Genomic DNA, 57,671 nt, shown 5'->3' with positions numbered 1-57,671 from the left:
GTGGAGCCGCTCGGGGCCGGCCAGCGTCGCGAGCACGCCGTGCAGCCACTTGAGGTAGCCCTCGGCCTCTTCGAGTGAGCCCAGGTGCGCGAGCTCCCGCACGGTCATCGCGGCGTCGCGGATCCAGCAGTAGCGGTAGTCCCAGTTGCGGACGCCGCCGATCTCCTCCGGCAGCGACGACGTCGCCGCGGCGAGCACGCCGCCGGTGTCGGTGTTGACCAGGCCGCGCAGGGTCAGCGCCGAGCGCAGCACGAGGTCGGTCTGCACCTTCGGCAGCTGCAGCTTCGACGTCCACTCGCTCCAGTAGCGGCCCGCGCGGTCGCGGCGTTCCACTTCGGACAGTTCGTGGTCGCCGAGGTCGGTGGTGCCGCAGCGCAGCTCCAGCACGACCGGCTGGGTCGGCGTCGGCTGGACCAGCGCCGTCGCGGTGTCGTGGAGGCCGTCGGAGGTGAGGGTCCACTCGACGCCCGGCGAGTAGAGCACGAACGGCTCCGACGTGCCGAGCACCCGCAGGCCGCCCTCGACGATCTCCAGCTTCACCGGCACGCCGCCGAATTCGGGACGCGGCGCGAACTTGACGCTCGCCGCCGCCTCGCCCGAGATCACGCGGACGAGGTCCGTCCGGTGCTGCGGGCTCTCCGGCTCGAGGTAGTCGGTGACGAGCAGGCGCGACCAGCGCGTCTCGACCGTCATCGTGTTCGGCAGGTAGCGCTGGCCGAGCGGGAGGCCGTTGCGGTGGGGCTTGATGGAGAAGTGGCCGGCCCCCTCGCCGCCGAGCAGGTCGGCGAACACCGCGGGCGCGTCCGGCCCGGGGTGGCAGAGCCAGGTCAGCTTGGCGTCCGGCGTCAGCAGCGCGACCGACCGCTCGTTGGCCAGCATCGACAGCCGCTCGATCGGCGGGGCCGACTCGCCGTAGAGCCAGTTGCGCCGCTCCTCCAGCAGGAAGCCGAGGACCAGCGCGACGTCGACGGTGTCGGGCACGCGGAAGCCGGCGAGCGTCTCGCCGTCACCGACCTTGATGCCCAGGTCGGGGCCGGAAAGGCGGGCGAAGGCCTTCTCGTCGGTGACGTCGTCGCCGAGGAAGATCGCCGCGGTGGCGCCGACCTGGTGGCGCAGGATGTCGAGCGCGCGGCCCTTGTCCGTCTGGACGACCGCGAGCTCGACCACCTCCTTGCCGTCGGTGGTCGACACGCCCTCCCAAGTGGACGGTCCGGAGTGGACGGCCGCGAGCACGCGGCGCCCGGCCTCGTGCTCGGCCCGGCGCACGTGCACCGCGATGCTCGCCGGCTTGACCTCCAGGGACACGCCCGGGACGTCCAGCACGAGTTGTTCGAGCTCGGCCTCCAGCCGCCGGTGCAGCTCCCGCGCCTTCTCGTCGAGGGCGTGGATGAAGCCGATGTCGAACTCCGAGCCGTGGCTGCCCACGAGGTTCACCTCGGAGGGCAGCCGCGAGAGCGTCGCGAGGTCACGCAGGGCGCGGCCGGAGATGACCGCGGTGGTGGTCTCGTGCAGACCGGCGAGCGATCTGAGGGCCCCGACGGACTCCGGCAGCGGGCGTGCCTCGTCCGGGTTGAGCGTGATGGGTGCCAGCGTGCCGTCGTAATCGCAGGCAACCAGCAGACGCGGAGTACGGGCGATCTGGACGATCGCGCGCCGTAGCTCGGCGGGCAGGGCCTCGGCAGTCAACACTCCTCCTCAGGAGCTCGTGCATGGTCGGGACTATGTCAGTCGACCGCTTCGGCACCCAAGGCTTGGAGGAACGAGCGCGCCCATCGATCGACGTCATGAGTGAGGACCTGGCGACGCATGGCGCGCATCCGGCGACGGCCCTCAGCCGGGTCGAGCGTAATGGCAGCTACCAAAGCGTCCTTCACCCCGTCCAGGTCGTGAGGGTTCACGAGGAATGCGCTAGAGAGCTCGGCGGCGGCACCGGCGAACTCCGACAGCACCAACGCGCCCCCGAGGTCGTGCCGGGCGGCGACGTACTCCTTGCAGACGAGGTTCATTCCGTCACGCAGGGGCGTCACGACCATGACGTCCGCGGCGGAGAAGAAGCCGGCCAGCTCGGTGCGATCGACCGATTGGTGCAGGTAGTGGACGACCGGGTGGCCGACGCGGGAGAACTCGCCGTTGATCCGCCCGACCATCTGCTCGATCTCGCCGCGCATCCGCTGGTAGTGCTCGACGCGCTCGCGGCTGGGGGTGGCGAGCTGGACGAACGTGACGTCGTCCGGCTGCAGCCTGCCCTCGTGCAGGAGCTCGTGCAGCGCCTGCAGGCGCAGGTCGATGCCCTTGGTGTAGTCGAGGCGGTCGACGCCGAGCAGGACCGTCTTGGGGTTGCCGAGGTCGCGCCGCAGCTGCGCGGCCCGCTCCTGGACGCCCTTCGTGCGGGCGAGGGTGTCGAGCCCGGCGGCGTCGATGGAGATGGGGAAGGCGCCGACCCGGACGGTCCGGTCACCGACCTGCATGGTGCCCGGCCGCGACCGGACGCCGACCGCGCCGCGCGTCGACTCGAGGCCGATCAGCTGGCGGCACAGCCAGAGGAAGTTCTGCGCCCCGCCGGGGCGGTGGAAGCCGACGAGGTCGGCGCCGGTGAGGCCGCGGATGATCGCGGCGCGCCACGGCATCTGCATGAACAGCTCGACCGGCGGGAAGGGGATGTGCAGGAAGAAGCCGATGCGCAGGTCGGGTCTGAGCTCGCGCAGCATCGCCGGCACCAGCTGCAGCTGGTAGTCCTGGATCCAGACGGTCGCGCCCGGGGCGGCGACCTCGGCGCTGGCCTGCGCGAAGCGGCGGTTCACCTTGACGTAGCTGTTCCACCACACGCGGTCGAACACCGGGCGCTCGACGACGTCGTGGTAGAGCGGCCAGAGCGTCGCGTTGGAGAAGCCCTCGTAGTAGTCGCGGACCTCGTCGGCGCTCAGGGAGACGGGGTGCAGCACGAGGCCGTCGTCGTCGAACTCGTCCACGTCGACGTCGGGGATGCCCGGCCAGCCGACCCAGGCGCCCTTCCGCGAGCGCAGGAACGGCTCCAGCGCGGAGACGAGCCCGCCCGGGCTGGCCGTCCAGCGGCGTTCGCCGTCGTTGCTGCGTTCGAGGTCGACCGGTAGCCGGTTCGCCACCACGACGAAGTCGGCCTGGTTCCCGTTCTCCTTCTTGTCACTCACGTCTGCTGCTCCTCGCGTCCTGGGTCGCGGCCCCAGAGTGAAACCCTATCGCGTGAGCGATGAACAGCCGGTGACCGTCGGGTTACTCCAAGCTTCGCTCGGTCGGTTCGAGCGGACCAGCCATGCGTGGTCCGGCGAACCGCCGCTCGAGCCTGCCCAGACCGGTCCGTACCGGCTGGGCGAGCCATTCGCCGAGTACCACGCCCGCTGCCAGCGCAAGCCCGATCGCGACGGCCGTCATGAGCGTCGAGATGTCGCCACTGGGCTCGACCCCGATCTGATACAGACCACGGTAGGTCGAAAGGCCCGGAAGCAGCGGAGTGATCCCGGACACGGCGACCACCAGTGGAGTAACGCCGAGTCGCCGCGCGAGCACGCCGCCGCAGAAACCGACGAGCGTCGCGGCGACCGCGGACGAGCTGACGCCGTCGAGCTGGGCCAGCATCAGGCTGCCGTAGACGGCGGCGCCGATGGCCCCGGCGGCCGCGGCGACCAGCATGGCCCGCATCTTGGAGTAGCTGGCGAGCGCGAAGCAGGCGGAGGCGCCGGCGCCGCCGAGCACGACGAGCGGCAGCTGCTGCGGCGTCGACCCGCTGACCTCGGGCAACGGCGTCCGCGGCAGGCCGAGCATGACGGCGATCCGCAGGGCCAGCACGACCCCGGCGATCAGGCCGGCCGACATCAGCGCGGTTTCCATGGTGCGGCCGGCGGCGGTGACGTTGTAGCCGGTGATCGCGTCCTGCACAGCGGAGACGGTGGAGAGCCCGGACAGCAGCACGGTGACCGCGGCGGCGACCACGAGCGTCGGTTTGTCGGTGGTCAGGAGGTTGCTGCTCACGATGGCCATCGCCGACAGCGTCGCGACGAGCCCGCCGATGACCTGCTGGAAGAAGAAGGGCAGGCCGTACCGGTTGACGAGCCGCCCGATCCGGTCGATGACGCCGCTGATGACGAACGCGACGAGCGCGATGTCGAAGCCGCCCCCGAGCAGGATGGTGATGAAGGCGGCAACCCCGCCCCAGGACAGCGTCGCGACCCAGCGCGGGTAGGGGTGCGGCGCCTGCGTGATCCGTTCGAGCTCGGTCTGCGCCTGCTCGGCCCCCATGTGGCCGCGGACGATCTTCCGGATGAGCTTCTCGGTCTCGGTCAGCCGGGTGTAGTCGAGGCTCCGGCTCCGCACGACGCGCAGCGCGGTGACGGGCGAGAGGTCACTGCCCCGGTGACAGGTGACGGTGATCGAGGTGAAGATGACGTCGACCTCGCAGTGCGGCAGCCCGAGCGCCCCGGCGATGGCGATGATGGTGGCGGTGACGTCGGAGGCGCCGGCCCCGCTCGACATCTGGACCTCACCGATCCGCAGCGAGAGGTCGAGCACGAAGTTGACGGTGGCCTCGTCGGGCAGCTGAGGCCCCATGGCCTCATCGGCGTCGACGGCGGGGAACTCACCGGTGGGAGCCTCGAGCACCTGCCACGGGCGGCGCTTGAGGAGGTTCGGGCGGTGGACCCGCGGTTTCTGCTGAGGAGGTTCGAGCAGGGGCCATCTGGTCGTGGTGCCCCCGTTGGTGCGCTCGTTGATCTTCAAGATCCACCTCCTCGCTCTTCTCTCTCCTCACGGCACATCGACCGGGGTGTGTCCACCGTTGCAGTGGCGTGCACCACGTCGCTCCATAGTGGCCTGGAGCTGGGGATCGTGCCTATCGAGAGGATCTTGGCGAGGGCCCGATACACTGGGGGCGGCGCCTCGGGCGCCAGGCCGCTATAGCTCAGCTGGTAGAGCATCTGTCTTGTAAACAGAAGGTCAGGGGTTCGAGCCCCCTTGGCGGCTCAAGTGAAGGGCACCGCGGAGTGCGGGGCGGGCAGCTCGTGGCCGCCCGCCCCGGCGGGATGGATCTTGCTGCGTGGTCAGTTGCCCTGGCTGGTGCCGTCGTCGGTGATCGCGCTCGCGGCGCAGTTGTACGGGCTCTCGCCGCTGGCTTCGTGCTCGCCCGGCGACAGGATCGGCACGCCGATGCCGTTGAGCGCGTCGCGGACCGGGACCTGGACGCCGAGGACGTTGACGTCGTTGCCGCAGATGCCCGGCGCCACGTCGACGTTGTGCAGGACGTCGGTGTTGTTCAGGTTGACCAGGCCGACCTGGCCGGAGTCGTCGACCGGGGTGTCGGCGGAGGCGATCCCGCCGGTGAGGAACGCGCCGGCGGCGAGGGCGGCGGTGATCAGGCCGATCTTCTTGATCATGGGGATCTCCTCGAGTGAAAGCGAAACGGGATCGACGACGTCGGATGACCGTGGGAAAGCGTCGTCGGTGGGGAGGGTGCACGCCGCGGCCGCGATTCACGCACGGATCCCCCGATCGTGTTGCGGGAAATCTCCGAAATCTTATCGCGGTGTAGCTATATCGGGTGAATCCACGGCGTCGCGCTCGTTCTGTTCCCATTTGTCCACGCGGACGAGTTTCCGCTGGTCGGCGGTATGGGCATGAGGCTCGAATGGGCTCCTTCCGGCTCTCGGAGTGGGGTAAAGCGGAAGCGGTGAATGGCGGGTGGTTATGGTGGAACGGCCGAATCGGCGTGATTGATCGCCGAGGGCAGAAGAGCCGGTGAACGGACGGGATCGAGATCGTGACGAGTGCGGCGAAGCGGGGAGGCGACCGGGTGAATGCCCGTCGGATCCTCGCGCGTGCGCTGGTCGTGATCGGCGGCGCTGCCGCGGTCTCGGCGATCGCCTGGCTGAGCGCCACGGCGTCGGCCAGCACCGTCACCCAGGACGCGGACGGGCCGATCGGTTCCGTCGTGACCACCGTCGGCGATCCGCGGCCGCCCGTGCTTTCGCAGGTGGCCGTTCCCTTGTCGCGGCACGCTGACGGCGCGGCGACGTCCGCTCTCGCCCAGGTGCGCGACTTGTCCGAAGCGGCCGCGCAGACCGAGGCGCTCGGCGCCGGCGCGTCCCACGCGGTGGCTTCGGTTCCCGCTGCCGTCCTCGCGGTCGGACGCGTCGCCGTGGCGGCGACCGACCTGACCGATTTCGTGGCGCAGGCCGACAAGCCGAGCGACCACAACGAAAACTCGCCCGCCGGTTCGGCCTCCGCAGGACCGGGCGACAGCACGCCCGCGCCGACGGACAGTGGCCCGCGGGAACGATCGGCCGGTTTCTCCCCGGCGGCGATCCCGGTTCACGCGGCCACCGCGCGGATCGCCGATCGGCCGCACGCCGGCTCCCGGTCCGAGCACGGCGCGGGCGGGCTCCCCGGACGATCGTGGCTGCCGTCCTGCGTGGTCCCGGCCAATGCCGGTTTCACCGCCGGCCACGACCACGGTTGCGGTGACGCGGTGCAGGCCCCGGCCGCGGACCACCCGCAGCCGGCGAAGTCCCGGAACGGCGTGCTGCGCCGAGCTGTGACGTCGACGGAAATCCAGCCCGGTACCACGCCGGACTGACGCGCCTTCGGGCCTGTAAACCCGCGCCGGCGGTTCGCCGGCTCGCATCGGGCGTCCGTCCCGACGTCATTTCCTGTGCATTCCCTCCGGGGAATCCTCAATTACCGGCGCTTCTTTGATTGCGCCTGGTCAACCATTTGTCACTTTCCCTTGTATCGATCGAAGGAGTATTTGTCATGCGCATCCAGACGAAGCGGACCCTGCAGGTGGCGTTGGCCAGTGGCGGCCTGCTGATGGTGGGCGGCGGCAGCGCCTTCGCGGCGGAGACCGTCGCCCCCGAATCGTCCGTCTCGCCGCTGGACCAGGTCGTCACCAACCCCGGGCTCCACGACGCCGTCGACACGGTGAACGGGTCCACCGACGGCCTTCAGCCGCTGCAGGAGGTGACCGGCGTGGACCCGCGGCACCCGGTCCAGGCCCTCAAGGCGGTGCTGCCGGCCACCCCGCAGGCCAACCCCGCGGCGGTGCTGCACGCGGTGCCGGTGCACCTGCTCCAGCGCGACCCGGCGCCGAGCGCCGAGGTCAGCGGCGAGCAGCCGGAACAGGACCTCAACGCACCGCTGGGCAGTGAGCTGGCGGCCACCGACCTGCCGATGCTGCCGGTCGCCGTGCCGCTGACGGTGGCGTCGGACCTGACCACGCTCACTCCGGTCGACGGCCGGCTGCCGGTGCGGGGAACGGTCACGACCCAGCCCCTCGACCCCGAGGCGGGCACCCGGGTCACCGGCCTGCACGCCGCGGCCCCGACCGAGACGGTCCAGCCGGTCGACGAGCAGCGTGCGGACACGCCCGCGGTGGGGCTTCCGCTGGTGGGCGGGCTGCTGTCGAGCGCCAACCTCCCGGCGCTGAACGGGGTCCCCGACGTGACCCGGCTGACCTCGCTCTCCGGCCTGACCCAGCTGGCCGGGAGCACGCCGCTGACCCGCGGCGGGCGCTACAACACCGCCGCGGTCACCGCACCGGTGACCCAGCACGGTCCGGCGACCCTCGAGTCGGTGACCGGGCTCTTGGGTAAGTAGTCACGCTGATTCACCTTCAGGGCCGGACGCACTTGGGCGTCCGGCCCTGAGTCGTTTCCAGGCTGGTGACGACCGATCACCGCGCCAGGCGGCCAAAGCGTCGTCGGGCTGGTCGGGGATGAACAACCCCGTACGGGTCCGCGGCCGGCGTCGCGTGACCACCGCCTTGCGGGCCCGCGGCGGAAGAGGCGAACCGCGGACTCAGGACGCCTTTTCGGTCAGCCGCCCGGCCCTTCCTCCCCGTTCACCGGCCGCAGCCGTTGCCAGCCACCGCCCGAGTCCGGCCACGGCTCGTCCGCCGTGTCGAGCGGTGCCCAGCCCGGTGGCCAGTGCGAGCGGCTCGCCGGGCGGACCCACGCGCGTCTGAACATCTTGAGACGTCTTCCGGCCGTCTCGGCGAACGTCGCGTCGTGGAAGCGCGCGTTGCCCGTGAACACGGCGCCGTCGAAGCGGACGTCCTGCTCGAACTGCGTCTGGGTGAACCAGACGTCGCCGCGGAAGGCGGCCTCGCCGAACCAGGCGGTGCCGAGGAACCGGGTTCCGGTGAAGCGGGCGTCCCCGCGGAAGGTCGTGCCCCGGAACCGGACTTCGCTCTGGAACTGCACGGCGCGGAACCGGGCGCCCTTGACGAAGGACGCGTCGCTGAACCTCGCGCTGCCGGTGAACGTCGTGCCGTCGAAGTCGGCGCGCTCGAGGAACGCCGTGCCGCCCAGGTTGGCGTCGCCCTTGAACTTCGCGTCGGTGAACAACGCCGACCGGACCCGGCAACGTACGAACTCGAACTCGAAGAGAGTCGCGCCGCGCAGGTCCAGTTCGGTGTCCGGCCAGAACGCGTCGGCGTCGGACCGCGAATCCGTGCCCGGGCGCAGGTGCCGGGCGAGGATGCGCTGTGCGGCGATGCGCACGTGCTTTTCCTGCGCCTCGCCGGGTTCGACGTCCGCTCCGAACGGCATCCGCAAGTAGGCGCACAGCACGTTGACCACGGTGTGCCGCTGCGACAGCGTGTTCTGCGCGAGCCGTTCGAGGGCGTACAGGCCGCCCAGCCGGACCGGTGCCTTGTCCGAACCGAGCTGCTCGACCGCTTTCGCGTACAGCTCGGTGATCCGCCGCTCCGCGGCGTCGGCCTCGGTCACGGCGGAAATGCGCTGCTGGTGAGCGAGGGTGTCGGCGGCGACGGCCTCCGTGTGACGCTGGACGTGCTCCTTGTGCGCGAGATCGCGCCGTTTCTCGACCAGGTCCTGCTCGGCGGTCTGCTGCCGGCGCGCGGCGAGCAGCAGGCCGACCGCGCCACCCGCGCCGAGCACGATCGTGCCGACGGTCCGGATCGCCTCGAGGCCGAGGCCGTAAACCGCGAGCAGCGGCCACCCGATCCCGGCGGCGACCACCACCAGACCGGCCGCGCACCAGGCGATCACGCGGTTGGACAGCACCTTGCCCGGCTTCACCTCGGGTCGATCGTCGCCCATGCCCCCATCTTCGCCGAGTTCCGATCCCGCTGTCCCCCTCGCGAGCTACACCCGACTGTCCACTCCACGGTGACGTTTCCGGCGCGCCGAATTCCTAACGTTCTCCATGACCGCAGCACCCCCGCCGCGGGTTCTCACCAAGGAGTCGTCGTGCGACTGTTCTTGCAGCTCGTGACCGTGGCCGCCGTGGCCGTGGCGGGCAGCCTGGCCGCCAGTGCCGTGCAGTGGAACACCCCGCTCACCTTGATCATCGGGCTCGCCACGGCGGTTCTCGCCGTGGTCGCGTACCGGTGGATCGTGCGCAAGACCGAGCACCGCGTGCCCGAGGAGATCGTCAAGAACAACGCGGCTCTCGGCCGGGGGCTGCTCCTCGGCGGCGGGTTGTTCGTCTTGGTCATCGCGAACATCGCCTTGGTCGGCGGCTACGAGGTGCTCGGCTGGGGCTCCCTCGCCGGCGCCATCGCGCTCTTCGGGTTCAGCGCGGCCGCCGCCGTCACCGAAGAACTCGTCTTCCGCGGCATTCTCTTCCGGATCATCGAAGGCCGCATCGGTACCTGGGCGGCGCTGACGCTGACCGGACTGGTCTTCGGCATCTCGCACCTCTTCAACGCCCACGCCACCGTCTGGGGCGCCTTCGCCATCGCCGTCGAAGCCGGAGGCATGCTCGCCGCCGCCTACGCCGCCACCCGGAACCTCTGGGTGCCGATCGGGCTGCACTTCGCGTGGAACTTCGCCGAGGGCGGGCTCTTCGGCACCCAGGTCTCCGGCACCGACGCGCCCCAGGGACTGCTGCACGGCGTCATGTCCGGCCCGGCCGCGATCAGCGGTGGTGAGTTCGGGCCCGAGGCGAGCCTCTACTCGCTGCTGGCCGGCGTCATCGTGACGGTCGTGTTCATGCGGCTGGCCCGCCGCCGCGGCCACATCGTGCCTCGCCGGGGACGCGCCGCCGCGGCCGTTACTGTCCTCCCGTGATCGACCTCTGGCGGCGGCTCGACGTCACGGTCCGCGACCTCGCGTTCGGGCTGCTGCTCGCCGGCCTGGCGCTGACCCCGGCGCTGGGCGGCTACGGAACCCAGGTCGGCGGCCTGCCGTCGCGGCCGATGGACGCCTGGGCGCTCCTGGTGGTCGCCGTCGAGTGCCTGCCGCTGGCCCTGCGGCGACGGTGGCCGGCGGGGTGCCTCGCGCTCGTGTCGCTCGGCTTCGCCGTCGACCAGCTCGAGGGCTACCACACGGTGGCCGCCTGCGCGCTGCCGATCGCGCTGCTGAGCGCGGCCGCCCACCTCGAACGCTTCCGGTGGACGACCGTGGCCGTGGCGTCCGCGGCGTACGTCTCGCTGGCGATCGCGCTCGCCCGGCAGGGGGCGCCCGAGGGCGTGACCGGCTTCGTCACGTTCTACCTGGCGCTGGCTCTCGCCTGGGGCATCGGCGCCTGGCTGCGGCAGTCCCGCGCCGCGGAGGCGAAGCACCGCCAGTTCGTCGCCGAAACCACCCGCACCACCGAACGGACGCGCATCGCGCGCGAACTCCACGACGTCGTCACCCACCACGTGACGGCGATGGTCGTGCAGACCGAGGCGGCGCGTTACCTGACCGCCGCGCCGGAGCGGCTCGACCGGACGCTGACGGCGATCACCGACACCGGCCGGCTGGCCATCGCGGACCTGCGGCAGCTGCTGGACCTGCTCAACCCCGACCACGGTGCCTCGCTGCGGACGCCGTCCACCGGTTCGCTGCGGGACCTGGTGGAGCAGACGCGGCGGGCCGGCCAGCCGGTCGAGTTCACCGAGGACGGCGAGCCGGCGGGGGCCGGTGGTGCCGAGGCCGCTGTCTACCGCGTCGTGCAGGAAGCGCTGACGAACGCGCTCAAGTACGCGCACGGCCACCACACCGAGGTCCGGATGCGGCGCGGAGATGGGGACATCTTCGTGGAGGTGACCACCGACGGCCCGAAACTGTCGGTGCCCTCGGGTAGCGTGGAAAACGGGGGCGCCCCCGCGAGCGCGTCCGTCGGGGGAAGCGGGCGAGGGCTGGCCGGGCTCCGCGCCCGGGTCGACGCGCTCGGCGGCGAATTCACCTCGGGTGGTCGTGCGGGCGGCGGTTTCGTCGTCCGGGCCCGGATTCCTTCGGAAAGGTCGTCGTGATCAAGGTTCTCGTCTGCGACGATCAAGCGCTGATCCGCACCGGATTCGCGACGATCATCGACGCCCAGCCCGACCTCGAGGTGGTCGCCGAGTGCGCCGACGGGCGCGCCGCCGTCGACCTCGCCGGGGAGCTGCGGCCCGACGTCGTCGTGATGGACGTCCGGATGCCGGTGCTGGACGGTATCGAGGCGACGCGCCTGCTCGCCGGCGCGGGGGTCGAGCGGCCGGCCAAGGTGCTCGTGGTGACGACGTTCAACCTCGACGAGTACGTGTACGAGGCGCTGCGCGCGGGGGCCAGCGGGTTCCTGCTCAAGGACGCGCCGCCGGCGCAGCTGCTGCACGGGATCCGGACCGTCGCGACCGGCGCCGCGCTGCTGGACCCGGAGGTGACGCGCCGGCTGGTCGGCAAGTACGCGGCGCGGATCCGCCCGGCCGCGGCCGGCGAAGTCGCTTTGGCACCAAGGGAACTCGAGGTGCTGCGGCTGATCGCGGACGGATTGTCCAACAGCGAGATCGCCGCGGCGCTGGTGATCAGCCAGGAGACGGTGAAGACGTACGTGTCGCGCATCCTGACGAAGCTGGATCTGCGCGACCGCGTGCAGGCGGTGGTCTACGCGTATCGCACGGGGCTCGTGCGTTAATGCGTTGACGCTCCCGGCGGGGTGGGCGATCATGTTTTCCATGCGAGAAAACAATCTTCGAAGGCTCCTCGTCATGGCGTAGCACATCGTCGTGTCACGGAGCCGCCCGTCGAGGAATCGATCCGGGCGGCTTTTTTTGTGGGTGCTTTCTTCCTGCGCTCGTCTTCGCCGTACCGATGCGGTGGACGCGAGTGCGCTTTGCGGCCGTGGTGAACTCGGCGGACACGCCGGTCTTCCAAACCGGAGCAGTGGGTTCGATGCCCACCGGCCGCTCTCGCAGCGATTCACTCTTTCCCCTGAAGCGCAACAGGCTGCGCGCCCGACTGTTGATCGGGAGGTACCAGGTTCGAGTCCTGGCGGGGGAGCGATGTCCGCCACCCCACGCGCGCGGTTCGGCAACCAGCGGGGTCTCATACGCCCCGCCCACGTGGATCGACACCACGGCGCGCGACCACCTGCTCCACTGTGGAGACCGCCGAAATTGTCGGTACCCCGGTCTACGCTTCCCCCGAGTCCCGAACCGGGGGAGGAACCCATGACCACCACCCACGTACTGGAAACACCCGAAGCCGACGTCGTCTACGACGTGCACGGGCCCGCGCCCGCCGACAGTCCGCGGCCGCCGCTGCTCATGGTCGGGCAGCCCATGGAGGCCGGCGGGTTCAGCACCCTCGCCTCGTACTTCCCCGAGCGGACCGTCGTCACCTACGACCCGCGCGGGCTCGGGCGCAGCGTCCGCAAAGACGGCCGGGAAGACCACGTGCCCGCCATCCAAGCCGGGGACCTCCACGGCGTCATCCAGGCCCTCGGCGCCGGCCCGGTCGAGGTGTTCGGGAGCAGCGGGGGCGCCGTCGCCGCGCTCGCGCTCGTCACCGCCCATCCCGAGGACGTCAGCACCCTCGTCGCCCACGAACCGCCGCTCGTCGGCGTGCTGCCCGATGCCGCCGCGGCCGAGCGAGCCGGGAAGGCCTTCCGGGACGTCTACCAGGCCCGGGGCTTCGGCGCCGGCATGGCGGCCTTCATCGCGATGACCTCGTGGAAGGGTGAATTCACCGACGACTACTTCGCGCAGCCCGCGCCGGACCCGGCCCAGTTCGGCATGCCGGCCGAGGACGACGGCCGCCGCGACGACCCGCTCATGAGCGACCGCTCCTCGGCCGTCACGGCGTACCGGCTGGACGTCGAGGCGCTGAAGGCGGCGCCGACGCGGATCGTGATCGCGGTGGGCGAAGAGTCCGTCGACGTCATGACCGGACGCGCCGCGCTCGCCACCGCCGAGCTTCTCGGCCAGGAGGCGACGGTGTTCCCCAGCCACCACGGCGGCTTCCTCGGCGGCGAGTTCGGCTACGCCGGTCAGCCCGAAGCCTTCGCGCGCAAGCTCCGGGAGGTCCTCGAAGCCTGAACTTTCACCTCACTGACTAACCCAATCAAACAACTAGTTGACAGAGTACGTCGACTGGCTGATGATTGCTGCGCCGGAGTCGCCGGCGGAGCAAGGGGGACGTCGTGGAGAAGCACGCACTCAGGTGGTGGGCGCTGGCGGTCGTGGTGCTGGCCGTCCTGGTGGACATGATCGACAACCAGATCGTGGCGGTCGCGCTGCCGACCATCCGGCGCGAACTCGGCACCGGAGACGCCGCGCTGCAGTGGATTTCGGCCGGGTACGCGCTGGGGTTCGCGCTGACGCTGATCACCGGCGGCCGCCTGGGCGACCGGCACGGCACGAAGAAGCTCTTCGTGGCCGGAATGCTCGTGTTCACCGCCGCGTCGCTCGTCGCGGGCCTCGCCGGGCACGTCGGCGTGCTGATCGCCGCGCGCGGCGTGCAGGGCGTCGGCTCCGGGCTGATGGTGCCGCAGGTGCTTTCGTTCATCCACGCGGAGTTCGACGAGCGGGAGCGGCCGAAGGCGATGGCCTGGTACGCGGGCGCGTTCCCGGTCGGCGGGCTCGCCGGCCCGCTGCTCGGCGGCGCGCTGACCCAGGCCGACCTGTTCGGCACCGGCTGGCGCGCGATCTTCCTGGTGAACGTGCCGCTCGGCCTGCTCGCGCTGGCCGGGGCGGCGGTCACCATGCCGGGCCGGCCCGGATTCCTCCGGCACCGCCTGGACCTCGGCGGCCTCGCGCTGCTGACCGCCGCGCTGTTCGCGGTGTTCTACCCGCTGGTGCAGGGGCGCGAGCTGGGCTGGCCGGCGTGGTCGGTCGCGTTGCTGGTGGCCGCCGTCCCGCTGCTCGGCGCCTTCGCGCTGCACCAGCGGATCCAGGCCCGCCGCGGCGGCGAACCGCTGGTCCCGCCGGACCTGGTGAAGCGCCTCGCCGGGAGCCAAGCGGTGCTGTTCTGCGTCAACACCGGAATGGGCGTCTTCTTCGTCCTGACCCTGCACCTGCAGCTGGGCCTGGGGTTCTCGCCGTGGGAGGCGGCGGTGACGTTCGCGCCGTCGACGCTCGGCATCGTCGGGGGCAACGTCGTGGCGATGCGGCTCGCCCCGGCGCTCGGGCGGGCGTTCGCCGCGGGGGCCGTCGCGGTGCTGCTGGCGAGCCTGGCCGCCGTCGCGATCCTGGTGGTGCAGCAGGGCGCGGCGTTGAGCGGATGGGCGTTGCTCGGGCCGGTGATCGGCGTCGGGCTCGGCATGGGTGCCGTGCTGAACGCGCTGTTCGGCACGGCGATGGCGGAGATCCGGCCGGAGCAGGCCGGCGCGGCGTCCGGCGTCGTGAACACCACCGTCCAGCTGGGTACGGCGACCGGGATCGCGCTGTTCGGCACGGTGTTCTTCACCCGGCTCGACGGCGGGTACGAGTCCGCGACGGCCGGCGCGCTCGCGGTCAGCGCGGGGGTGCTGGTGCTCGCGCTCGTGCTGACGGCGGCGCTGCCCGCTCGTCACCCTTCCGTTCCGCAGAGTCAAGCGGTTGGTTGACGTATAGTCGCGGGCGTGACCGCCTCGAAGCCTCGCCGTTCGCCGAAACCCCAAGAGCGGCAACGGGATCCGGAGCGCACCCGCCGGCTGATCCTGGAGGCGGCGGGCGCGGAGTTCGCGGCGAAGGGCTACGCGGGCGCGCGGATCGCGTCGATCGCGGGCCGCGCGGGCGTGAACCAGCAGCTGATTTCCTACTACTTCGACGGCAAAGAGGGCCTGTACCGGGCGTTGTCGGAGCAGTGGACCGAGCGGCAGCGCGAGCTCGTCGCACCGGACACGCCCCTGTCGGAGCAGGTGCGGCAGCACGCGCTGGAGGGCGTGACGGGCCGCGACGGGATGCGGCTGGTGGCGTGGTCGGGCCTCGAGTACGAGAGCGCGGAGACGGATCCCGACAACGAGGCGAGGACCCGGCGCCTGGCCGGGACGGTGGAGCAGATCGAGGCCATGAAGGCCGGCGGCCGCCTGCCCGAGTGGGTCGACCCGGCCTGCCTGACGATCCTGCTGATGGCGGCGGCGATGGCACCGGTGACCCTCCCGCACATCACCGAGGGGCTGACGCGGTCCGCCCCGGATTCCCCGGACTTCGTGCGGCGGTACGCGGACCAGCTGGCCAGGCTGGTCGAGCACCTGGGAGCGGAACGGCCGGCCTGAGCCCTCTCTGCGGAAATCGGGACAACCGGCGGACAAAAAGCGGACAGTGCACCGCGGTGGCCTTCTCGGCTCACGGCCTGAGGTTCAATCGGCTGGACCACCCGTGGCCCGAGGGAAACGTCATGACGATGGAGCAGCAGGAAAGAACCACGCCGGACGCGGGAACGCCGCCCCGGGTTTTCATCACCTATTCCCACGACGACAAACGGCACTTCGATCTCGTCCGTGAATTCGCGACGTTCCTGCGAACCGGTGTGGGAATCGACGTCCGGCTCGACCAATGGGCTGACGATGGCCGCCGGGATTGGTCGTTGTGGGCGATCGAGCAGCTCGCCGAAGCGGACTTCGTGCTGGTGATCGCGTCACCCGACTACAAGCGGCGCGCGGAAGGCACCGAGGTGCCGCACCTGGGACGTGGCGCGCAGTTCGAGGCCGCGATGATCCGCGACAACCTCACCCAGGACCTGCCCCGGGCGACCCGGCGGATCCTGCCCGTCGTGTTGCCGGGGCGACGCGTCGAGGAGATTCCGTCGTTCCTCAACGCGCATTCCACGACCCGGTACGAGATCAAGGAGTTCACCCCGGCCGGCGTCGCGGAACTGCTCGTCGCGTTCACCGGAGTGGCTCGCTTCATGCTGCCCGAGATCGGCACCTTCGTGGGCGCGCCGCCCGAAAGCCGTACGGCGAAGCCGATTCTGCTGACCTCCGTCCTGAGCCCGGCCAGCCGCAGTTCGGATATCCGCATGACCGGCGCGGAGATCGACGGGATGCACCGGGGCGACAGCATCGTGTACCGGCCTTCCCTGTTCGCGAACGAACCGCGCGCGGTCGTCGAGTACAACCTCGGCCGCCGCTACACGGGTTTCGAGGCCGTCGCCGGCGTGCTCGACGACGCGGCCGACGCCGACCAGGTCGGCTACTTCCAGGTCTTCCTCGACGGTGTTCCCCAGGACCAGGTCGAGGTCCGGCTGGGCCGGCCGGCCTGGCTGCGGTACGACGTCGTCAACGTGCTGCGCCTCAGGCTCGTCGCGTACCGGCCGGGTACCACCGCGAGCCCGCTGCTGGCGGGGGTGCTGGCCGCCGGCGGCCAGTCGAACAAGCTCCCCGCGCTGGCGTGGGGGAACCCGGTGCTCTTCGAGTAGCGGGTGCCACGACCGGGGTCAGTGTTCGACGGGCTCGCTGGTGGTGGGAGCGGCCGCCGGGCCCTGGCCGGGGGTGCTCGTCGGCGCGGTGGGGCCGGCCAGGACCACACCGGCCACCAGGGCCAGCGTGACGAGGAACAGCGCGGTGCGGACCAGGGCGGAAAAAGAACAGACGACCATCATGGCAGGCTCCTCGTGATTTCCCGGATCGCCGGGGGATTTCCGTGGAATTCGGACTGCGTCAATGGTGCGCGCCGGGAGGGGGTTGCCACCAGGCGTTTCCGTTGCCTGAAGAGGGGTGTGTCCGGGAAACGGATCCGGCGGTGACAATCCCACCGACCGGGGGGCCGGTGCCTGCCGGACGCGTCAGAATCCCGACAATGCGCGGTTCACCGCAACGCGTTTCGCCGGCGCGGCGACTGGTGGGCAGGAATGCCGAAACCATCGTGCGGAGGAGAAGACCATGAGTTCGGAAACGCAGCCGACCGCGGGCCCGGCGGCCCGAGTCCACCCCTACAGCGAGGGCCGCCGAGCCGGCTACGGTCTCTTGTGGACGGCCTGGACCATCGTCCTGACGATCGCCGGGTTCGCCCTGCTCGGGCACGGCTCGGTCGTCAGCGGGCTCCTCGGCCTGGCCCTGGCCGCCCTCGCTCTCCGTTACGCGTGGCGGATCTGGACCTGGCAGGCGAAACGGCTCATCGTCTTCTAAGCCTTGGTCAGTCCGCGCTCGCGAGGCGGTTCCGGTACGCGGCCTCGCCGAGCACGGTCGGATCGAGCGTGACCCGGTACGCGGCGGCCTCGGCCCACCAGCGGGCCGCCGCCTGACGGTCGCCGCGGGCGGCCGCCGTGTTGCCCAGGCCGGTCAACGCCCGGGCGCGTTCGTACTCGTTCCCCGCGTCGTCCGCCAGTTCGGCTGCGCCGCGATAACCGCGCTCCGCGTCGTCCCACTGGCCGGCGCGGAACCGCACCCACGCCTCGCCGTTGGCCGACATCGCCCGGTCGACCGGCAGCTGGGCGAGCTCGAGCGCCTCACGCGCGCTGGCGAGCGCTTCCGGAAACCGTTCCAGCGCCGCCGAAGCGAGCGCGATACCGCGCAGGGCGATGACCACGTTCCGGGTCCGGCCGGTCCGGCGGTAGACGTCCAGCACCGTCCTCAGGTCGGTCAACGTCGCTTCGGCTTCGCCGCGGTACAGGCGCGCCCACGCCAGGCTGGACAGCGCGTCGATCGCGCCGCGGTCGTCGCGGGCCTGCGCGAAGCACTCCTGCGCCTGTTGGTGGAACCGGATGGCCTCGTCGACGCGACCCGACTCGATGTGGGCCATGCCCAGGTTGTTGAGGATCATCCCGGTCGCGCTCGGGTCGCCGATCGCCCGCGCCGCCTCGAGCGCGCGCTCGTGCGTCCGGATCCACGGCTCGAACAGCTTCTCCCGGAAGAAGAACGCGCGGAGCACGAAAGCCAGCTGCCAGCAGCGGTCGTGGAACCCGTGCCGGAACGCCGAATCGACGATCTCGACCAGCATCGGCCACTGCGCGGTCAGCCAGGCGAGCGCGCCGACCGCGTCCGCGAACGGAACCGTGGACGACGTGGCGAGCCCCGTGTCCGGGCGGAACCGGTACGGCTCCGAGAGTTCGTCGGCCGCGAGCGTCGTCATCAGCGCGTGGTCGACCAGCCGGCTCACGGCGACTTCGCGGTCGTCCGGCTCGACGTCGGGCAGCGCGTGCGTCGAGGCGAACATCCGCATCAGGTCGTGGAGGTCGACGTAACCCCGTTCGTCGCGGACGACCAGGTGGGCGTCGTGCAGCCGGTCCACCAGCCGATCCGCCTCGCCGGGGCCGAGGCCCGCGAGCGCTTCGACGGCGGCCGCCTCGGCGGCGGTCGCGGGGTGCAGGGCGAGCAGGCCGAGCAGCCGCCGCTGGTCGCCGGGCAGGGAGTCGTAGGAGACGGTGAACGCGGTGGCGACACTGCGCTCGCCGTCGTCGAGGGTGCCGAGGCGGGTCCTCTCGTCGGCCAGCCGGTCGCGCAGCCTCGTCGCCGTCCAGCCGCCGGCGACGAGCCGGGCGGCCACGATGCGGATCGCGAGCGGAAGCCGGCCGCAGTGCCGGACGAGCTCGGTCGCCACGCCGTCGTCGCCCGGTCCGTGCTCGCCCGCGACGGACCGCAGGAGCCGCACGGCGTCCTCGAGCGGGAGCACGTCGACCGGGAAGTGCCAGGCGTCGTCGAGCGCGGGGAGCCGGCCCCGGCTGGTCACCAGGATCCGGGACGAGGTCTCACCCGGGACGATCGCCCGGATCTGTTCGGCGGACCGCACGTTGTCGAGCACGAGGATCATCCGCCGGCCGCGCAGCTGGTCGCGGACCAGGTTGGCCCGGCCGTCCTCGTCGGCGGGCAGCTGGTCGGCAGAGACGTCGAGCAGCCGCAGCAGTCGGCCGAGGGCCTCACCGGGCGAAAGCTCGGCCGCGCCCGGCGTGTGCCCGCGGAGGTCGAAGAAGAGGCTGCCGTCCGGGAAGGCGCGCTCGACGCGGCGGGCCGCGGCGACGGCCAGTGCCGTCTTGCCGGCCCCCGCCATCCCGTGCACCACGCCGACCCGGCTGTCGTCCGGGTCCAGCAGCAACGCGGAAAGCGCGTCGAGCTCGGTTTCCCGCCCGACGAAGTACCGGCCGCCGTCCGGCAGGCCGACGATGCCGCCGGCGTTGCGGCGCGCGGGCATTCCCGGTTCCGCGGCGAGGGCGAGCAGTTCTCCCTTGGCGTCGAGTGCCCGGTCGCAGGCCTTGGCCAGGTCCCGGTTCACGCGGGCCTTGCCGTTCTCCACCTTGCTGAGATAGCCCTTGGTGAAATGCACGGCGGCCGCGAGTCCGGTCAGTGACATACCGACCGACGTCCGTCGACGTTTCAATTCCGCTCCAAAGTCCTGCATCGGTCAATCATCCTGTATTCGGCGATGGGAGGGAAGGACGGCCGGCGGCCCGGGCCCGCCGGCCTGTTCCTGGTCAGCCCAGCAGGGAGACCAGCTGGCCCAGCACGATGATGAGGTGCGTGTGCATCGCTTTCACCTTTCCGGATCGAATTCCTGGTTTCACCGATTGATTTCGGTGATCCCAGCTTCGCCCGGTGAATTCGCCCGGAACAGGCGTTTCGCGTTGCCACTCGAGAGGAAACGGTGCTGACCAGTTCTACCTGCGCTGTTTCCCGCTTCCGGAAACAGGCCGGAAACGGGTGACGGCTCCGCGGCGCGCGGAGGACCATGAGTACACTTCCCCGCAGCGACCAACACGGAGGTGGCGGCTTGGCTCAGGAGGCGGCCGACGCGAAGATCAACGCTCTCTCAACGGAGCTGAAACTGCTTCGCAAAGGCCTGGGCGTCCAAGCGAAGAACCTGCCCGGTGTCGTCGGCGAAGAACTGCGCGCGGTGTGCGGGATCCACGAGGACGACAACCCGGGGACGGTCCGCGCGAGAGTGGTCGCCACGCTTCTGTCCTTGATCGAAAAGCTGCCCGAGCCGCAGCGGGAAACGGCACGGATCGTGCTGGGTTTCGGCACCGGCGCGAACGAGCGGTACACCGCGCGCCTCGAACTGCTGGGCAGCGGCGCCGACCGCAACATCCGCACGATGCAACGCCGCGCCGACGACGTCGTCTACCTCATCGCCGAGGCGGCCTACGGGGCGCCGGCGGCCTACGGGAGCTCGTCGGCGATCAGCAAGGGGCCGTGGCACACGTCCGCGCTGGCGGTCCGGCTGACCCTGACCGGTACCGCCGCCGAAGTCTTCGAAACCCGGCGGATCGTCAGCCACGTCGCCGGGCTCGAGGAAATCGAGCACGGCGTCTCCCTTGCGCGCCCGGCGAGCCCGGCCGGCGAGCCCGAACTCTCCGGCCTCGGCATCGACGTCCTCTCGGGCGGCGAGGTGCATTCCGTGCGCATGGTCTCTTCCACGCGGGTGGCGTTCCGCCTGCGGCCGCCGCGGGTTCTGGACGCCGGTGACCAGCACGAATTCTTCTTCCGCGTGCGGCTGGAAGAGATGCCGGCGCCGTTCTACTGCTGCACGCCGGAATTCCCGTGCGAGAGTTTCGACCTCAATGTCCGGTTCGATCGGCGTGAGCCGCCACACCGGATCTGGCGCATCGACGGCGACCTCTCCAAGGACGCGGGAGACCCGGTGCCGGCGCGCAAGCCGCTTTTCCTCGACAACGCGGGTGAGGTGCACACCCGTTTCCAGGACCTCCAGCCCGCGAGGTCCTACGGAGTGGGCTGGCAGCCGGCCGCCCCCTGACCGGCCGTGCCCGGTGCGCGTCATGCTCCTCCTCGGCGTGAGCGTCTTCTTCCAGAATGCCCTATCCGGCGGGGTAAAGCCGCGTCGTAAACACGACAGAAGCGCGACACTTCCCCCGTGGCTGCCCCGGCGCCGGGGCAAGCGCTGATTCGGAATCGGTGACGATCCGGTCAAGCACTCCGCTCCCGGTAACGTGCCGAGCGGATCCGGCGACTGGTCGTGGTATCCACTGTCGATCGGTGGCACCCGGAAAAGCGAAAACGCCTTCCGGGGTGTAACGGAAACCATTCTTTTGCCGACCCCCGGCGGACACCGCGAATTTCCGCGGTGCCGCGGGTGAATTCTCGGCGACCGAGGAGGAAAAATGGGCGTGAGCCTGAGCAAGGGTGGCAACGTTTCGCTGACGAAGGAGGCGCCCGGCCTGAGCGCGGTCACCGTCGGCCTCGGCTGGGACGAGCGGACCACCAGCGGTGAGGAGTTCGACCTCGACGCGAGTGCGATCGCGCTCGGGGCGGACGGGAACGCCTTGTCCGACAAGCACTTCGTCTTCTTCAACAACTTGGCCACGCCGGACGGCGCGGTGCGGCACACGGGCGACAACCTCACCGGCGGCGGGGACGGCGACGACGAGCAGATCACCGTCGACCTCGCGAACCTGCCGGCCGAGATCGACAAGATCGTGTTCCCCGTTTCCATCTACGAAGCCGAAGCCCGCGGCCAGGCCTTCGGCCAGGTGCGCAACGCGTTCATCCGCGTCGTGAACCAGGCGGACGGCGCCGAGCTGACCCGGTACGACCTTTCCGAAGACGCGTCCACGGAGACCGCGATGGTCTTCGGCGAGCTCTACCGCAACGGCGGCGACTGGAAGTTCCGGGCCGTCGGCCAGGGCTACACCGCGGGCCTGGCCGGAATCGCCAAGGACTACGGGATCAACGCCGCCTGACCGGCCGCGGCCGGTGAGCACGGACAGAGGAGGGAAATGGTGCTGAAGACATTCGGCGGATCGTTCGCGATCACGGTGGCCGGCCTGCTGCTGGCGTTCTGGTACGGCGGCACACTCGGCCTCGCCGTCGTCGGCGTGCTCGCGGTGCTGGAGATCTCCCTGTCCTTCGACAACGCCGTCGTGAACGCCGGGGTGCTCGCGCGGATGAACCGGAAGTGGCAGCGGCTGTTCCTGACGGCCGGCATCCTGGTGGCGGTCGTCGGGATGCGGCTGCTGTTCCCGGTCGTGGTGGTCTGCCTGACCGCGAAGCTGTCGCCGGCCGAGGCCTACCACCTCGCGATGGCGGGCGGCGACCTCCACACCCCGGGCACGTACGGCTTCGTCCTGCACGAAGCGCACCCGGCCATCGCGGCCTTCGGCGGCGTGTTCCTGCTGATGCTCTTCCTCAACTACATCTTCGAGGAACGCGAGCTCACCTGGCTGTCGTGGCTGGAGCGCCCGCTCGCCCGGATCGGCCGCCTGAAGCAGATCTCGGTGATCGTCGCGGCCGGCGCGCTCCTGCTGACCGCGGACTTCCTGGCCCCGGCGGGAAAACCGGTGAGCGTCCTCGTCTCCGGCGCGCTCGGCCTCATCACCTACCTGCTCGTGAGCGGGCTGAGCGACCTGTTCGAGCCGGCCGAGCCCGACGGGCACAGCGGACGTCCGATGGCCGTCGCCGGCAAAGCGGCCTTCGTCCTGTTCCTCTACCTCGAGGTGATGGACGCGAGCTTCAGCTTCGACGGCGTCGTCGGGGCGTTCGCCATCACGTCCGACCCGGTCCTCATCGCGATCGGGCTGGGCATCGGCGCCGCCTACATCCGCTCCCTGACGGTGTTCCTCGTCCGCAACGGGACGCTCAACGAATACGCCTACCTCGAACACGGCGCGCAGTGGGCGATCGGCGCGCTCGCCGTGCTCCTGCTCTGCACCATCCGCTACGAGGTGCCCGAGATCGTCACCGGGCTGATCGGCGTCGGGTTCATCGGCATGGCGCTGCTGTCGTCGGTGGTCCGCAACCGGCGGCTGGCCCTCACCCCCTGAAAGGACACGGAAATGACTGTGACACTGAGCAAGGGCGAGCGCGTCTCGCTGACCAAGGCCGACGGCCACACGCTCACGCGGGTCCGGATGGGCCTCGGCTGGGACGCGATGCCCAAGCGCGGCCTGTTCGGCAGCCGGGCGCAGACCATCGACCTCGACGCGTCCGCGCTGCTCTTCGACGCCGGCGACCGGCTCGTCGACCAGGTCTGGTTCAAGCAGCTGGCCAGCATCGAAGGCTCGGTGCGGCACACCGGCGACAACCTCACCGGCGAAGGCGAGGGCGACGACGAGTCGATCCGCGTCGACCTCGGCCGGGTCCCCGTCCAGATCACCACGATCGTCTTCACCGTCAACTCCTTCACCGGCCAGGACTTCTCGCAGATCGAGAACGCGTACTGCCGGCTCGTCGACGAGACGAACGAGAGCGAGACCGCCCGCTACGACCTCTCGGGATCCGGCCGGCACACCGCCCAGATCATGGCGAAGCTGACCCGCGAACCCGGCGGCTGGGCGATGACCGCGATCGGCGCGGCCGCCACCGGCCGGACGTTCCGCGACCTGCTGCCCGCCGTGTCGCGGCACCTCTGACCGCGACCGGCGACCCAGACCCCAGACCAGGAGGTGTTCCGATGTCGGATCTCGAGCTCGGCGGGCCACCGTCGGCCGCGGCGCAGTCCGGGAGCGGGCTGTTCCTCGCGCCGCCGGCCCCGGTCCGGGTCGTCGAACAGCAGGAGGCGGCCGGCGCCGTGCCGATGGACCCCGCGAAACGCGCGGAGCTGCAGCGAAAGGCCCGCGCGTTCGTCGAGGAGCTGGCCGGACTGGACTTCCATTCGCCGGTCTACGCCCAGAAGATCCAGGGCATCACGGCGATGGGCGACCGGGAGATGCGGGCGGCGGCGGGGATGTCGAACCGGATGCTCGACCGGCCCGCCGCCAAGCTGCCCGGCCGGGGCGCGCCCCGCGACGACGCGCAGACCCGCGTGTCCGCGACGCTGATCGACCTGCGCTCGACGATCACCGAGCTCGACCCCAACCGGGCCGATCTCAAGGGCGTGCGCAGGCTGCTGAAGTTCCTGCCCGGCGGCGACCGCGTCGACCGGTACTTCGCCAAGTACCAGACCGCGCAGTCGCACATCGACGCGATCATCCGGTCGCTCGACTCCGGGCAGGACGAGCTCCGCAAGGACAACGCGAGCATCGACACGGAGAAGGCGAACCTCTGGGCCACGATGGGCAAGCTCACCGAGTACAACGAGCTCGCCGGCGCGCTCGACGCCGAGATCGAGCGGAAGGTCGCGGACCTCCAGGCCCTCGGCCGGACCGAGGAGGCGGACACGCTCAAGTCCGACGCGCTGTTCGGCGTCCGGCAGCGACGGCAGGACATCCTGACCCAGATGGCGGTCGCCGTGCAGGGGTACCTGGCCCTCGACCTGGTGCGGCGCAACAACATCGAGCTCATCAAGGGCGTCGACCGGGCGCAGACGACCACCATCTCGGCGCTGCGCACCGCGGTCATCGTCTCCCAGGCGCTGGCCCGCCAGAAGCTCGTCCTGCAGCAGGTCACGGCGTTGAACGCGACGACGTCGGACCTGATCGAGGCGACGTCCCGCCAGCTCCAGCAGCAGGGCGCCGAGATCAACCAGCAGGCGGCGTCGTCGACGATCGAGATCGGGAAGCTGCAGGCCGCGTTCGACAACGTCTTCGCGACCATGGACGCGCTGGACACGTTCCGCGCCCAGGCGACGGACTCGATGGCGGACACGGTGGCGGCGTTGCAGGGCCAGCTCGACCGCGCCCAGCCCTACCTCGAGCGCACCCGGCGCCACGATGGCACGAGGTGAGCCGATGGCCTGGCTGCGCAGGGAAACCGGGCTCGTCCCGGTGCCCGCCGAGGCGCCTCCGGACGACACGCCGGAGGCGCTGCGGGCCGGGCTCGCGTCGCTGATCCGCTCCGTCAACGCGCGTTCGGGCCGGCTGCCGCCCGCCGCCGTGGTCACCGCACGGGAGATCACCGACGTGCTGGCCGAGCTGGTCGGCGAAAGCGCGACGCCGGACATCCACACGCGGGTGACGGTGGCCGGGATCGTGACCGACCACCTGCCGACGACCCTGGAGGCGTTCCTCCGGGCCGGCGGTGCCGCGAGCGGATCCCTGCTCGAATCGCTGCTGGACGAGGTGATCTCGCTCCAGGACGCCGAGCGCGGCCGGGCCGCGGACGCCCTGCGCACCCAGGAAGCGTTCCTCCGCACGAAGTTCTCGAACTCCGACCTGGACCTGTGATGGCTGCTCTCAGACGCGGCTCGAACGTCGAGCTGACCCGCGAAATCCCGGACCTGCCCGGCGTCGTCCTCGGCGTCCGGTGGGAAGCGGGCCCGGAACCGGCGCTGGCCGACAGCCTGGTCCTGGCCGCGATCCTCTGCGACGGCGCCCGCCGGGCCCGCTCGGCGGAGCACTTCGTCTTCTTCAACCAGCTGACCGAGCCGAGCCGGTCGGTGGCACTGACCGGGGACGACGTCGAGCAGGTCGAAGTCGTGTTCGGCGCGGTGCCCGACGAGGTTTCGCGGATCGTCGCGGTGCTGTACGTCAACGAAGGCAACGGACTGCGCCGGGGCCTCGGGCGGCTCCGGACGCTGACCGTGCGCGGGCTCGACCCGCGGGACGACCGCGAGCTGGTCCGGTCGGAGAACCTCGCGCCCGCCCTCGACGGCGAAACGGCGTTGGCGCTGGGCGAGGTCTACCGGCACAACGGCGGCTGGAAGTTCAAGGTGCTCGGCGAGGGCTACCGGGCGGGGATCGCGGCGCTGGCCGAGGACTACGGGGTGCTGCGATGACCCTCGACTTCACCACCCCCGGCCACGCGGGACCCCGAGCCGACCTGCCCTTCCTCCGCCGCCGAAGGCCAGCAGGCAGCGCCTCGCTGGATCTCGCAGGCGGCGAACCGCCCGCACTTTCACGTGAAAGTGCGGGGCTTGGTGGCGCGTCGCTGGACCTTGGTGGTGGGGTGCCGGAGCGCGTTTCGGTTGCCGCGCGAGCGGTGTTGGCGGATACCTGGCCCGCGTTGCCGGTTCGGCGGGCCGGGCGGCCCGGGCGGCCGGTGGTGCGGCTCGGGGCCGGGCGCCGGCTTCAGCTCGGGCCGAAGACCCCGGCCGTCACCCTGGACCGCCTGCAGAGCGCCATCGGCCTGCTGACCGTCGAGGCCGCGAGCGGGGCACCCGAACTCGGCTGCGCCTACGACCTGGCCGACGGCCGGTCCGCCTACCTCGGCTCCGGGACGACCGCGTCCCGCACGCCGTTCCTGGCGGTGCGCCGGCGTGCGGTGTCGGCCGATCTGCGGCAGGTCCGGCAGCTCGCGCGGCTGGTCGTGCTCGCGGTGTTCCCGCCGGCCCGGACGCCACCCGGGCTGCTCGTCGTGTCCACCTGGGACGGCGGCCGGCTCGAACTCCCGCTCGGCAAGCCCGCCGGTGGCCGGGTGACCGTGCCGCTCTCGATCCACAACGTCGGCGGAGAGCTGGTTCTCCGCGCGGAATCGCCGGAAGCGTTTTCGTCGCCGCACGCCGCCGTCGACGCGTTCGGCTTCCACCGGATCAGCTGGCTGGACGACTTCACGTGCGCGGGAGGTGTGGCGTGACCGGGCCCTACGACATCTTCCTCAGCTTCACCTGGGCGGACAGCGTCGAGGTGAACGCGCTCCAGGACGCCCTCGAAAACGCCGGGCTGCGGGTCTTCCGGGACAAGGAGATCCGGCGGTTCGAGGGCATCACGGAACGGCTCGACGACGCGCTCGCCGACTCGAAAGTGCTGCTCGCCTACTACTCGCGCCGGTTCCCGACGCGGTACGCCTGCCAATGGGAGCTGACGTCCGCCTTCCTCGCGGCACAGCGTCTCGGGGATCCCCGGCGGCGGGTGCTCGTCGTCAATCCCGAGTCCGACGGCAACCACATCGCCCCGATCGAACTGGAAGACGCCGCTTACGCCGGCCGGCCGAAGGACGACCGGGAACGCGCGGCCACCGTCCAGCGGATCGCCGAAATGGTGCGCGCCGCGGACACCCCGCTGGGCTCGGTGCGCAGCACGGCCCCGGTGCTGCCCCGGCTGCTGCGGCCCCGGCGGTTCGTCGGGCGGTACCGCCAGCTCTGGGCGATCCACAGCGCCCTGCACGCCCGCGAGCTGCCGGCCACCACACCGCGGACGTCGGCGGCGCTCGCCGTCGTCCGGGGATTCGCCGGGCTCGGGAAGACGAGCCTGGCCGAGCAGTACGCGTTCCTCTTCCGGGACGCCTTCTCCGGCGGGGTGCGGTGGCTGGGCCTGTTCGGCCAGGACGATCCCGTCGGCGCGCTCGCCCGGTTCAACGAACACGTCCGCGCGATCGCGGCCGACCTGGGCGCCGACGTCGGCGACCTGCCGCCGGACCAGGTCCGGGCCGTCGTCGCCCGGCGCATCGAGGCCGCGCGGCAACCGCAGCTGTGGATCATCGACGACGTCCCGTCGGAGCTGCCGGCCGAGGTGCTCGACCAGCTCGTCATGCCGACGTCGTACGTCCGGACGGTCCTCACCACACGGTCCGGCAACCCGGACTGGCCCGCGCCCGTCGTCGACCTGACCGGCTTCTCCGAAGACGAAGGTTCCGCGCTGTACACGGAAATCGTCGGCTCCGACGATCCCGGGGAGCTCGCGGCCGTGCGGCGGCTCGTCGAACGGTGCGGCGGCCACCCGATCGTCCTGACGAGCGCGGTGACGGCGTTGCGTGACCGCCGGGGCGCGATCGACGCGGCCGGGTTCGCGGAGGTCCTGGACGAGGTGAAGGGCACCGGCGTGCTGGCGGACGCGGTGGCGTCCTGCCGGCCGACCGCGCAACGGATCCTGCGCATCGCCGGGGCGATCTCCCGGGCACCCGTGCCGGCCGAGCTGGTGCGGCGCGTGCTGCCGGGCGAACCGGTCGAGAAGGCGGTGGCCGAGCTGGCCCGGCGCGCGCTGCTGATCCACCTCGGGACCGAGTGGGACATCCACGCCCTGGTCCGCGACGCCGCCGGGCTCGACGACGACCTCACGCGCAGAACCGCCTCGGCCGTGCTCGAGCCGGACGGGGACGCCGGGCGCCTGCACCGGCACGCCGCGGCGCTCGCCGAGCACGACTGCGTGCCCGCCGAACAGCGGGCCCGGCTGCTGCGGATCGGGCTGGACTGGTTCCGCGGCCAGGGTGACGTCGTGGCCGCGCGGGAAGCGGCGAAGCGGATCCTGGCCGCGGACGCCGGCCCGGCCGACCGCGTCGCCGCGGCCGAGGCGCTGCTCGACGCCGGCGACTTCGCCGACGCGGTCGACGTCTGCCGCCCGCTCGTGGACGACGCGTTCCGCGCCCGGCTCACCTGCGCCCGCGCGCTCGACCAGCTGGGCCGGTACGCGGAAGCGGATCCGATCTGGCCGGAGTCGGTGCCGGACGGCGAGGAGCCCGAGGCGCGGGTGTTCCTGGCGGTCGCGAAGCGGATGCGCGGCCGGTTCCGGGAAGCGCTCGCGTTCCTCGACATCGACGACCCGGACCCCCGGGCGCGGCTCGAACTGGCCCGGCTGCGGATCATCTTCGGCGAGCTCAAGCTGGCGCGCAAGACCGCCGAAGCGATCATCCGCGAGCACGACGCGGCGGACCACGAGCGGCACCCGCTGCGGCTGGAGGCGATCGGCGTCCACGCCGAAGCCGAGATGTCCCTGGAACTCACCGAACTCAAGGTGCGCGACGAGAACTGGGACGCGCTGGAAGCACACCTGCGCTCCGCCCGCGACGAGCTGACCGGGCTCCTGGGGCGCGAAAGCCCGCTGGCCCTGGCCGCCGGGGTCCGGTGCGCGCGCACGTCCGTCACGCGCGGCCGCCCGAAACGAGCGTTGCGGGAGTTCGCGGAGCTGGAACCGAGCGTGGGCAAGGTCTTCGGCACGCACCATCCGCTGCACCACTGGCTCAGCTACTCCACCGCGCAGGCGCACGCCCAGCTCAAGCAGTACGACCAGGTCGCCGGGATTCTGCGGCCGTTGCTCGACCGGCAGCGGAACTCGATCGGGCCGCACCACCCGGACACCATGCGGACCCAGCTCGACCTCGGCATCGCGCTCATGCTCACCGGCGACAAGGCCGCCGCCGTCCCGCTCGTCACCGAGGCCGAGCGGCGGATCGGGGACGCCCTCGGCTGGCGGGCCGAACTTCGCAACCGCGCCTGGGTCACCGGGCTCCTGATGAAGCTGCCGGTGCTCGTCTGGCAGCTCTTTCCCCACCTCGACAACCTCTTCGGGAAGAAAAGTCCCGAAGAAAACTGAACGCTCTGGAGGTCTTCGACATGGAAAAGGCGCTGGGCAGCCGATATCGGCTGGGTGACCAGCTGGGCACGGGTGCGATGGGGCGGGTCTTCGCCGGCTCCGACGAGCAGGGGAGGGCCTACGCCTTCAAGGTCCTGCGGGACGAGCTCGTCGAGGATCCCGAGCTGGTGGCGCGGTTCCTGCAAGAACGGTCCATCCTGGTCGGGCTGCGGCACCCGAACCTCGTCGGCGTGCACGACCTGGTCGTCGAGGGCGAGACCGTGGCGATCGTGATGGACCTGGTCGGCGGCGGTGACCTCCGGGCCCGGCTGACCGCGGAGAAGTCGTTGCTGCCGGCCGAAGTCGCCCGCATCGGGGCCGGGGTGGCGGCGGCGCTGGCGGCCGTGCACCGGGCCGGTGTCGTGCACCGCGACGTCAAGCCGGAGAACGTCCTGATGGACGGGACCGTCCCGCGCCTGACGGACTTCGGCATCTCCCGGCTCGCGACCGCCACCGACCTGGGCCGCCGGTCGCTGCTCGTCGGGACTCCGCAGTACCTCGCCCCGGAACTGGGCAAGGGCCTCGAAGCGACCCCCGCGTCCGACCTGTACTCGCTCGGCATCCTGCTGTACGAGCTGTGCTGCGGGGTGACGCCGTTCGCCGGGCAGTCCACGTTCGCCGTGATCCGGCTGCACGAGAGCGCGCTGCCGGGCCGGCCCGCCGGGGTGCCCGACCAGCTGTGGGACGTGCTCGCCTGGCTGCTGGCCAAGCGGCCGTCGGACCGGCCCGAATCGGCTCAGCAGGTCTCGACCATCCTGGACGGGCTGGTGCTGGAGCTGATGAAGGAACCGCTCGTCCTCCCGCTCACCACGCCACCGCCCCCGGTGGCCCTCAACGAAACCGGCCTGGGCACCGAGACCGTCTACGGCACTCCGGCGCCGCCGCCGCGCCGTCCCGTCGCGACCAAGTCGCCGAGCATGAGCACAGGAGTGACCGTGTCCCCTCCGAAACGCCGTCGCCGCGGCCGGGTCGTGCTGACCCTGTTCGTCGTCCTGGCCCTGCTGGCCGGTGGCTGGTTCGTGTTCCGTCCGTCGCAGAACAGTGCTCCGAACCCGGCGATCGCCGCGCCGACCTCCGCGGCGGCCGTTCCGGTGTCCGCAGCCGACTCGCCGTCGATGACCACGACGGCGAAGCCCAGCGTGATGCCTCAGGTCGTGGGCAAGAAGCTCGCCGACGCCCAGGACGCCCTGCCGGGTATCCAACCGACCATTGTGGACAAGATCGACGCGACGGCCGGTGACGGCACGGTGATCGAGCAGGACCCGGCGGCCGGTGCGGCGATCGGCGACACGGTGAAGCTGACGGTGGCCCGCCAGGCCCAGCTGGTCTACCTCGACTCGGCTCAGCCCGCCAGCGGCCAATGGGAAGCCAACCAGAACGCCAACATCGCGGGCAAGAACTACCTGCACTCGCTGGGTGCCCGGGTGGAGTCCGATTCGCGCACGGAAGCGATCGAATACAACATCTCCAAAGGGTTCCGCCGGTTCACCGCGACCGCCGGTATCGACGACAACGCGGGCGATTCGTCCCTGAAGATGCAGCTGGAAATCTTCGCCGACGGCCGCGAGATCTTCAACAAGCCGGTCGCCTACGGCACGCCGACGCCGATCGACCTGGACGTGAGTGGTGTGTTGCGGCTGCGGTTCCAGTACGAAGGCGTGTCAGGGAGCGACAGCAGCTTCTCCCGCAGCTACCTCGTGCTCGGTACCGCGGAGCTGCTGGGCCTGCCCGGCGAGGTGCCGACGTCCCCGACCACGACCGGCTGACCGGCGTGTGGATCGGCAACCGGGTGCGGATCACCATCGGCCGGGCCTCCGACAACGACATCGTGCTCGGTGACCTCCAGGTCTCCCGCCGTCACGCCCGGCTGGAACGCGTCGGCGGGGCGTGGCGGCTGACCGACCTGGGCAGCCGCAACCCGACGCTGGTCAACGGCGTCCCGGTCGCCGGGCGGTCGCCGATCGCCGATGGGGACCGGATCACCGTCGGGGCCACCGATCTGCGGGTCGACGGCGACAACCTCGTCGCCACCGGCGGGGAACGCACCCGGCTCGTGGCCGACGACGTCGGGTTCTCCGTCGGCAGCCGGTCGCTGGTGTCGGGCGTCTCGCTCGACCTGCGGCCGGGGCAGCTGGTCGCCGTCGTCGGGCCGTCGGGCGCGGGGAAGTCGACGCTGCTCAAGGTGCTCTCGGGCGAGGTCGCGCCGACCAGCGGGCGCATCACCTACGACGGCTACGACATGCACCGGCAGCGGGCGGCGGTGGCGCGGCGCGTCGGGGTCGTGCCGCAGGACGACGTCGTCCACACACGGCTGACCGCCCGCAGTGCCCTGTCCTACGCGGCGAAGCTGCGGTTGCCCGACGACACGGGCGCGGCGGCCCGCCGACGCCGGGTAACCGAGACGCTCGCCGAAGTCGAACTCACCGAGCACGCGCGCACGCCCATCCACCGGCTGTCCGGCGGGCAGCGCAAGCGCGTGTCGATCGCGCTCGAACTGCTGACCGCGCCGTCGCTGCTGATGCTGGACGAGCCGACCTCCGGCCTGGACCCGGCGCTCGACAAGCAGATCATGGGGCGGCTGCGCGAGCTCGCCGACGCCGGCCGGACGGTCGTGGTGGTGACGCACAACGTCACGCACCTCGACGAGTGCGACCTCGTGCTGCTGCTCGCGCCCGGTGGTGTCCCGGTGTTCAGCGGGCGGCCCGCGGAGCTGCGGGCGCGGTTCGGCACCGCCGACTGGGCCGACATCTTCCAGCGCGTGGTCGCCGGGACCGCGCCGCCGCACCAGCCGGCGCCGGTGGGGCCCGCGCCGCCGCCCGAGGCGACCGCCGAGCCGCCGGCCGTGCACGCCGGGCTGGGCCACCAGGTCGGCACGCTCGCCGCGCGGCACCTGCGGCTGATCCTCGCCGATCCCGGGTACGCCCTGTTCCTGCTGCTCGTCCCGGTCGTCCTGGCTGTGCTCGCCTTGGCAGTGCCCGGGCACGAAGGTCTGCGGCGGTCGGTGCCCGAGCATCCGGCGGAAGCTGCGCAGATGCTCGTGCTGGTCTTCGTCGGCGCGGCGTTCATGGGGGCGGCGGCCTCGGCGCGGGAAGCGATCGCCGAGCGGGCGATCTTCCTGCGGGAACGGGCCGTCGGCCTGCGGCCCGGTGCGTACGCGCTCGCGAAGACCCTCGTCTTCACGCTGGTCGCGGCCGTGCAGTCCGCGGTGCTCGTCGGCGTCGTCACGACGGTCAAGCCGGGGCCGGCCGACGCCGTCCTGCTGTCGCGGCCGGTTGCCGAGCTCGCGGTCGCCGTCTGGCTGACCGCGCTGGCGTCCTGCCTGCTCAGCCTGCTCGGTTCGGCGCTGGTGCGCTCGCTCGAACAGACGACGCCCGTGCTCGTCGTGACGGTGATGGCCCAGCTCGTGCTGTGCGGCGGGATGATCCCGGTCGCCGGGCGGCCGGTGCTGGCCCAGCTGTCCTGGTTCGCGCCCGCGCGGTGGGGCTACGCCGCCGGAGCCTCCACAGTGGATCTCCCGCAGACCGGGCCGGCCGATCGCCTGTGGACCCACGACTGGCCGTGGTGGCTGGGCTCGACCGGCGCGTTGCTGCTCTCGGCGGCCGCCTGCACGGCGCTGTTCGCGGTCCGGGCGGTCCGGGTGCGCCGGGGCTGAGCCGGGGCGGCGAACCGGCTGATCAGCACCCTGCGTGCCATCATCGGGCATGGCCACTCTGCGCGACGCGCGCGAGCCGGAGCTCAACAGCGGGATCCTGCCCGGGAACGTGCGGGCCGACGACTGGATCATGCTCGTCCTCGCCGCCGGCTCGGTCGGGTTGCTCGGGTTCATGCTGATCAGCCCGCCCGCGCGGGACGCCGCGCTGGTGATGTTCTCCGTAGACTGCGGGATCTGCGGCGTGTTCCTCGCCGAGTTCCTGTGGCGGTGGCGCAAACGCGGCTGGTCCAAGAAGTTCCTCGTGCGCAACTGGTACGAGCTGTTCGCCATGATCCCGGTCGCGCACCCGGTGATCACCGGGCACCGGTTCATCGGCGTCGTGCTGCTGCTGATCCGGATCGGGCGGGCGGCGGACCGGGCCGTCGGGGAGCAGTTCACCTACCGGCTCGTCGACAAGCTGTCCGAGCCGATCGTCAAGGCCATCAAGAAGCCGGTGACCATCGCCGTGCTCGACGAGGTCGTCAAGGTGCTGGAAACCGGCAACTACCCGGAAAACCTCGCCAAGTCGCTCGAGGGGAACAAGGCCGAGCTGCGCACGATCATCGCCGAGAAGATCGCCGAGGACCCGCAGCTCGGGAAGCTCAAGCGGCTCCCGTTCCACGACGAGATCGTGCGGACCGTCGTCGACACGTCGTTCCGCGTGCTGCTCGAGGTCCTCGTCGACCCGCGGATCGACGACTTCTTCTCCGCCGTCGTGCGCGACAACCGCGAGCAGATCCGGCAGGCCGTGCAGCTCGGGCTGCACGAAACCGACGACGAGGAGCAGGAGAAGGCCCTGCGCGTGCGCACCCAGCACTCGGCCGCGCTCGAGTACGACCGGCTGCACCCGAGGTCACGGCCGTGACCGCAGGTACGCGCCGAGCAGGCCCGCCGCGTCGAGCATGGCCACGCCCCGGGCGGTGAGCCTTCCCTGCCAGGTCTCCAGGGCGTCGGCCAGCGACTCCGTGCCGCCGGCCGTGCGGACCTGGCCGACCACCGTCGCGATGTGCTCCAGGGGGTAGCCGCCGCGCCGGAGGAGGTGGGTCAGCTCTGCGTCCCGGACGTCGGCCGCGCGGAAGACCCGGTACCCCGTGGCGGGGTTGCGCTCCGGGACCAGGATGCCGGCGCGTTCCCACGCGCGCACGGTCGCCGCGGTGACGCCCAGTCGATGCGCGAGTTCGCCGATGGACCAGTCGGCCGCGGCCGGTTCGCGGGCCGGTTCGGTCGTCAGGTCGCCGATCGCCCGGCGCACCGCATCGAGGGTTTCCCGGTCGCGGAGCAGCCGCAGGTGCCCGCGGTCGACGAGCGTCAGGGCCCGGCCGAGGTCGTCGTCGTGGACGGCGGTCATGATCCCGCCGGCCGTCGCGTGCCCGTACGCCGCCACCAGCGCGAGGAACGCGCGCAACGCCGCCGCGTGAGCCTCCGTGTAAACCCGGTAGCCGCTTGCGGTGCGCGCGGCCGGCGGGAGGAAGCCGTCCCGCTCGTAGTTGCGGACCGCCTGCGTGGAGATGCCGTGCTCACGCGCGAGGTCAGCAGGTCTCAACCGAGTCTTCAAGGATACGATTCAACCACATGGACCTCACGGACTTCACGGCCGAACTGCTCGCGTTCGGCGAGCCGACCCACTTCGAACCGGCCTTCGCGCGGCTGCGGAACGACCTCTTCGCCCAGCTCGTCGAGCACGGCTTCCGGTCGATCGCGCTGGAGACCGACCGCGTCGCCGCGCTCGACGGCGGGTTCTCGCACGGCTTCGGCGAGCTGGACGCCAATCGGCGGCTGGTCGCCTGGATCCGTGAGTACAACGAGACCGCGGACGAACCGCTGGCCTTCCACGGCTTCGACGCCCCGACCGAGATGTACAGCGCGCCCAGCCCGCGGACCTACCTCGAACACGTCCGCGACTACCTCGGCCTCGACGTCGACATCGCGGCACTGACCGGGGAAGACGAGCGGTGGAGCCGCTCCGAGGCGATCCTCGACCCGGCCGCGTCGCCCGGCGCGTCGCCCGAGGCCCGCGAACTGCGAGTCATCGCGGACGACCTGCTCATGGCCCTCGACGCCCGCGTCGAGACGACGTCACGTGCCGACTGGGACCGCGCGCGGATCCACGCCTTGGCCGGGCTCGATCTGCTGCGCTACCACGCGGCGTCGGCCCGGCCCGGCGACCGGGACACGAGGATCGGCCGCCTCGCGGGCGCCCGCGCGGTCATCATGGCCCGGAACCTCCTGGACATCCGCGTCGTCGAAGCCCCGCACGGCCGGACCCTGGTGTTCGCGCACAACGCCCACCTGGGGTCCGGCGCGGGGGCGATCGTCGCGTCGCGGCTCGGCGACCGGTACGCCTTCATCGCCGGCAGCCTCGGCCACAGCGAAGCCCTCGGCCTCGGCGAGCCGGCCGCGGACACCTTCGAAGGCCGCCTGCAGCGCGACACCGGTACCTGGAAGCTGACCACGGAAATCCCGGCCGGCCGCACCCGGGACGACGCCGACCACCGGTACGCGCCGCTCACCCGGGAACTGCTCGAAAACGCCGACGCGATCCTGCACGTCGCCTGAAGACACAGCAGCCCCCGCACCGGGGTCGGGTCCGGTGCGGGGGCCGCTGTTCACCCGGTTACGGGTAGCTCACCACGTTCACCGGCACCGTGCCCGAAGGCGTGACGCCGCCGGTGTCGTTGATGACGTGCGTGATCGTGCCGCGGTAGTTGAGCGACACCGTCAGCAGGCTGTGGAACCGGACGCCGCTGGTGTTCGGCACCTCGAACGCGTGGTAGCTGGACACCGCCGGGTTCGTGTCGAAGAAGCAGTAGCTCCCGAGACCCCACGCCTCATGGGACGTCACGTTCGCCGCGACCTTGTAGGCCGCGTACCCGGCGACTCCCGATGGCGCGTTCCAGGACGCCTGGTTCGGCACGTCGTAGGGCATCTCGTTCTGGAAGAAGATCGTCTTCCCGCCCTGGCCGTTCCAGATCACCTGGTACTTCTGGTAGTGCTCGACGAACAGGCCGGTGGCCAGCACGTTCGCGCCGTTCACCACGAGCCCGGTGTCGGCCGTGTTCGTGGTCCATCCGACCGTGCCGGCGTTGCCGTGGTCGGCCCGCCACGCCCAGATGTGGTCGATGATCGTGTTGGCGCTGTTGACGATCAGGCTGTTCGTCGCCTTGCCGGCGATCGCGCCGCCGATCCGGAAGAACACGTCCTGGACCGTCGTCGGGTTCGCCGCGTGGTTCGCCGACGAGCCCGACTGACCCACGGTGAGCAGCGCCTGCGAGTTCGTCGTGCCCGCGTCGAAGAGCAGGCCCTTGAGCCGCACGCCGTCCACATCGGACACCTGCATCGCGTTGACGCCGTTGTCCGGCACCAGCGTCGGGTAGCCGATGCCGAGGATCGTCGTGTTCGCCTTGGTCACGTTGAGCGTCTGGTTGAGGTGGTAGATGCCCGGCGTGAAGAACAGGTTGCAGCCCGCGGCGAGCGCGTTGTTGATCGACGCGGCCGTGTCACCGGACTTGACGACGTAGAACTGGCTCATCGGCGCCGACGTGCCCGGGGTGCTGCCGTTCGCCCAGCTCGGGCCGGACGCGTTGGTGCGCAGGGAAGGCAGGAACACGCGGTACTTGCCGGTGCCGTCGACGTAGAGGTAGGGCACGTCGCGCGAGACCGGGGTCGTGGCCAGCGTCGTCTCCGGCGGGTTCGGGAACGTGTTCGCCGGCGCGCCGCTCGTGCCGGAGAAGACCATGTTCCAGACGCCGCCGTTCCAGCTGCCGAGCTGAGAATCGCGGGTGTACCACTGCTGCTGCGACACCGACGCGGCCTGGCCGGCCACCTTCGAGTCGGCGATGTAGCCGCCGCTGGCGAAGCCGTAGCTCGCCGGGTACAGCTGCAGCCCGCCGCGGACGTCCATCCGGCGGAACGGCGCGGCCTGCGCGACCGCCCAGCGCTCCTGGCCCCCGGAGGGCACGACGGCCAGGTTCTCCGCCGAGCGCCAGAAGTTCTGCAGCGCGACGCCGTTGTCGGAGGCGTTGAAGGCGTCCACCGTGACGTCGCCGTTGATCACGACGTCACCGGGGTTCTGCCCGAGACCGGCGACCGAGGTGTAGAAACCGACGTTGTCGTGCACGTTGTTGTACGTGCCCGGCTTGAACAGGTGGGCGACGCGCCGGTCCGCGAACTGCGCGGTCAGCGTGTCCTTCTGGTTGTTGAAGTCGGTGTCGAGCTGCGCCTGGATCGTCGCCGCGGACATGCCGGGGTCGAAGATCCGCACGTTCGGGCCGAAGTTCGGGGTGTCCGACTGCGTCGGGCAGCCCGCCTGGGTGCCGATCGTGTAGCTCGCGCTGGACACCGGGGACGTCGTCGATCCGGACTTGAGCGCGATCGCGTTGACGGTGCGGGAGTTCGGGACGCTGATCGGTCCACTGTAGAGCGGCGAGGACGCGGTCGGCGTCGAGCCGTCCACTGTGTACCGGATGGTCGCGCCGGAGGTGGCGCTGCTGATGGTCACCGTCTGGGCGGACGAGTACGTGCCACCGGGCGGGCTGAACGTCGGCGCGGCGACCGTCGTCGAGCCGCCGCCGACGGTGTAGGAGAAGTGCGGGGTGTCGTACTGCGGGCCGCTCTTCTCGTAGGTGAACCAGTAGTCGAGCGTGTTCCCGGTGCTCAGGCCGTTGACGGTGGTCCGCCAGGTGCCGGAGCCGTTGGTCATCCGCACGTTCTGCTGGCCGACGCCCGGCACGCCGGTGTAGTGGACGTCCACGTACACCGCGGGGGTCGTCGGGGTGAAGTTGAGCTGCAGCTGCGTCGAGCTGAGCTGGGTGACGCTCTGTGTGTAGTCGTCCGCTGCGAGCGCGGCGGGGGCGCTGAGCCCGGCCGCCACGAGCAGTGCCGATGCGACGAGCGCGAGCCTGGGGCCGCGTCGTCGAAGCTTGTCCAGGGTCCGGTTCACGCCGTGACACCTCCGCCGTTGGGGATCCACGAGCATTCGTTGTGAGTCACAACAAATTAGCTCCCGCTCAGCGGTGCTTCGGTCTCTTTTTGGTAACACTTGTCTGGACCAATGGTTCGGCCGTCACGCCGATCTCCACGGTCGAGTGACGTTCGCGCGGGGCATTTTCGCCGGTCCCGGCGCGGGGTAAGGATGTTTGCATGCTGGACACGGAAGTCCTGTCGCGGACGCCGCCGCGAGCGCTCGACGTCGTCACGCCGCTCGGTGACGTGCGGTTCGCCGTCCGCGTCGGGGGCTGGGACGTGCCCGCGACACCCGACCACACCTGGGGGCTCGGCTCCGGGGCGGCGCGGCTGTGCCGGTGGCGGCACCGGTCCGTGCGGCTCGACGTGGTCTCCGGGGCCACCGCACCCGAGCAGCCCGGTGTCATCCGGGAGACGCTGATCTTCCGGGTGCTGGCCCGGGAACCGCTCAGCGAGTTCGCCGTGCAGGCCGAGCTCACCGACCCGCCGGCGGAGACCCGCGGTGGTGATGGCGCCTTCACCGTGGAGACCGCCGACGCCGCGGTGAGCGTCGGCGGTCCCGGCGCCGAGATGCTGCGGTACTGCTCGAGGATCGGGCAGCACGTGCCGCCGTACTGGTCGGCGCAGCTGACCGGCGCCGTCGAGCTCGACGGCGCACGGCTCACCTGGCAGCTGCCCGCCGTCGACCGCGGGGACTACGCCGAGCTGTGGGTGTCCGCCGCCTGGAGTGCGGCGGGCGGGGACCCGGGCCGCGCCGTCGACATCGACCCGGCCCGCGTACTGCGCGAGCTGACCCAGTGACACCCGGTCCGGATCCGGCGCCGCCGCCCGGTCGTTGCCGAGCCGGATCGAGTTGGCGCCCGCGTTCAGCGTCACCGGGACCGAAGTGGTGTACGGCGTGCTGTTGCCGGCGCCGCTGACACGCGGTAGTCGCTGTCGCGCACGGACCAGGTAGCCGTCCGATCTGTCACATCGTCGCCTTGGGATACGTCAGGGTGGTGACGTACGCGAAAGGACGAGCCCGTGAACGACGATCTCTTGGCCCGCAGCTTCGAGACCCACCGAGACCACCTCCGGTCCGTCGCCTACCGGATGCTGGGTTCGCTGACCGAAGCCGAGGACGCCGTCCAGGAGTCGTGGCTGCGGCTGAGCCGGAGCGACTCGGCCGCCGTCGAGAACCTGGGTGGCTGGCTGACGACGGTCGTCGGGCGCGTCTGCCTCGACATGCTGCGCTCGCGCAAGGCCCGGCGCGAGGAGCCGTGGGACGGCCTGGTGCCCGACCCGATCGTCAGCCGCGACGAAGCCGGGCCCGAGCACGAGGCGCTGATGGCGGACTCGGTCGGCCTCGCGCTGCTGGTCGTGCTCGACACGCTCACCCCGGGCGAGCGGCTGGCGTTCGTGCTGCGGGACATGTTCGCGATGCCGTTCGAGGAGATCGCCCCGATCGTCGGCCGCTCCGAAGCGGCGACCCGGCAGCTGGCGAGTCGCGCCCGGCGGCGGGTCCAGGGCGCTCCGGTCGCGCCGGACCCGGACCTGTCCCGCCAGCGCGAAGTCGTCGACGCCTTCCTGGCGGCGGCCCGCGGCGGCGACTTCGACGCGCTGGTCTCGGTCCTCGACCCGGAGGTCGTGCTGCGCGCCGACCGCGGCGCGGCCCTGGGCGGCTCGATCGAGGTCCGCGGCCCGTCGGCGGTGGCGAACCAGGCGCTGACGTTCTCGCGGCTCGGCGCGGGCGGCGGCGTGGTCCGCCGGGCCCTGGTCAACGGCGCGGCGGGCGTGGTCGGCACCCGGGACGGCCGGCCGTTCTCGGTGCTGGGCTTCACGGTGGCCGGCGGGCGGATCGTGGAGATCGACATCCTCGCCGACCCCGACCGCCTCAGCCGGCTGGACCTGGCGGTGCTCGACTGACTCCCGGCGCAGTGAATGACTCATTCCTGGCGTTGGGCGCAAGGAATGAGTCATTCACTGCGTGCGAACCCCCGCCGGCGGAACCGTTCACGGCGTTTCCGGGACCACCGCACCCCGCTCGTCGGTCACCAAGGCGACGCCGTCGGCCGCGTCGAAGTGCAGGTACTGGCGCCGGCCGTCCGGGTAACCGCGGACCGTGCCCGCCACCACGACCACCAGCTCGCCGTCCTCGACCGCGTACAGGTCGTCCGGGCTCAGGACCTCGCGGATGCGCGTGCCGTTGGTGACCAGCGTGCGAACCCGGCGGCCCGTGTGGTCGTAGCCGTACAGCGTGTTCACCCCGTCGTCGCCGTGGACTCCGCGCAGGCGGCCGAACGCGTCGTGGATCTCGCTGCCCGCCCGCGGTTCCGCGGGGGCGCGGAGCGCGACTTCGTGCAGCAAGCCGCCCGGGCCCGTGATGACGTGCTTCGGCGAGAAGTGCTCGCTGACGCCGTTCGCGTAGTGCACCGCCGTGCGACGTCCGTGCAGGTCGTACTGGACGGCGTCGACGAACCCGGGCACGCTCACCAGCCGCCCGACCTCGTCGTACTGGTGGCGGACGGTCAGCCGCCCGTCGCCCGCGTCGGGGTAGACCACTTCGGACAGTCGCCCGTCCGCGCGGCGCACGACGTCCAGCCGGTACTCGACGGCCACGTGCGCGGGCCGCCAGCGCCGTTCGACCGGGTGGCCGTGCGCGTCGTAACCGAACAGCGTCACGCCGGATTCGTCGGCGACGCGCACCAGCCGCCCGCAGCTGTGCGGCCCCGCTTCGAGCGGCACCGGGAGCCCGCCGTCGTGGTAGGTGAACTTCGTGACCGGGGTGCCGCCCGGATCGTCGACCAGCACCGCAACCACCCGGTCGGCCGCGTCGTGCACGCGGTACACCGTGTGGCCGCCCGCGGTCCGCGTCTCCACCGGGTTGCCGGCCGCGTCCCGCGCGTGCACGACGCCGTCCGCGTCGCGGATCTCCCGGCCGAGCAGGTCTCGGACACTCTCGGCCACCGCGTCGTCCGATGTGGACGTCCCGAGTGGACGGCCGAGCGCGTCGTAGCGGAACTCCTCCGGCGCGATCGGGGGATAGCCGTCGCGGAACGCGCGGCTCGTCCGGCACACCAGGCCGCGCGCGCAGTACTCGTGGTGCTCGTCGACGACGTCGCCGAGCAGCTCGGCGTGCCGGCGCCGCAGCAGCCGGCCCGCGCCGTCGCGCAGCTCCGACGTCACGATCACCTCCGCCTCGCCGGACACCGCCCGCTGCTCGGTGGTGATCCGCGTCCCCTCGTAGCGGTACCGGACGGTCGGCAGCTCCGCCGAGTCGCCCGGCCGCACCACGGTTTCGGGGCGCCCCAGCGGATCGAGGGTCACCGTGGTCACCGCGCCCGCCGGATCGGTCACCTCGCACACGCGGGCCGTGCGGACGTCGTAGCGCGCCGACGTCACGTTCCCGAGCGGGTCGACGGCGACCTCGGGGAAGCACCGGTCGGCGGAGTAGCGCACCTCGTGGGTGTGGCCGTGCGGGCCGGTCGTCGTGGTGCGCAGCCCGGCGACCGTGTCGAGCCGGCCGTGGAACGTCGTCGTCCACCAGCCGTCCTCACCGGGGCGGCGGTGGTAACCGTGGTGGCGGAAGTCCGGCAGGATCGGGCCGTAGACGTCGGCGACGAGCGCGTCGGTGAGCACCAGCTCCTCCTGCGCGGTCAGCAGGCCGTGGGTCCCGGCGCTGCCGTCGGGCCGCTCGTCGTAGCGGAATACCTTGTCCGACAACACTTTTCCGCCACCGTCCAGCTCGCGCACGCGGGCGGGCAGGGCGACGAACCGGCGCTCGGGGGCGGTCGCGTAGGTCGTGCGCGTCTGGCGGACCACCGGTTCGCGCCCGGGCCGCTTGGTGGTCTCCACCTCCCGGGTCGGGTTGCCGTCGGTGTCGAAGGCCGTCTCCGTCGTGGTGACCGACACCGGCCGCTCCCGGCGCTCGAACACGGTCACCACCGAGCGCGTCCACTTGGGACGGCGAGCGTGCTCCACCCGGCGGTAGGGCCGGTCCTGCTCGGGGGAGCCGTCGAGGCCGTAGGTCTCTTCCTTGTCGAGCAGGCCACCGTCGCCGAACCAGCGGACGGTCCGCAGCGTGGGCGCGTACTCGTCGCCGAGCTCGTCCTGGACGACGCGGCCGAACCCGGTGGTGCGCCGGTCGTGGTATTCGAGCTCGGTCACGCCCGTCTGCCCGGTGGCCGTTTCGCGCCGCGTGACGCGCCGGACGACCGGGACCGACTCGACGGTCGCGTACTCGACCGACGTGTGCAGCCCGATCCCGTTGTCGATCTCGCTCAGCCACCCGGTGCGCGGGAAGTCGGCGGGCTCCGGGGAGAAGTAGGACACGACGTCGTCGAGCAGCAGCACACCGCCGCCGGTCCGGGCCTTCGCGGCGACCTGAACCCGCTGCGGGGCCGGCGGTTCCGTGCGGGCGTAGGCCAGCCGCAGCGCCGGCGCGGCCGCCTCGGCGCCGTGCACGTCGAACCCGGTAAGCCCGATCGACGTCAGCAGGGACGCGCCGGTGACTTCGTCTTCGTCGTAGCCGAAGCGCCACCGCCGGACCAGCGGCCGCGCGTCCCCGGGCACCCGCAGGTCGGCCCGGGCGCACCGCAGCGCCGTCGTCACGAGGGTGCCGCCGCGGCCCCAGCGCAGGACGTCCGGCCGCGGTTCGTAGGTGAAATCCACTTCGTACGGTCCGTAGGCCACGCGCGCGAGGTACGCCTGGCCGCTGTGGTGGACCCAGTCGAACGCCGCGGTGTTGCCGAACGCGTCCTCGGTCCGTTCGAGGTACCAGGCGGACCCCGCGGACCGGCCGCCGTCGGTCGTCCCCAGGACGTGGCGGATCCCCGATCGGGTGGTCAGCACGAAGCCGTCGCCCCGGCGGCTGAGCCGGCCCTCGGCGCCGGAGCGCGCTTGGCCGCCGGCCAGCCGGACGTGCGGCAGCGGCAACGCGAACCCACCGCCGAAGGCGCCGTTCGCCGCGGCGGTGGTGTAGCGCAGCGCCAGCGCGGGTGCGAGGCCACCGGGACCCGGCGGCAGGTCGAGCGGCATAGTGAAGCTGCCCCCGCCGGTCGCGGGTTCCGGGGTGAACGCGCCGCCCAGCGCCCGCACCGGCGCGGGCCGGCCTGCCTCCTGCGCGCTCACCCGGAGCGGAACCATGCTGATCTCCCCGACTCGATTCGTGACTTCGGACGGCCAAGTGGGTGAGGCGGGGGCGCCAGATACGTCGTCACCCGTTTGCTTCGTCCGTTACCCATTCGTGACGTCCGTGTCGTATCCCGGTGGCGGCTCACCGGTCTTTCCCGGGTGCCATCAGTGATCAATGGCGGAGGGTGGACCCGATGGTCGTCAAGTTCGTGCGGGACGAGACCGCGGAAGCTGAAGTCTTTTCGGAGGACGCGAGCACGCTCAACGAGCTCCCGACCCCGCCCAGACAATTGCTCGACCGGCACGGCGCGCGAGTGCTCGACCCGGCGACGGCGGTCGTCGCCGCCGGGCAGCCGGTCCCTCGCACCACTGTCTACCGGCCGGGCACCTTCCTGCTTCCCCACCGGTACCTGCGCGACCAGGAGACCCTGGCCGCGATCAACCGCGTGCTCGGCCGCATCGGCATCTACGCCGAGCCGGCCGACCGCGGCGGCGACAGCAAGGCGCTCGCCCGCGTCCGGCAGCTCGACGACCTGCCCGTCCGCGCCCTGCTGCACGTCCGCGAGGACTCCGACCCCGTCGTCGTCGACTGCTGGAAGGCCCTGCAGCTGCTGCGGTCGGCCGCTGCCGGCGAGAAGCCCGAGATCGACCCGGAGATCGTCCGGCACGTCTCCGTCGAGCACCTGCTGTTCACCTCGCCGGTGTTCGGTGGCGTGCCGTGGGAGACCAGCGGTCTCGGTGGCACGCCGTGGGAGACCAGCGGGTTCGGCGCGGGCAGCTCGTACGGGCGCACGCACGGGGCCAACCGGATCCCGGTGACGCTCGCCGCGGACCCGCCGTTCCGCAGCGAGAAGCCCGCGCAGCGGCGGCCGGTCGTCGCGGTGCTCGACACCGGCATCGGCCCGCACCGCTGGTTCGGGCTGGCCGACCGCAGCGGCCCGCCGCCCGCCGGCTCCGGCCTCACCGTCGCCCCCGACATCCAGGCCGCGATCCTGCAGGCTCAGCAGGACGCGGGCACCACGCTGCCGACCCAGTTGCTCACCGACTACTGGGACGCGCCGACGACCGGCCAGCCGCTGATCGGCGACGTCGACACCGACACCGGGCACGGCCTGTTCATCGCCGGCATCATCCGGCAGGCCTGCCCCGAAGCCGACACCCTCGCGATCCGCGTCGTGCACAGCGACGGCGTCGCGTACGAGGCCGACGTGCTGCTGGCGCTGCACCTGCTGGCCGACCGCGTCCGGAACGCGCAGGCGAACAACCGGCCCGAGGACATGGTCGACGTCGTCTCCCTCTCGATGGGCTACTACGTCGAAGACCCGGCGGACGTCGCCTTCACCGGCCAGTTCGGCGCGGCGATCGCGGACCTGCTCGGCCTCGGCGTGCTCGTCGTCGCGGCCGCCGGCAACGACGCGACCACCCGCCGCTTCTACCCGGCGGCCTTCGCCGACCAGCCGCTCGGCGGCGGCTGCGGCCCGCAGGTGATCAGCGTCGGCGCGCTCAACCCGGACGTCGGCACCAGCAAGGCGCTGTTCTCCAACGAAGGCCCGTGGGTGACGTGCTGGGCGACCGGCGCCGGCGTCGTCAGCACCTACCCGGCCGACGTCCGCGGCAGCGCGGCCGCCGACCACGAGCTGCCCGGCCGCAACTCCTTCGACCCGGACGACTACAGCGCCGGCTTCGCGGTCTGGGACGGGACGTCGTTCGCGGCGCCGCTCGCCGCCGCCGAGATCGCCAAGGCCCTGTTCCAGTCCGGCGACCTGGCCACGGTCGACCGCGACACCGTCGTCAAGCGCGCTTGGAGCGCGCTGGGCTCGCTGTGACCGTGGCCAAGACCGACCACAGCCGGGTAGCGGCACTGTTCGACGCCGCGCGGGAGGGCGACCGCGCGGCGCTGGACGAACTGGTTTCCCTGCTCACGCCGCTGCTCTGGCAGGTCGCGCGGGATCAGGGTCTGGACGCCGATCAGGCCGCCGACGTCGTGCAGACGACGTGGCTGCGCCTGCTCGGTTCGTTCGCGGAGATCCGCTCGCCGGTCGCGCTGACCGGCTGGCTGATCACCGTGACCAAGCGGGAAGCCTGGCGCACGGGGGAAAAGCGCCAGGTGGAGCGGCCGCTGCCGGAGCTTCCGGAGCGGCTGTCCGAAGCGTCACCGGCACCCGAGGAGGGGGTGCTGCGCGACGACCAGCGCGCTCGTTTGTGGCGTGCGGTCGACGCACTGCCCGAACGCTGCCGCAGCCTGCTGCGGATCGTGGCGTTCGTGCACCGGCCGGACTACGCCGAAGTGGGCGCCCGGCTGGGAATGCCGAGGGGGAGTATCGGCCCGACCAGGGGACGTTGCCTCGCGCGCCTGCGCGAGCAGCTACTCGCCAACGGCGAAGGAGATTGGCTGTGACCACCGTCGAACCACCCGGCGCGAACGAGCCCTTGGACGAGCTCGACTTCCGGTTGCTGACCGGACTGCGCGAGCTGTGGGAAGACGCCGACCCGATGCCCGAAACGCTGGTGGAGCAGATCCGCTTCGCGATCCAGCTGGAGGACGTCGATCTCGAAGTGATGCGGATCCGGGAACAGGAGGGGCTCGCCGTCACGCGCAGTGCGGCCGAGCAGGGCCGGCTCATCACGTTCGACAGCGAAAGCCTGACGATCATGGTGAACGTGAGCCACGAGCCGGGCGGGACGATCCGCCTGGACGGCTGGCTCACGCCACCGGCCGAGCACCCGATCGAGGTCCGCACCGCGAACGGCCCCTTGACGACCACTTCGGACGCCGAGGGGCGGTTCGCGGTGAACGGGGTGCCGCACGGGATGGTGCAGGTGCTGGTGCGGACCCTGGGCCGCTCGAGGACGGTGAGCACCCCGGCCATCGAACTCTGACGCGGTTGCTCACCGGATACCGCGCCCCGGCGTGAAAAACCGCCCACCCGGCAAGAACTCCCGGACCGGCCGGGCCCGGAGGTACGATCCGGGACGTCCTTCTCAGCCGAGGGGGACGGCCCCGGCCGGGAGGGCAGCCTGTGGTCGCGTCGCCGAGGGCGGAAGACCGGGTGCGCGACCTGCATCGGCGTGCGGTCGCGGCGACCAACAACGGCCAGCCCGTCGTGGGCGGCCGCCTGATCCGGTCCGCCGCGCGGCTTCTCGGCCTGCCCGCCACCGAACCGCCGCCGGACTGGCCGGCGTGGCCCGACCTCGCCACGCGCGTGCTCGGCACGTACGCCGCGGTCGAAACCGCGCTGGGCAACAGCACCCGGGGGCTCGCGCTGCTCGACGAAGCCGACGTCCTGGTGTCCGACGCCGGGCGCGGGATCCTGCGCCAGCAACGGGGTCTCGTCCTCATCCTGATCGGCCGGATGGACGAGGCCCTGACGTGCTTCGACGAAGCGGTCCCGCTGCTGCGGCAGGCCGGCGAGTTCGTCGTGCTCGCCCGCACGCTGCTCAACCGCGCCATGCTGCACCAGTACGCCGGGCGCGTCCGGCTCGCGCTCGCCGACCTCGACCAGTGCGAGCAGATCGGCGCCGGCCAGGCTTCGGAAGAAGGCCTGGAGCGGATCTTCGCCAAAGCGGCGCACGGACGCGGCCAGGCGCGCGTGCTCACCGGCGACATCCCGGGTGCCCTGCGGGACTTCGACGCGGCGAGCGGGTTCTACGCCGAACAGAGCGTCGGGATGCTGCCGGTGCTGGCCGTCGACAAGGCCCGCGCGCTGCTCGCCGCCGGGGTGCCGCAGGAAGCCGCCGCCGAACTCGACGCGGCGCTGGAGCAGTTCCCGCGCCTGCGGATGAACCAGGAACACGCCGAAGCCGAGCTGACGCGCGCCTTGGCCGCGCTCGCGAGCGGCGATCCGGCGGCCGCGCGGAGCTGGGCCGGGCGCGCCGAACGCCGCTTTCGCCGCCGCGGCAACGAAACCTGGGCGGCGGTCGCCCAGCTGACCGTGCTGCGCGCGGACTTCGCGGCCGGACGGCGGATCGCGCGCGTCGCCGCCGAAGCGACCGCGCTGGCCGGCCGGCTCACCGGGCTGGGCCTGCGCAACGACGCCGAAATCGCCGCGCTGCTCGCCGCCCGTGCGCGCATCGCCCTGGGCGACCTCGACGGCGCCCGCACCGGCATCGCCCCGCGCGACCGCCGGGCCGCGCCGCTGGAAAACCGCCTGGTCCGGCGGCTCGCGCTGGCCGAACTCGGTGCCGCGAGCGGTGACCGGCGCATCACCTTCGCCAACGCGCGCGCCGGATTGGCGCAGCTGGAACGGCACCGCGGCCGCTTCGGCAGCATCGACCTGCAGACCGCGACGACGTCACTCGGCAAGGAACTCGCCGACGCCGGCCTCGCCGCCGCGCTGGCCCAGCGCTCGCCCGGCGTCGTCTTCCGGTGGCTCGACCGCTCGCGCGCGCAGGCGTTCCGGTTCCGGCCGGTGCGGCCGCCCGCGCACCCGGAGACCGTCGACGCCGTCGCCGAGCTGCGGTACCTCTCGATGCAGATCCGCGCGGGCGAGCTGTCCGGGAAGCCGGACACCCAGGCCGTGAAGCGGTGTGCCGCCCTGGAACGCGAGATCCGGGCCAAGGGCTGGCAGGCCGAGGGCACCGACGTGGACCACCCGGAGGCGCGGCTGCGCGAGGTCGGCGACGAGCTCGCCGAAACCGGCAGCGCGCTGGTCTGCTTCCTCGCCGACCACGGCGCGCTGTGCGCGCAGGTGATCGCGAACCACAGGGTCGCGCTGATCGAGCTCGGCCCGGCGTCGGCCGTCGCCGAACCGGTCGCGCGGCTGCACAGCGACCTCGACGCCTTGTGCGGGCGCCAGCTCCCCGCCCAGCTCGACCGGGTCATCCGCCGTTCGGTGCGGACGCAGGTCACCGCACTGGACGGGATCCTGCTGGCGCCACTGGCTTCCCGGCTCGGCGACCTCGACGTCGTCGTCGTGCCGACGGGCGCGCTTTCGGCGATCCCGTGGGGGCTGCTGCCCACGGTGCGCGGCCGCCCGGTGACCGTCACGCCGTCGTCGTCGGCCTGGCTCGACGCGGGCCGCCGTCCGCGCCGCGCGGCCGGGGCACCGCTGCTGGTGGCGGGCTCGGACCTGACCCACGCGGAAACCGAGGTCTCCCTGCTGGCGCCGTTCTACCCGGAGGCCGAGGTGCTGACCGGGCCGGACGCGACGGTCGCGGCGACGCTCAAGGCGTTCGACGGCTGCCGCCTCGCGCACTTCGCCGCCCACGGCCACCACGAACAGGAGAACGTGTTGTTCTCCCGGCTGAACCTGGCCGACGGGCCGCTGATGGCGTACGACGTCCAGCAGCTTTCGACGGCGCCGGAGCAGGTGGTGCTGTCGTCGTGCGACGTCGGTCAGGCGGTGGTCCGCGACGGCGACGAGGTCCTCGGCTTCACGGCGGCGTTGCTCTACGGCGGGAGCCGGACGGTCGTGTCGAGCGTGGCGCGGGTCGACGACCGGACGGCCGGCGGCGTGATGCTGGCCTACCACCGGGCGCTCTCGTCGGGCACGCCTCCCGCGCGGGCCCTGGCCGACGCGGCCCAGGCGGAACCGCTGATGCCGTTCGTGTGCTTCGGCCGTGGTTGACAATTGTCTTGACGTCTGACGTCGCCGTGGGTTGCTTTCTGGTGATCGACCCCATCGCGGCGCATCCCCGGAGGGCCGCCGGGCATCTTTCCCAGTGAGTCCAGTTGATCACGGCACGAGGGAGGATGACCATGAAGCGAACTGGTATCGCGCTGATCGTCGGGGGTCTGACGGCGGGCGGGGTGGTCCTGACGGCCGGGGCCGCGAACGCCATGCCGAGCGACACGCTGTGCGCGGCGTCGGACGTGCACGTGACGGTGGCGCCCGACACGTCGCACGCCGCCGGGCACGAGGCCTACGTCCTCACCTACACCGCGGCTTCGCCGACGACGAACTGCAAGCTCGAGGGCGCGCCGACGGCGTTGACCTTCATCGCCGGCGGGCAGCGGCTGCCGGTCACCGCGACGCCGGACGGTTCGGAGGCGGTCCCGGTGAACCTGCGTTCCGGGCACCCGGCCGTGTCGCGGATCGTGCAGCGCTCGGCGGCGGCGCCTTCGGCCGCGCCGAACTTCGTGACGTTCGACCTGCCGACCGGGCCGTACGGCCAGCCGGTGAGCGTCGAGTGGCCGGCGGGGGCGCCGCTGAAGGGCGACACCGTGCGGGTCACGCCGGTCAGCAGCTGAGCTTTTCCGACACCGGGAGGAATGTCATGAAGCGCATCTTGATGGGGATCGGCACGGTGGCGGGGACCTTCGCGCTGGCGGCGTGCGGGACTTCGACGGCGGCTACTTCCGCGGCTCCCACGCCGGCGGCCGGCGGGTCCGGGGGCGGGGTGGCCCCGGCGGCGGTGAGCACGCCGCGCTGCACGACGGCGGACCTGGAGGTCCTGCTGGGCAAGCCGGCCGAGAAGACCGACGCGCCGGGTCAGGTCGACATCCCGCTGACCTACCGCAACACCTCGGACCACACGTGCGGCCTGTACGGCGTACCGGGCGTCGACCTGGTCGGCCCGGACGACGCGACGTTCGGCCCGGTGTACCACCTGCCGCGCGTCGACAACGGCGTGAAGTACAACGAGGTGCCCGCGGGGACGACGGCGTCGGCGACGATCACGGTGCTGACCCCGGCCGAGGGCGGCGCGTCGTGGACGCCGACAAGGCTGAACACGATCCCGCCGGGCCAGACTTCGCCGCTGACCGCGGAGTGGCCGGCCGACCTCCCGGTGCTGCGCCAGGACGCGGCGACCCACCCGGGCTCGTACGTGAACGGCATCCTCGCCGACCCGGCCTAGAGCGGCTTTCGTCACTCGATCGGGTGAAGCCGCGGGTCGCGCGTCATTCCTGGCGTGGGGGCCCCTCTTCCTCCATGCGGCGGTAACCGGCCGGCACGCCCCCCGACCGGCCGGTTACCGCTGCGATGTCTGCTACTCACGGTGGAGCCGGAGACTTCCGCACCGTGGGAGACCCGAACGGCCGTCCGGCCTCCTACCGTCGACTGCGTGACGCTCGAAAAGTGGGAGGCGGTGCGCGCCGCGCTGCCGGAGACCGGCGCCCGGTTCGCGGACCTGGTGGCCGGCGTGCGGCACGGGGACGTGACGTCGCTCGGCGGGTGGACGATCGCCGAAACGGCGGCGCACGTCGGGATGATCGCGCTGATGTACACGTCGATGATCCGCGGCGACGGCGGCCCGCTGCCGCTGCCGGGCCTGAAGGAGCCGATCGGCACGGCCAGCGTCGACACGATCTCGGACATGAACGCGCTCGCGCTCGAGCTGTACCCGGAACGCGACCCCGCCCGGCTGGCCGAGCGGCTGCGCGCGGACATCGCTGAGGTGTTGCTGATCAGCGCGGACCTGGACCCGGAGAAGCCGGTGTGGTGGCTGGGCGGCTCGCGCGTGCCGGTCGCCGGCGTGCTCGCCCACCTGGTCAACGAAATGCTGCTGCACGGCCTCGACATCGCCCGGGCGACCCGGCGGCCATGGCCCATCCCCGCGGCCCACGAGGCGTTGTTCCTGGAGCTGTTCCTGTTCGGCATGGTGCGCAACGACATGGGCCGCCTGCTCGACGACGCGACACCGTCCCCACGCCGGATCGCGGTCGAGTTCCGGTCGGCGCACACTCGCCCGGCGGTGCTGGCACTGCGGCACGGGCAGTTGCGTTTCGAGGAACCGGACGGGACAGCGGACGTACGGCTGCGGTTCGACCCGGCGGTGCTGGTGCCGATGATGTTCGGCCGGATTTCCCGCACGCGGGCGGTTTTGAGCGGTGGCGTGCGGATCGGTGGACCGCGGCCGTGGCTGCTCCCGGCGTTCCTGCGGACCGTGCGGATGCCCTAGTTCAGCACCCGGTAGGTCAGGTGCGTCGCGTTCGGCGTCTCCTCGACGCCGGTGCGCTCGAGCTCGACGTGCGCACCGACCTCGGCGTCGAACAGCCGGACCCCGGAGCCGAACAGCAGTGGGACGACGTGCAGGCGCAGCTCGTCCACCACCCCGGCCAGCAGGTACTGCCGCAGGGTCGTGCCACCGCCCATCAGCACCACGTTCCCCTCGCCCGCCGCGGCTTTTGCTTGCCGCAGTGCGCTTTCCGGGCCCTCGGTGACGAACGTGAACGTCGTCGGGCCCTTGACCAAGGGCTCGCGCGGCCGGCTGGTGACGACGAAGACGGGCTTCTTGAAGGTGCCGTCGTCGCCCCACGGCTCCACACCCGCGTCGAACATCGTGCGGCCGACGACGAACGCGCCGGTGCCGTCGAAGAGCCGGGTGCTGACCGCGGCATCGGCGTCGGTGCCCTCGAACAGCCACTGGTGCAGCAGATCGCCGTCCTTGCCGAGGCGGTGCTCGGCGCTGGTGTCCGGGCCGGCGACGATTCCGTCCGCCGACATGCTGATCTCCGCGATGACTTTCCCCATGGGCCCACACCCTGCCACCGGATCAGGCGGAGAACCAGCCGTCGCCCCATTCGGCGTCGCGGGCGGCGCGGTATCTCGGGCCCTGCTTCTTCGAGACCGCCACGCCCGGCTTGAGCCCTTCCGAAGACGTGCACAGGTCCAGCGCCACCCAGCCCTTGTGCTTCTTCGGGTGCCGGATGATCCGCGCGTCCGGACGCTCCGGCGCCGTCCGCGACGCGACGACGTACGCGAACTTCTCGTCCTCGAACCCGAGGGTGGCCGCCTTGAGCCGCCGGTGCAGGCCCGACCGCGGCAGCCGCGCGGAGAAGTGGCACCAGTCCTCGCCGGGCACGATCGGGCAGGCGGCGTCGTGCGGGCACGGCGCGACGACGTGCAGGCCCAGCTCGATCAGCCGCGCGCGGGCGACGCGGATCCGTTCGTAGCCCGCGGGGGTGCCCGGCTCGATCAGCGCGACCGCGCCGGCTTTCGCCGCCAGCCAGCGCACGACGTCGTCGCGGGTGGCGTCCGGCAGTTCGCCGAGCACGTAGGACAGCGTGACGAGGTCGGCTTCGGGCGCGGGCGCGGCCGGGTCGACGAGCCCGCGCCGCCACTCGGCGTCCCGGACCGCCGCGTTCTTGGCCCCCGCGGCGAGCCGCTTGCCGAGGCCGATGGCGCCGGGGACCTGCTCCAGGACCGTGCAGCGAACCAGCGACGGCCACACGGTCGCGGCCGCCCAGACCGCGGCCCCGGTGCCACCACCCACGTCGACCTGCGTACGCGGCTCGAAGCCGGGCGCGCGCGAAGCGGCTTCGGCCAGCACAGCGTGTACGGCGGCGTAGGTGGCCGGCATCCGGTAGCCGGCGTACGCGGCGACGTCGGCTTCGGAGCTGAGGATGGGCGAGGTCGCCGCGTCACCCTGGCGGTAGCGCGTGCTGAGCCGGTCGACCGACTGCGCGAGCCGCGGCACGGGGTGCCGGGCCAGCTCGTCGTCGAGCGCGGAGGAGAGGTCGTCGGGGAGTACCGCCACGACGGCAGGTTAGCCGGGGCCTCACGGGGTCGACCGCTCGGTGTGAACGCAGTGAATGACTCATTCCTGGCATCCGGCGCCAGGAATGAGTCATTCACTGCATCGGAGACCGACTCGCCGGGGCCCGGCGCCCCCGCCTGTCCGAATTGCCCCGCTGACAGGACCCTGAGCTGCTAGTTTTCCGGCGCGAAAACTTTTTTGCCGGAGCTGTCGATCCGGGGCGGGGCCGTTCGACGCGTAGGCAGGACCGACCGAGAGGAGACCGCGATGCGGTTCATGGTGATAGTCAAGAGCAACGAAGAGTCCGAGGCGGGACAGGGCCCGAGCGCCGAACTGCTGGCCGAGATGGCGAGCTTCAACGAAGAGCTGGTCAAGGCCGGTGTCCTGCTCGCCGGCGAAGGTCTGACGCCGAGTTCGCAGGGCGCGCGCGTCGTGTTCTCCGGGAGTGAGGAGCCGAAGGTCGTCGACGGGCCGTTCGCCGAGACCAAGGAGCTCGTCGGCGGTTTCTGGATCCTCCAGTGCCGCGACCGCGACGAGTGCGTCGAGTGGGTCAAGCGGATGCCGAACCCCGAGGGGCAGGCCGGCGTCGTCGAGATCCGGCGGGTCGCCGAGGCGTCCGACTTCGAGAACATGACGCCCGAGGTCGAGGAGCTGGAGGGCCGGCTTCGCGCGCAGAGCGCCCAGGAGTCCTGATGCGGTTCCTGGTATGGTGAAGGCCTCTCCGGAGTCGGAGGCCGGCATCGGACCCAGCACCGAAGAGCTGGAAACGATGGCGAGGTTCAACGAGGAACTGGCGAACGACGGCCGGATCGTGTTCGCCGAGGGCCTCACCCCGAGCTCGGAGGGCGTGCGCGTCCTCTTCGAAGGCGATGCCGAACCGAAGGTCATCGACGGGCCCTTCGCCGAGTCGAAGGAGCTCGTCGCCGGGATCTGGGTGCTCAACGGCGAATCCCTCGAGGACGTCGTCGCGCTCATGCGGCGCGCACCCAACCCCGAGGCCAAGGGCGGCGTCATCGAGATCCGGGCCATCGCCGAGTAGTGGGTTGCACCGCGCCCGATCACCCTGTCTGATGACCGGGTGACGGTTGCGGACACCCGGAGCACGGTCGAGACGGTGTGGCGGATCGAGTCGCCGCGGCTCATCGCGGGGCTGGCCCGCATGGCCCGCGGCGACGTCGGTCTCGCCGAAGAGCTGGCACAGGACGCGCTCGTCGCGGCGCTGGAGCAGTGGCCGGAGTCCGGCGTGCCGCGCAACCCCGGCGCGTGGCTGATGACCATCGCCAAGCGCCGCGCGGTCGACCAGTTCCGCCGCAACGAGCGGTACGCGGAGAAGCTCGAAGAGGTCGGCCGCGACCAGCAGCTCGGCGAGGGCGTGCTGCCCGACTTCGACGCCGCCCTCGACGACCACATCGAGGACGACGTCCTGCGCCTGCTGTTCGTCGCGTGCCACCCGGTGCTGAACACGCAGGCCCGGGTCGCGCTGACGCTGCGGATGCTCGGCGGGCTGACCACCGACGAGATCGCGCGCGCCTTCCTCGTCCGCGAGTCGACGATCGCCCAGCGGATCGTCCGGGCGAAGAAGGCCCTCGCGGCGGCGAAGGTCCCGTTCGAGGTGCCCGAGGGCGAAGAGCGCGTCGCCCGGCTGTCTTCGGTGCTCGAGGTCGTCTACCTCGTGTTCAACGAGGGCTATTCGGCGACCCGCGGCGACGACTGGATGCGCCCGGCGCTCTGCGAAGAGGCGATGCGCCTCGGCCGCGTCCTCGCCGCGCTGATGCCGGGCGAGTCCGAGGTGCACGGCCTGGTCGCGCTGATGGAACTGCAGTCGTCGCGCGCGAAGGCCCGCACCGGCCCGAACGGCGAACCGGTGCTCCTGCTCGACCAGGACCGCACCCGCTGGGACCGCTTCCTGATCCAGCACGGCCTCGCGGCGCTGACCCTGTCCGAGCAGATCGCCGAGGGCGCGTACGGCCCGTATTCCGCCCAGGCGGCGATCGCGGCGTGCCACGCCCGCGCCCGGACGGCGGACGAGACGGACTGGGCCCGCATCGCGGCGCTGTACGAGGGGCTCGGCAAGCTCCAGCCGTCCCCGGTGATCGAGCTGAACCGCGGCGTGGCGGTGGCGATGGCGTACGGCCCGGCGGCGGGCCTCCAGGTGGTCGACGCGGTGGCCGACGAGCCGGCGCTGAAGGACTACCACCTCCTCCCGAGCGTCCGCGGCGACCTGCTGCAGAAGCTGGGCCGGCTCGAGGAGGCGGAGCAGGAGTTCAGACGGGCGGCGGAGATGACGGAGAACGCCCGGGAGCGAGCGTTGCTCCTGGACCGCGCGACGGCGGTGGGTCGCTGACGCCGTGCTCGCCTCGCTGCTGCCCGGCTTCCGCGACGTGCGCAGTGCGCTGGTCGCGGGCTACATGTGGTTCTGCGCCGGCTGGCTGCTGATCGGCCACTACCACCCGCCGGCGGCCGGGCTGCTGGGGAAACCGGCGCTGGAGCTGCTGGAGCTGTTCGGGACGGGCGGCTGAGCCACACTTACCTGCAGCGGCTCACGGCGGCGGCAGCGCCAAGAGCAGCTGATCTCCGACGCCACGCCGCGCGGCATCAACCCGCACGAGGTGGACCGGATCGCGATCGACGCGGTGCGCGAGGTCCTGCACGTGTCACCTCGGCTGATCGTCGCGAAGCCCGAGCTGTTCGCGGAGTACAGCCGGTTCAAGGCGGAGAGCGAGTTCCGCGACGCCATCATGCTGCCGCTGCCGCTGCCGCTGCCGCTGCCGCTGCCGCTGCCGCTGCTCGCCGTGGCGGTGTGCGTGAACTTGACTGCGCTGGCGTGGCTCGAAGCAATCATCATCGCCGTGGTCCTGCCGACGGCTACCTGTTTGCCCAGTCGCGCGGGCGGTTCCGCCAGGCGCACAGCCTGATCGGGCACAGCGTCGCGGACGGGACGATCAGCTCCGCGGCGATGAGCGACTAGCGATGCCGCCAGGCCATCGGGGACAGCGTCAACGCCGCTTCCGCGATCTTCTTCGCCGTCTCCGTCGTCAGCCCCTTCTGCGCCGACTCGATCCATTCGTCGACCGGCCGCACCCCGATGTCCCGGTACTCCAGCGCCTGCAGCAGCATCTCCAGCTTGTCGGCATCCTTGGCGCACAACGCCTCGGCCGACGAGCGGGTCTCGTACTCGTCCACCGCCTCGCGCACGAGCGAGCGCGACCGGTCGGGCAGGGACGCCGTCTGGTCGGCCGTGATCTCCCGAGGCTCGGGCTTGCGCAGATAGTCCACGGCCGTCAGCGGAAGATCACCCGTCCGGGTCTCCTGCGTGTCGTGCCAGACGGCCAGGAACGCCGCCCGCTCCGGCGACGCCCCTTCCTCCGCCGCGATCAGCGCCGCCAGCTGGGCCGTCCGCAGGCTGTGCTCGCCGACCGACTCCGGGTCGCGCACCCCCGCGTGCCACCAGCCCGACCGGCGGACGCGCTTCAGCAGACCCAGCTCGTACCCGAAGGACGCCAGACCATCAGAGCTCATGCCGCCCAGCCTAGGGCGACGGGATCATCGCCGTCAGGATCGTCGCCTGCAGCAGGGAAATCACGCCGACCACCGCGGTCAGCAGCAGGGACCACAGGAACGTCTGCCGCAGCAGCGACCCCTCCTTGCCGCTCTGCCCGATCGCCGTCGCGCCGATCGAGAGGTTCTGCGGCGAGATCATCTTGCCCATCACGCCGCCCGACGTGTTCGTCGCGCCCGCCAGGATCGGGTTCAGGTTCAGCTGCTGCGCCGAGATCACCTGCATCGGGCCGAACAGGCTGTTCGTCGACGCGTCCGACCCCGTCAGGAACACGCCCAGCCAGCCGATGTACGCCGAGAACAGCGGGAAGACCGCGCCCGTCGTCGCCAGGGCCAGGCCGAGCGTCTGCGTCGCGCCCGAGTAGTTCATCACGAACGCGATCGCCAGGATCATGAAGATCGTCGCGAGCGCCCAGCGCATCTGGTGCAGCGTCTTGCGGTACGTCTTGACCAGCAACCCCGCCCGGCCGCCCATCGCGAACCCGGCGATCACCGCCGCGATCAGGGCGATCGTGCCGGGCGAGAACAGGAAGTCCACCGTGAGCGTCGCCGCGTACGGTGCGTCCTTCGCGGTGATCGGCGGGTGCTGGACGACGTGGTTGTGCAGCCCCGGCCAGGCGAAGATCCAATCCGCCTTGTGCAGCAGCTTCGTCAGGTCCAGCCAGGCGGGGAGGTTCTTGAAGATCGTGCCGATCCGCGACAGGAAGATCGCCAGGATCAGGATGATGTAGGGCATCCACGCGTAGAGCGCGCCGCGCTCGGCCTTCGCGGCGCCCAGGCTCTTCGGCGCGGCTTCCTCGTTTTCGAAGCGCCACACCGACGCCGGCTGCCAGAACCGCGTCAGGATCCACAGCGCGGCCATCGCGGTGAGCGCGGCGACGACGTCGACCAGGCTGGCGCTGATGTAGTTGGACACGACGAACTGCATGACCGCGAACGCGAGCCCGGCGGTCAGCACCGCCGGCCACACCTCGAGCATGCGCTTCCAGCCCGCCAGCACCACAACGAGGAACGCCGGGATGATCAGCGCGAGCACCGGCACCTGACGGCCGACGGCCGCCGAGAACAGCTCGGTCGCCTGGTCCGGCTTGAGGTGCATGATCGGCGCGGTCAGCCGGCCGAGCACGATCAGCGGGTTGCCCAGGCCGCCGAACGCGACCGGCGCGGTGTTCGCGAGCAGCGCCAGCACGACAGCCTTCACCGGCGGGAACCCGAGCGCGGCCATCATCGCCGCCGTGATCGCGATCGGCGACCCGCCGCCCGCGACGCCTTCGAGGAGCGCGCCGAAGCCGAACGCGATGAGCAGCGCCTGCAGCCGCCGGTCTTCGCTGAACCCGGCGAGCACGCGCTTGATCGCGTCGAACCGGCCGGTCGCGACCGTGACGTTGTGGAAGTAGACGGCGTGGAACGCGATCCAGGCCACCGACCACACGCCGAAGACCACGCCCATCGCCGCGGAGTCGAACGCCAGCGCGGCCGGCATCCGGTACAGCAGCAGGGCGACGCCGAGCGCGGTGACGAGCGCGAGCGCCGCCGAAAGGTGCGCGGAGAAGCGGACCACGCCGAGCGCGACCAGCAGCACGATGATCGGGAGCGCGGCGAGCAGCGCGGAGACCCACAACCCGCCCGCCGGCTGGTAGTCCTGTGTCCAGGTCATCCCCGCTGCCCCCGGACGTATCCGAGCCGCAGCGACAGGGCGGCGGCGGTTCCGGCGACGGAGGCCCCGA

General features: G+C 71.7%; 52 protein-coding genes and 3 tRNA genes (2 of these 55 running past the window's edge). 40 read left to right on the top strand and 15 right to left on the bottom strand.

Annotation, left to right across the window (positions count from 1 at the left end):
- From otsB to AB0M83_RS14900, 3 genes are all read right to left on the bottom strand, one after another.
- Positions 1-1,689: the 5' portion of a trehalose-phosphatase gene (gene otsB / locus AB0M83_RS14910; RefSeq protein WP_364517160.1), read on the bottom strand. 846 nt of this gene lie to the left of the window's left edge; 1,689 of the gene's 2,535 nt are visible here — the first part of the coding sequence; it begins with the start codon at positions 1,687-1,689; its stop codon lies off the left edge, out of view.
- A gap of 35 nt (positions 1,690-1,724) precedes the next feature.
- Positions 1,725-3,167, bottom strand: a complete 1,443-nt coding sequence (locus AB0M83_RS14905; RefSeq protein ID WP_364517158.1) for a trehalose-6-phosphate synthase — start codon at positions 3,165-3,167, stop codon at positions 1,725-1,727.
- A gap of 82 nt (positions 3,168-3,249) precedes the next feature.
- Positions 3,250-4,749 (bottom strand): threonine/serine exporter family protein, encoded by a 1,500-nt coding sequence (locus tag AB0M83_RS14900; RefSeq protein ID WP_364517156.1) that lies wholly within the window; start codon positions 4,747-4,749, stop codon positions 3,250-3,252.
- A 170-nt stretch (positions 4,750-4,919) separates the two neighbouring features.
- Here AB0M83_RS14900 and AB0M83_RS14895 point away from each other — a divergent pair.
- A tRNA-Thr gene (locus tag AB0M83_RS14895) sits at positions 4,920-4,992 on the top strand.
- A 77-nt stretch (positions 4,993-5,069) separates the two neighbouring features.
- On the opposite strand, the gene AB0M83_RS14890 is transcribed toward AB0M83_RS14895, so the two are convergent.
- Positions 5,070-5,402, bottom strand: coding sequence for a hypothetical protein (locus AB0M83_RS14890; RefSeq protein WP_364517154.1), 333 nt, complete (start codon positions 5,400-5,402; stop codon positions 5,070-5,072).
- A 416-nt stretch (positions 5,403-5,818) separates the two neighbouring features.
- On the opposite strand from AB0M83_RS14890, the gene AB0M83_RS14885 reads away from it, so the two are divergent.
- Both AB0M83_RS14885 and AB0M83_RS14880 read left to right on the top strand, forming a co-directional pair.
- Complete coding sequence (locus tag AB0M83_RS14885) at positions 5,819-6,601, top strand: hypothetical protein (protein ID WP_364517152.1); 783 nt, start codon at positions 5,819-5,821, stop codon at positions 6,599-6,601.
- 176 nt (positions 6,602-6,777) lie between these two features.
- A complete protein-coding gene (locus AB0M83_RS14880) occupies positions 6,778-7,620 on the top strand; it encodes a hypothetical protein (protein WP_364517150.1) in 843 nt (280 codons plus the stop codon).
- 218 nt (positions 7,621-7,838) lie between these two features.
- On the opposite strand, the gene AB0M83_RS14875 is transcribed toward AB0M83_RS14880, so the two are convergent.
- Positions 7,839-9,086 (bottom strand): pentapeptide repeat-containing protein, encoded by a 1,248-nt coding sequence (locus tag AB0M83_RS14875; protein ID WP_364517148.1) that lies wholly within the window; start codon positions 9,084-9,086, stop codon positions 7,839-7,841.
- 150 nt (positions 9,087-9,236) lie between these two features.
- On the opposite strand from AB0M83_RS14875, the gene AB0M83_RS14870 reads away from it, so the two are divergent.
- From AB0M83_RS14870 to AB0M83_RS14830, 9 genes are all read left to right on the top strand, one after another.
- Positions 9,237-10,058 (top strand): CPBP family intramembrane glutamic endopeptidase, encoded by an 822-nt coding sequence (locus AB0M83_RS14870; protein WP_364517146.1) that lies wholly within the window; start codon positions 9,237-9,239, stop codon positions 10,056-10,058.
- The gene (locus AB0M83_RS14865) at positions 10,055-11,227 is read left to right on the top strand and encodes a histidine kinase (RefSeq protein WP_364517144.1); all 1,173 of its coding nucleotides are present in this window, start codon (positions 10,055-10,057) and stop codon (positions 11,225-11,227) included. The genes AB0M83_RS14870 and AB0M83_RS14865 overlap by 4 nt, the downstream gene beginning before the upstream one ends.
- Positions 11,224-11,868: a response regulator transcription factor gene (locus AB0M83_RS14860; RefSeq protein WP_364517142.1), complete on the top strand. Its 645-nt coding sequence runs from the start codon at positions 11,224-11,226 to the stop codon at positions 11,866-11,868. Before AB0M83_RS14865 ends, AB0M83_RS14860 begins: the two co-directional genes overlap by 4 nt.
- 200 nt (positions 11,869-12,068) lie before the next feature.
- Positions 12,069-12,141: transfer RNA gene (locus AB0M83_RS14855), tRNA-Gly, on the top strand.
- A gap of 19 nt (positions 12,142-12,160) precedes the next feature.
- Positions 12,161-12,233: transfer RNA gene (locus tag AB0M83_RS14850), tRNA-Asn, on the top strand.
- Between the two features lie 170 nt (positions 12,234-12,403).
- Entirely contained in the window at positions 12,404-13,270 is an 867-nt protein-coding gene (locus AB0M83_RS14845) for an alpha/beta hydrolase (protein ID WP_364517140.1), read from the top strand.
- A 104-nt stretch (positions 13,271-13,374) separates the two neighbouring features.
- Positions 13,375-14,778: an MFS transporter gene (locus tag AB0M83_RS14840; protein ID WP_364517138.1), complete on the top strand. Its 1,404-nt coding sequence runs from the start codon at positions 13,375-13,377 to the stop codon at positions 14,776-14,778.
- Positions 14,779-14,793: 15 nt separating this feature from the next.
- Complete coding sequence (locus tag AB0M83_RS14835) at positions 14,794-15,429, top strand: TetR family transcriptional regulator (protein ID WP_364517136.1); 636 nt, start codon at positions 14,794-14,796, stop codon at positions 15,427-15,429.
- Positions 15,430-15,551: 122 nt separating this feature from the next.
- Entirely contained in the window at positions 15,552-16,571 is a 1,020-nt protein-coding gene (locus AB0M83_RS14830) for an SEFIR domain-containing protein (RefSeq protein WP_364517134.1), read from the top strand.
- Positions 16,572-16,589: 18 nt separating this feature from the next.
- Here AB0M83_RS14830 and AB0M83_RS14825 read toward each other — a convergent pair whose 3' ends face one another.
- Entirely contained in the window at positions 16,590-16,754 is a 165-nt protein-coding gene (locus AB0M83_RS14825; RefSeq protein WP_364517132.1) for a hypothetical protein, read from the bottom strand.
- A 280-nt stretch (positions 16,755-17,034) separates the two neighbouring features.
- On the opposite strand from AB0M83_RS14825, the gene AB0M83_RS14820 reads away from it, so the two are divergent.
- Entirely contained in the window at positions 17,035-17,280 is a 246-nt protein-coding gene (locus tag AB0M83_RS14820) for a hypothetical protein (protein ID WP_364517130.1), read from the top strand.
- Between the two features lie 7 nt (positions 17,281-17,287).
- Here the strand turns inward: AB0M83_RS14820 and AB0M83_RS14815 are convergent, their stop codons facing one another.
- Positions 17,288-19,486: an NB-ARC domain-containing protein gene (locus tag AB0M83_RS14815; RefSeq protein ID WP_364517128.1), complete on the bottom strand. Its 2,199-nt coding sequence runs from the start codon at positions 19,484-19,486 to the stop codon at positions 17,288-17,290.
- A 369-nt stretch (positions 19,487-19,855) separates the two neighbouring features.
- On the opposite strand from AB0M83_RS14815, the gene AB0M83_RS14810 reads away from it, so the two are divergent.
- The 12 genes from AB0M83_RS14810 to AB0M83_RS14755 all read left to right on the top strand — a co-directional run bounded on the left by AB0M83_RS14810 (position 19,856) and on the right by AB0M83_RS14755 (position 33,757).
- The gene (locus AB0M83_RS14810; RefSeq protein WP_364517126.1) at positions 19,856-20,839 is read left to right on the top strand and encodes a hypothetical protein; all 984 of its coding nucleotides are present in this window, start codon (positions 19,856-19,858) and stop codon (positions 20,837-20,839) included.
- A gap of 364 nt (positions 20,840-21,203) precedes the next feature.
- Positions 21,204-21,782: a TerD family protein gene (locus AB0M83_RS14805; protein WP_364517124.1), complete on the top strand. Its 579-nt coding sequence runs from the start codon at positions 21,204-21,206 to the stop codon at positions 21,780-21,782.
- Positions 21,783-21,818: 36 nt separating this feature from the next.
- Entirely contained in the window at positions 21,819-22,862 is a 1,044-nt protein-coding gene (locus AB0M83_RS14800; protein WP_364517122.1) for a DUF475 domain-containing protein, read from the top strand.
- Positions 22,863-22,874: 12 nt separating this feature from the next.
- Positions 22,875-23,450, top strand: a complete 576-nt coding sequence (locus AB0M83_RS14795) for a TerD family protein (RefSeq protein ID WP_364517120.1) — start codon at positions 22,875-22,877, stop codon at positions 23,448-23,450.
- A 41-nt stretch (positions 23,451-23,491) separates the two neighbouring features.
- Positions 23,492-24,703 (top strand): toxic anion resistance protein, encoded by a 1,212-nt coding sequence (locus tag AB0M83_RS14790; RefSeq protein WP_364517118.1) that lies wholly within the window; start codon positions 23,492-23,494, stop codon positions 24,701-24,703.
- 4 nt (positions 24,704-24,707) lie between these two features.
- Positions 24,708-25,142 (top strand): hypothetical protein, encoded by a 435-nt coding sequence (locus AB0M83_RS14785; protein ID WP_364517116.1) that lies wholly within the window; start codon positions 24,708-24,710, stop codon positions 25,140-25,142.
- Entirely contained in the window at positions 25,142-25,693 is a 552-nt protein-coding gene (locus AB0M83_RS14780) for a TerD family protein (protein WP_364517114.1), read from the top strand. Before AB0M83_RS14785 ends, AB0M83_RS14780 begins: the two co-directional genes overlap by 1 nt.
- Positions 25,694-25,920: 227 nt before the next feature.
- Complete coding sequence (locus tag AB0M83_RS14775; protein ID WP_364517112.1) at positions 25,921-26,490, top strand: hypothetical protein; 570 nt, start codon at positions 25,921-25,923, stop codon at positions 26,488-26,490.
- Complete coding sequence (locus AB0M83_RS14770) at positions 26,487-29,162, top strand: TIR domain-containing protein (RefSeq protein ID WP_364517110.1); 2,676 nt, start codon at positions 26,487-26,489, stop codon at positions 29,160-29,162. Before AB0M83_RS14775 ends, AB0M83_RS14770 begins: the two co-directional genes overlap by 4 nt.
- 20 nt (positions 29,163-29,182) lie before the next feature.
- Entirely contained in the window at positions 29,183-30,967 is a 1,785-nt protein-coding gene (locus tag AB0M83_RS14765) for a protein kinase (RefSeq protein ID WP_364517108.1), read from the top strand.
- 5 nt (positions 30,968-30,972) lie between these two features.
- Positions 30,973-32,853 (top strand): ATP-binding cassette domain-containing protein, encoded by a 1,881-nt coding sequence (locus AB0M83_RS14760; protein WP_364517106.1) that lies wholly within the window; start codon positions 30,973-30,975, stop codon positions 32,851-32,853.
- A 49-nt stretch (positions 32,854-32,902) separates the two neighbouring features.
- Positions 32,903-33,757, top strand: a complete 855-nt coding sequence (locus AB0M83_RS14755) for an ion transporter (protein ID WP_364517104.1) — start codon at positions 32,903-32,905, stop codon at positions 33,755-33,757.
- Here the strand turns inward: AB0M83_RS14755 and AB0M83_RS14750 are convergent.
- The gene (locus tag AB0M83_RS14750) at positions 33,746-34,435 is read right to left on the bottom strand and encodes a TioE family transcriptional regulator (protein ID WP_364517102.1); all 690 of its coding nucleotides are present in this window, start codon (positions 34,433-34,435) and stop codon (positions 33,746-33,748) included. The two genes, AB0M83_RS14755 and AB0M83_RS14750, sit on opposite strands and share 12 nt — an antisense overlap.
- 29 nt (positions 34,436-34,464) lie before the next feature.
- Between AB0M83_RS14750 and AB0M83_RS14745 the strand changes: the two genes are divergently transcribed.
- Positions 34,465-35,448: an erythromycin esterase family protein gene (locus tag AB0M83_RS14745; protein WP_364517100.1), complete on the top strand. Its 984-nt coding sequence runs from the start codon at positions 34,465-34,467 to the stop codon at positions 35,446-35,448.
- Between the two features lie 58 nt (positions 35,449-35,506).
- Here the strand turns inward: AB0M83_RS14745 and AB0M83_RS14740 are convergent, their stop codons facing one another.
- Positions 35,507-37,831 (bottom strand): chitobiase/beta-hexosaminidase C-terminal domain-containing protein, encoded by a 2,325-nt coding sequence (locus AB0M83_RS14740; protein WP_364517098.1) that lies wholly within the window; start codon positions 37,829-37,831, stop codon positions 35,507-35,509.
- Between the two features lie 200 nt (positions 37,832-38,031).
- On the opposite strand from AB0M83_RS14740, the gene AB0M83_RS14735 reads away from it, so the two are divergent.
- Complete coding sequence (locus tag AB0M83_RS14735; RefSeq protein ID WP_364517096.1) at positions 38,032-38,655, top strand: hypothetical protein; 624 nt, start codon at positions 38,032-38,034, stop codon at positions 38,653-38,655.
- A 222-nt stretch (positions 38,656-38,877) separates the two neighbouring features.
- The gene (locus tag AB0M83_RS14730) at positions 38,878-39,759 is read left to right on the top strand and encodes a sigma-70 family RNA polymerase sigma factor (protein WP_364517094.1); all 882 of its coding nucleotides are present in this window, start codon (positions 38,878-38,880) and stop codon (positions 39,757-39,759) included.
- A gap of 87 nt (positions 39,760-39,846) precedes the next feature.
- Here the strand turns inward: AB0M83_RS14730 and AB0M83_RS14725 are convergent, their stop codons facing one another.
- Positions 39,847-42,978 (bottom strand): SpvB/TcaC N-terminal domain-containing protein, encoded by a 3,132-nt coding sequence (locus AB0M83_RS14725; RefSeq protein ID WP_364517092.1) that lies wholly within the window; start codon positions 42,976-42,978, stop codon positions 39,847-39,849.
- A gap of 182 nt (positions 42,979-43,160) precedes the next feature.
- Here AB0M83_RS14725 and AB0M83_RS14720 point away from each other — a divergent pair, with 182 nt between their 5' ends.
- The 7 genes from AB0M83_RS14720 to AB0M83_RS14690 all read left to right on the top strand — a co-directional run bounded on the left by AB0M83_RS14720 (position 43,161) and on the right by AB0M83_RS14690 (position 50,808).
- On the top strand, positions 43,161-44,792 hold the full coding sequence (locus AB0M83_RS14720; RefSeq protein ID WP_364517090.1) for a S8 family serine peptidase: 1,632 nt from the start codon (positions 43,161-43,163) through the stop codon (positions 44,790-44,792).
- On the top strand, positions 44,789-45,364 hold the full coding sequence (locus tag AB0M83_RS14715) for a sigma-70 family RNA polymerase sigma factor (RefSeq protein WP_364517088.1): 576 nt from the start codon (positions 44,789-44,791) through the stop codon (positions 45,362-45,364). The genes AB0M83_RS14720 and AB0M83_RS14715 overlap by 4 nt, the downstream gene beginning before the upstream one ends.
- Complete coding sequence (locus AB0M83_RS14710; protein ID WP_364517086.1) at positions 45,361-45,846, top strand: hypothetical protein; 486 nt, start codon at positions 45,361-45,363, stop codon at positions 45,844-45,846. Before AB0M83_RS14715 ends, AB0M83_RS14710 begins: the two co-directional genes overlap by 4 nt.
- 170 nt (positions 45,847-46,016) lie before the next feature.
- A complete protein-coding gene (locus AB0M83_RS14705; RefSeq protein WP_364517084.1) occupies positions 46,017-48,533 on the top strand; it encodes a CHAT domain-containing tetratricopeptide repeat protein in 2,517 nt (838 codons plus the stop codon).
- A 131-nt stretch (positions 48,534-48,664) separates the two neighbouring features.
- Positions 48,665-49,156 (top strand): DUF4232 domain-containing protein, encoded by a 492-nt coding sequence (locus AB0M83_RS14700; RefSeq protein ID WP_364517082.1) that lies wholly within the window; start codon positions 48,665-48,667, stop codon positions 49,154-49,156.
- 26 nt (positions 49,157-49,182) lie between these two features.
- Entirely contained in the window at positions 49,183-49,764 is a 582-nt protein-coding gene (locus AB0M83_RS14695; protein WP_364517080.1) for a DUF4232 domain-containing protein, read from the top strand.
- Between the two features lie 207 nt (positions 49,765-49,971).
- Positions 49,972-50,808 (top strand): maleylpyruvate isomerase N-terminal domain-containing protein, encoded by an 837-nt coding sequence (locus AB0M83_RS14690; RefSeq protein ID WP_364517078.1) that lies wholly within the window; start codon positions 49,972-49,974, stop codon positions 50,806-50,808.
- Here AB0M83_RS14690 and AB0M83_RS14685 read toward each other — a convergent pair.
- A complete protein-coding gene (locus AB0M83_RS14685) occupies positions 50,805-51,380 on the bottom strand; it encodes a dihydrofolate reductase family protein (protein ID WP_364517076.1) in 576 nt (191 codons plus the stop codon). The genes AB0M83_RS14690 and AB0M83_RS14685 overlap by 4 nt on opposite strands.
- Positions 51,381-51,402: 22 nt before the next feature.
- Positions 51,403-52,386, bottom strand: a complete 984-nt coding sequence (locus AB0M83_RS14680) for a small ribosomal subunit Rsm22 family protein (RefSeq protein WP_364517074.1) — start codon at positions 52,384-52,386, stop codon at positions 51,403-51,405.
- Between the two features lie 267 nt (positions 52,387-52,653).
- Between AB0M83_RS14680 and AB0M83_RS14675 the strand changes: the two genes are divergently transcribed.
- The 5 genes from AB0M83_RS14675 (at position 52,654) to AB0M83_RS14655 (ending at position 55,301) form a co-directional block, all read left to right on the top strand.
- The gene (locus tag AB0M83_RS14675; protein WP_364517072.1) at positions 52,654-53,079 is read left to right on the top strand and encodes a YciI family protein; all 426 of its coding nucleotides are present in this window, start codon (positions 52,654-52,656) and stop codon (positions 53,077-53,079) included.
- A 13-nt stretch (positions 53,080-53,092) separates the two neighbouring features.
- Complete coding sequence (locus AB0M83_RS14670) at positions 53,093-53,425, top strand: YciI family protein (protein WP_364517071.1); 333 nt, start codon at positions 53,093-53,095, stop codon at positions 53,423-53,425.
- Positions 53,426-53,464: 39 nt separating this feature from the next.
- Positions 53,465-54,730: an RNA polymerase sigma factor gene (locus AB0M83_RS14665; protein ID WP_364517069.1), complete on the top strand. Its 1,266-nt coding sequence runs from the start codon at positions 53,465-53,467 to the stop codon at positions 54,728-54,730.
- Between the two features lie 4 nt (positions 54,731-54,734).
- On the top strand, positions 54,735-54,905 hold the full coding sequence (locus AB0M83_RS14660; protein ID WP_364517067.1) for a hypothetical protein: 171 nt from the start codon (positions 54,735-54,737) through the stop codon (positions 54,903-54,905).
- A 90-nt stretch (positions 54,906-54,995) separates the two neighbouring features.
- Positions 54,996-55,301, top strand: a complete 306-nt coding sequence (locus AB0M83_RS14655) for a hypothetical protein (protein ID WP_364517065.1) — start codon at positions 54,996-54,998, stop codon at positions 55,299-55,301.
- A 49-nt stretch (positions 55,302-55,350) separates the two neighbouring features.
- Here AB0M83_RS14655 and AB0M83_RS14650 read toward each other — a convergent pair whose 3' ends face one another.
- The 3 genes in view from AB0M83_RS14650 to AB0M83_RS14640 are tightly spaced (at most 10 nt apart) and all read right to left on the bottom strand, a layout consistent with a single transcriptional unit that may run on beyond the window.
- On the bottom strand, positions 55,351-55,905 hold the full coding sequence (locus AB0M83_RS14650; RefSeq protein WP_364517063.1) for an HD domain-containing protein: 555 nt from the start codon (positions 55,903-55,905) through the stop codon (positions 55,351-55,353).
- 10 nt (positions 55,906-55,915) lie between these two features.
- Positions 55,916-57,601 (bottom strand): lactate permease LctP family transporter, encoded by a 1,686-nt coding sequence (locus tag AB0M83_RS14645; protein ID WP_364517061.1) that lies wholly within the window; start codon positions 57,599-57,601, stop codon positions 55,916-55,918.
- Positions 57,598-57,671: the end of an IclR family transcriptional regulator gene (locus AB0M83_RS14640; protein WP_286001464.1), read on the bottom strand. The gene runs 709 nt beyond the window's last position; 74 of the gene's 783 nt are visible here — the last part of the coding sequence; its start codon lies off the right edge, out of view; its stop codon occupies positions 57,598-57,600. Before AB0M83_RS14640 ends, AB0M83_RS14645 begins: the two co-directional genes overlap by 4 nt.

Origin of the sequence: Amycolatopsis sp. NPDC051106 (genome assembly GCF_040682775.1) — a bacterium.
GTDB lineage: Bacteria > Actinomycetota > Actinomycetes > Mycobacteriales > Pseudonocardiaceae > Amycolatopsis.
This window is presented reverse-complemented; position numbering and strand designations above follow the sequence as displayed.

Coding starts and splice junctions, on each gene's coding strand:
- AB0M83_RS14890 (WP_364517154.1), bottom strand. CDS start 5,402: ATGATCAAGAAGATCGGCCTGATCACCGCCGCCCTCGCCGCCGGCGCG.
- AB0M83_RS14880 (WP_364517150.1), top strand. CDS start 6,778: ATGCGCATCCAGACGAAGCGGACCCTGCAGGTGGCGTTGGCCAGTGGC.
- AB0M83_RS14875 (WP_364517148.1), bottom strand. CDS start 9,086: ATGGGCGACGATCGACCCGAGGTGAAGCCGGGCAAGGTGCTGTCCAAC.
- AB0M83_RS14845 (WP_364517140.1), top strand. CDS start 12,404: ATGACCACCACCCACGTACTGGAAACACCCGAAGCCGACGTCGTCTAC.
- AB0M83_RS14830 (WP_364517134.1), top strand. CDS start 15,552: ATGACGATGGAGCAGCAGGAAAGAACCACGCCGGACGCGGGAACGCCG.
- AB0M83_RS14825 (WP_364517132.1), bottom strand. CDS start 16,754: ATGATGGTCGTCTGTTCTTTTTCCGCCCTGGTCCGCACCGCGCTGTTC.
- AB0M83_RS14820 (WP_364517130.1), top strand. CDS start 17,035: ATGAGTTCGGAAACGCAGCCGACCGCGGGCCCGGCGGCCCGAGTCCAC.
- AB0M83_RS14815 (WP_364517128.1), bottom strand. CDS start 19,486: ATGCAGGACTTTGGAGCGGAATTGAAACGTCGACGGACGTCGGTCGGT.
- AB0M83_RS14805 (WP_364517124.1), top strand. CDS start 21,204: ATGGGCGTGAGCCTGAGCAAGGGTGGCAACGTTTCGCTGACGAAGGAG.
- AB0M83_RS14800 (WP_364517122.1), top strand. CDS start 21,819: ATGGTGCTGAAGACATTCGGCGGATCGTTCGCGATCACGGTGGCCGGC.
- AB0M83_RS14795 (WP_364517120.1), top strand. CDS start 22,875: ATGACTGTGACACTGAGCAAGGGCGAGCGCGTCTCGCTGACCAAGGCC.
- AB0M83_RS14790 (WP_364517118.1), top strand. CDS start 23,492: ATGTCGGATCTCGAGCTCGGCGGGCCACCGTCGGCCGCGGCGCAGTCC.
- AB0M83_RS14785 (WP_364517116.1), top strand. CDS start 24,708: ATGGCCTGGCTGCGCAGGGAAACCGGGCTCGTCCCGGTGCCCGCCGAG.
- AB0M83_RS14780 (WP_364517114.1), top strand. CDS start 25,142: ATGGCTGCTCTCAGACGCGGCTCGAACGTCGAGCTGACCCGCGAAATC.
- AB0M83_RS14765 (WP_364517108.1), top strand. CDS start 29,183: ATGGAAAAGGCGCTGGGCAGCCGATATCGGCTGGGTGACCAGCTGGGC.
- AB0M83_RS14755 (WP_364517104.1), top strand. CDS start 32,903: ATGGCCACTCTGCGCGACGCGCGCGAGCCGGAGCTCAACAGCGGGATC.
- AB0M83_RS14745 (WP_364517100.1), top strand. CDS start 34,465: ATGGACCTCACGGACTTCACGGCCGAACTGCTCGCGTTCGGCGAGCCG.
- AB0M83_RS14735 (WP_364517096.1), top strand. CDS start 38,032: ATGCTGGACACGGAAGTCCTGTCGCGGACGCCGCCGCGAGCGCTCGAC.
- AB0M83_RS14725 (WP_364517092.1), bottom strand. CDS start 42,978: ATGGTTCCGCTCCGGGTGAGCGCGCAGGAGGCAGGCCGGCCCGCGCCG.
- AB0M83_RS14720 (WP_364517090.1), top strand. CDS start 43,161: ATGGTCGTCAAGTTCGTGCGGGACGAGACCGCGGAAGCTGAAGTCTTT.
- AB0M83_RS14700 (WP_364517082.1), top strand. CDS start 48,665: ATGAAGCGAACTGGTATCGCGCTGATCGTCGGGGGTCTGACGGCGGGC.
- AB0M83_RS14695 (WP_364517080.1), top strand. CDS start 49,183: ATGAAGCGCATCTTGATGGGGATCGGCACGGTGGCGGGGACCTTCGCG.
- AB0M83_RS14685 (WP_364517076.1), bottom strand. CDS start 51,380: ATGGGGAAAGTCATCGCGGAGATCAGCATGTCGGCGGACGGAATCGTC.
- AB0M83_RS14675 (WP_364517072.1), top strand. CDS start 52,654: ATGCGGTTCATGGTGATAGTCAAGAGCAACGAAGAGTCCGAGGCGGGA.
- AB0M83_RS14670 (WP_364517071.1), top strand. CDS start 53,093: ATGGTGAAGGCCTCTCCGGAGTCGGAGGCCGGCATCGGACCCAGCACC.
- AB0M83_RS14650 (WP_364517063.1), bottom strand. CDS start 55,905: ATGAGCTCTGATGGTCTGGCGTCCTTCGGGTACGAGCTGGGTCTGCTG.
- AB0M83_RS14645 (WP_364517061.1), bottom strand. CDS start 57,601: ATGACCTGGACACAGGACTACCAGCCGGCGGGCGGGTTGTGGGTCTCC.